Origin of the sequence: Salinibacterium amurskyense (genome assembly GCF_002797685.1) — a bacterium.
Lineage (GTDB): Bacteria > Actinomycetota > Actinomycetes > Actinomycetales > Microbacteriaceae > Rhodoglobus > Rhodoglobus amurskyensis.
Map to the genome: position 1 here is coordinate 1,549,147 of NZ_PGFH01000001.1, position 57,671 is coordinate 1,606,817.

56 protein-coding genes and 4 tRNA genes (2 of these 60 only partly in view) are annotated in these 57,671 nt (G+C 60.8%); 53 read left to right on the forward strand and 7 right to left on the reverse strand.

The annotated features are described in order from the left end of the window. Positions 1-233: the final stretch of an alpha/beta hydrolase family protein gene (locus CLV85_RS07355; RefSeq protein ID WP_100388893.1), read on the forward strand. The gene continues 964 nt to the left of window position 1, outside the view; the window shows 233 of its 1,197 coding nt (coding positions 965-1,197); its start codon lies off the left edge, out of view; it ends in the stop codon at positions 231-233. Positions 234-323: 90 nt separating this feature from the next. Here the strand turns inward: CLV85_RS07355 and CLV85_RS07360 are convergent, their stop codons facing one another. Next, on the reverse strand, positions 324-761 hold the full coding sequence (locus CLV85_RS07360) for a SufE family protein (protein ID WP_100388894.1): 438 nt from the start codon (positions 759-761) through the stop codon (positions 324-326). Between the two features lie 9 nt (positions 762-770). Next, positions 771-1,670, reverse strand: coding sequence for a sulfurtransferase (locus tag CLV85_RS07365; protein ID WP_100388895.1), 900 nt, complete (start codon positions 1,668-1,670; stop codon positions 771-773). A 138-nt stretch (positions 1,671-1,808) separates the two neighbouring features. Here CLV85_RS07365 and zapE point away from each other — a divergent pair, with 138 nt between their 5' ends. Beyond that, entirely contained in the window at positions 1,809-2,819 is a 1,011-nt protein-coding gene (gene zapE, locus CLV85_RS07370; protein ID WP_100388896.1) for a cell division protein ZapE, read from the forward strand. A 409-nt stretch (positions 2,820-3,228) separates the two neighbouring features. Then, entirely contained in the window at positions 3,229-3,987 is a 759-nt protein-coding gene (locus tag CLV85_RS07375; RefSeq protein ID WP_240033564.1) for an ammonium transporter family protein, read from the forward strand. Here CLV85_RS07375 and CLV85_RS07380 read toward each other — a convergent pair. Both CLV85_RS07380 and CLV85_RS07385 read right to left on the reverse strand, forming a co-directional pair. Further along, a complete protein-coding gene (locus CLV85_RS07380; RefSeq protein WP_100388898.1) occupies positions 3,883-4,740 on the reverse strand; it encodes an EI24 domain-containing protein in 858 nt (285 codons plus the stop codon). The two genes, CLV85_RS07375 and CLV85_RS07380, sit on opposite strands and share 105 nt — an antisense overlap. 80 nt (positions 4,741-4,820) lie before the next feature. After that, positions 4,821-4,893, reverse strand: a tRNA-Val gene (locus tag CLV85_RS07385). A 115-nt stretch (positions 4,894-5,008) separates the two neighbouring features. On the opposite strand from CLV85_RS07385, the gene CLV85_RS07390 reads away from it, so the two are divergent. From CLV85_RS07390 to CLV85_RS07475, 18 genes are all read left to right on the forward strand, one after another. Beyond that, positions 5,009-5,080, forward strand: a tRNA-Gly gene (locus CLV85_RS07390). 40 nt (positions 5,081-5,120) lie between these two features. Then, positions 5,121-5,191 (forward strand) — tRNA-Cys (locus tag CLV85_RS07395). Positions 5,192-5,257: 66 nt separating this feature from the next. Continuing rightward, positions 5,258-5,329 (forward strand) — tRNA-Val (locus CLV85_RS07400). Positions 5,330-5,456: 127 nt separating this feature from the next. After that, a complete protein-coding gene (locus CLV85_RS07405) occupies positions 5,457-7,316 on the forward strand; it encodes a glycosyltransferase (RefSeq protein ID WP_229820238.1) in 1,860 nt (619 codons plus the stop codon). After that, positions 7,309-8,463 carry a hypothetical protein gene (locus tag CLV85_RS07410; protein WP_147433358.1) on the forward strand — a complete coding sequence of 385 codons (1,155 nt, stop codon included), beginning with the start codon at positions 7,309-7,311 and terminating at the stop codon, positions 8,461-8,463. Before CLV85_RS07405 ends, CLV85_RS07410 begins: the two co-directional genes overlap by 8 nt. A 96-nt stretch (positions 8,464-8,559) precedes the next feature. Beyond that, positions 8,560-10,473 carry a threonine--tRNA ligase gene (thrS, locus tag CLV85_RS07415; protein WP_229820478.1) on the forward strand — a complete coding sequence of 638 codons (1,914 nt, stop codon included), beginning with the start codon at positions 8,560-8,562 and terminating at the stop codon, positions 10,471-10,473. A 3-nt stretch (positions 10,474-10,476) separates the two neighbouring features. Beyond that, entirely contained in the window at positions 10,477-11,040 is a 564-nt protein-coding gene (locus tag CLV85_RS07420) for an HIT family protein (RefSeq protein ID WP_100388901.1), read from the forward strand. Between the two features lie 50 nt (positions 11,041-11,090). Continuing rightward, a complete protein-coding gene (pdxS, locus tag CLV85_RS07425) occupies positions 11,091-11,993 on the forward strand; it encodes a pyridoxal 5'-phosphate synthase lyase subunit PdxS (RefSeq protein WP_100388902.1) in 903 nt (300 codons plus the stop codon). Next, positions 11,983-12,594, forward strand: coding sequence for a pyridoxal 5'-phosphate synthase glutaminase subunit PdxT (gene pdxT / locus CLV85_RS07430; RefSeq protein ID WP_100388903.1), 612 nt, complete (start codon positions 11,983-11,985; stop codon positions 12,592-12,594). The genes pdxS and pdxT overlap by 11 nt, the downstream gene beginning before the upstream one ends. Before the next feature lie 18 nt (positions 12,595-12,612). Beyond that, entirely contained in the window at positions 12,613-13,227 is a 615-nt protein-coding gene (locus tag CLV85_RS07435) for a hypothetical protein (protein ID WP_100388904.1), read from the forward strand. A 51-nt stretch (positions 13,228-13,278) separates the two neighbouring features. Continuing rightward, positions 13,279-14,037, forward strand: a complete 759-nt coding sequence (locus tag CLV85_RS07440) for a YebC/PmpR family DNA-binding transcriptional regulator (RefSeq protein ID WP_100388905.1) — start codon at positions 13,279-13,281, stop codon at positions 14,035-14,037. Between the two features lie 9 nt (positions 14,038-14,046). Then, complete coding sequence (ruvC, locus tag CLV85_RS07445; protein ID WP_189621881.1) at positions 14,047-14,676, forward strand: crossover junction endodeoxyribonuclease RuvC; 630 nt, start codon at positions 14,047-14,049, stop codon at positions 14,674-14,676. Then, positions 14,673-15,290 carry a Holliday junction branch migration protein RuvA gene (ruvA, locus tag CLV85_RS07450; RefSeq protein WP_100388907.1) on the forward strand — a complete coding sequence of 206 codons (618 nt, stop codon included), beginning with the start codon at positions 14,673-14,675 and terminating at the stop codon, positions 15,288-15,290. Before ruvC ends, ruvA begins: the two co-directional genes overlap by 4 nt. Then, positions 15,290-16,324, forward strand: a complete 1,035-nt coding sequence (ruvB, locus tag CLV85_RS07455) for a Holliday junction branch migration DNA helicase RuvB (RefSeq protein WP_100388908.1) — start codon at positions 15,290-15,292, stop codon at positions 16,322-16,324. The genes ruvA and ruvB overlap by 1 nt, the downstream gene beginning before the upstream one ends. A 65-nt stretch (positions 16,325-16,389) precedes the next feature. After that, positions 16,390-16,809, forward strand: coding sequence for a preprotein translocase subunit YajC (locus CLV85_RS07460; protein WP_100388909.1), 420 nt, complete (start codon positions 16,390-16,392; stop codon positions 16,807-16,809). Positions 16,810-16,917: 108 nt separating this feature from the next. Continuing rightward, positions 16,918-18,654, forward strand: coding sequence for a protein translocase subunit SecD (gene secD, locus CLV85_RS07465; RefSeq protein WP_100388910.1), 1,737 nt, complete (start codon positions 16,918-16,920; stop codon positions 18,652-18,654). Then, positions 18,654-19,670, forward strand: coding sequence for a protein translocase subunit SecF (gene secF, locus CLV85_RS07470; protein ID WP_100388911.1), 1,017 nt, complete (start codon positions 18,654-18,656; stop codon positions 19,668-19,670). The genes secD and secF overlap by 1 nt, the downstream gene beginning before the upstream one ends. Before the next feature lie 112 nt (positions 19,671-19,782). Further along, positions 19,783-22,029, forward strand: coding sequence for a RelA/SpoT family protein (locus CLV85_RS07475; protein ID WP_100388912.1), 2,247 nt, complete (start codon positions 19,783-19,785; stop codon positions 22,027-22,029). A gap of 7 nt (positions 22,030-22,036) precedes the next feature. Here the strand turns inward: CLV85_RS07475 and CLV85_RS07480 are convergent, their stop codons facing one another. The 3 genes from CLV85_RS07480 to CLV85_RS07490 form a co-directional block, all read right to left on the reverse strand. Then, positions 22,037-22,600: a hypothetical protein gene (locus CLV85_RS07480; RefSeq protein WP_100388913.1), complete on the reverse strand. Its 564-nt coding sequence runs from the start codon at positions 22,598-22,600 to the stop codon at positions 22,037-22,039. An 82-nt stretch (positions 22,601-22,682) separates the two neighbouring features. After that, complete coding sequence (locus CLV85_RS07485) at positions 22,683-23,912, reverse strand: DUF349 domain-containing protein (RefSeq protein ID WP_100388914.1); 1,230 nt, start codon at positions 23,910-23,912, stop codon at positions 22,683-22,685. A gap of 83 nt (positions 23,913-23,995) precedes the next feature. Beyond that, positions 23,996-24,790, reverse strand: a complete 795-nt coding sequence (locus CLV85_RS07490) for a peptidylprolyl isomerase (RefSeq protein ID WP_100388915.1) — start codon at positions 24,788-24,790, stop codon at positions 23,996-23,998. A gap of 152 nt (positions 24,791-24,942) precedes the next feature. On the opposite strand from CLV85_RS07490, the gene CLV85_RS07495 reads away from it, so the two are divergent. The 32 genes from CLV85_RS07495 to rpe all read left to right on the forward strand — a co-directional run. Continuing rightward, positions 24,943-26,274 (forward strand): replication-associated recombination protein A, encoded by a 1,332-nt coding sequence (locus CLV85_RS07495; protein WP_100389301.1) that lies wholly within the window; start codon positions 24,943-24,945, stop codon positions 26,272-26,274. Between the two features lie 253 nt (positions 26,275-26,527). Then, positions 26,528-27,157 (forward strand): 30S ribosomal protein S4, encoded by a 630-nt coding sequence (rpsD, locus tag CLV85_RS07500; RefSeq protein ID WP_010202678.1) that lies wholly within the window; start codon positions 26,528-26,530, stop codon positions 27,155-27,157. Between the two features lie 117 nt (positions 27,158-27,274). Beyond that, positions 27,275-27,637 carry a DUF948 domain-containing protein gene (locus tag CLV85_RS07505; RefSeq protein ID WP_100388916.1) on the forward strand — a complete coding sequence of 121 codons (363 nt, stop codon included), beginning with the start codon at positions 27,275-27,277 and terminating at the stop codon, positions 27,635-27,637. A 57-nt stretch (positions 27,638-27,694) separates the two neighbouring features. Then, complete coding sequence (locus tag CLV85_RS07510; RefSeq protein WP_100388917.1) at positions 27,695-27,919, forward strand: hypothetical protein; 225 nt, start codon at positions 27,695-27,697, stop codon at positions 27,917-27,919. Positions 27,920-27,969: 50 nt separating this feature from the next. Continuing rightward, a complete protein-coding gene (alaS, locus tag CLV85_RS07515) occupies positions 27,970-30,624 on the forward strand; it encodes an alanine--tRNA ligase (RefSeq protein WP_100388918.1) in 2,655 nt (884 codons plus the stop codon). A gap of 3 nt (positions 30,625-30,627) precedes the next feature. Further along, on the forward strand, positions 30,628-31,089 hold the full coding sequence (gene ruvX, locus CLV85_RS07520) for a Holliday junction resolvase RuvX (protein WP_100388919.1): 462 nt from the start codon (positions 30,628-30,630) through the stop codon (positions 31,087-31,089). Positions 31,090-31,092: 3 nt separating this feature from the next. After that, positions 31,093-32,589 carry an endolytic transglycosylase MltG gene (gene mltG, locus CLV85_RS07525; protein WP_100388920.1) on the forward strand — a complete coding sequence of 499 codons (1,497 nt, stop codon included), beginning with the start codon at positions 31,093-31,095 and terminating at the stop codon, positions 32,587-32,589. Further along, positions 32,583-33,467, forward strand: a complete 885-nt coding sequence (locus CLV85_RS07530) for a shikimate dehydrogenase (protein WP_100388921.1) — start codon at positions 32,583-32,585, stop codon at positions 33,465-33,467. The genes mltG and CLV85_RS07530 overlap by 7 nt, the downstream gene beginning before the upstream one ends. Positions 33,468-33,510: 43 nt before the next feature. Then, the gene (gene aroC / locus CLV85_RS07535; protein WP_100388922.1) at positions 33,511-34,716 is read left to right on the forward strand and encodes a chorismate synthase; all 1,206 of its coding nucleotides are present in this window, start codon (positions 33,511-33,513) and stop codon (positions 34,714-34,716) included. Continuing rightward, the gene (locus CLV85_RS07540; RefSeq protein ID WP_100388923.1) at positions 34,706-35,215 is read left to right on the forward strand and encodes a shikimate kinase; all 510 of its coding nucleotides are present in this window, start codon (positions 34,706-34,708) and stop codon (positions 35,213-35,215) included. Before aroC ends, CLV85_RS07540 begins: the two co-directional genes overlap by 11 nt. Then, a complete protein-coding gene (aroB, locus tag CLV85_RS07545; RefSeq protein ID WP_100388924.1) occupies positions 35,212-36,288 on the forward strand; it encodes a 3-dehydroquinate synthase in 1,077 nt (358 codons plus the stop codon). Before CLV85_RS07540 ends, aroB begins: the two co-directional genes overlap by 4 nt. Before the next feature lie 26 nt (positions 36,289-36,314). Then, positions 36,315-36,770: a type II 3-dehydroquinate dehydratase gene (locus CLV85_RS07550; RefSeq protein WP_100388925.1), complete on the forward strand. Its 456-nt coding sequence runs from the start codon at positions 36,315-36,317 to the stop codon at positions 36,768-36,770. Between the two features lie 71 nt (positions 36,771-36,841). Next, the gene (efp, locus tag CLV85_RS07555; protein WP_100388926.1) at positions 36,842-37,405 is read left to right on the forward strand and encodes an elongation factor P; all 564 of its coding nucleotides are present in this window, start codon (positions 36,842-36,844) and stop codon (positions 37,403-37,405) included. After that, positions 37,406-37,819: a transcription antitermination factor NusB gene (gene nusB / locus CLV85_RS07560; protein WP_100388927.1), complete on the forward strand. Its 414-nt coding sequence runs from the start codon at positions 37,406-37,408 to the stop codon at positions 37,817-37,819. Between the two features lie 91 nt (positions 37,820-37,910). Further along, entirely contained in the window at positions 37,911-38,732 is an 822-nt protein-coding gene (locus tag CLV85_RS07565) for an ABC transporter ATP-binding protein (protein WP_100388928.1), read from the forward strand. A gap of 48 nt (positions 38,733-38,780) precedes the next feature. Further along, positions 38,781-39,821 (forward strand): aliphatic sulfonate ABC transporter substrate-binding protein, encoded by a 1,041-nt coding sequence (locus CLV85_RS07570; RefSeq protein WP_100388929.1) that lies wholly within the window; start codon positions 38,781-38,783, stop codon positions 39,819-39,821. Beyond that, complete coding sequence (locus tag CLV85_RS07575) at positions 39,784-40,659, forward strand: ABC transporter permease (protein WP_100388930.1); 876 nt, start codon at positions 39,784-39,786, stop codon at positions 40,657-40,659. The genes CLV85_RS07570 and CLV85_RS07575 overlap by 38 nt, the downstream gene beginning before the upstream one ends. A gap of 100 nt (positions 40,660-40,759) precedes the next feature. Further along, positions 40,760-41,287: a bifunctional pyr operon transcriptional regulator/uracil phosphoribosyltransferase PyrR gene (gene pyrR / locus CLV85_RS07580; protein WP_100388931.1), complete on the forward strand. Its 528-nt coding sequence runs from the start codon at positions 40,760-40,762 to the stop codon at positions 41,285-41,287. After that, complete coding sequence (locus CLV85_RS07585; protein ID WP_100388932.1) at positions 41,284-42,231, forward strand: aspartate carbamoyltransferase catalytic subunit; 948 nt, start codon at positions 41,284-41,286, stop codon at positions 42,229-42,231. The genes pyrR and CLV85_RS07585 overlap by 4 nt, the downstream gene beginning before the upstream one ends. 58 nt (positions 42,232-42,289) lie before the next feature. Continuing rightward, complete coding sequence (locus CLV85_RS07590) at positions 42,290-43,615, forward strand: dihydroorotase (protein WP_100388933.1); 1,326 nt, start codon at positions 42,290-42,292, stop codon at positions 43,613-43,615. Continuing rightward, a complete protein-coding gene (locus CLV85_RS07595; protein ID WP_100388934.1) occupies positions 43,608-44,102 on the forward strand; it encodes a PH-like domain-containing protein in 495 nt (164 codons plus the stop codon). The genes CLV85_RS07590 and CLV85_RS07595 overlap by 8 nt, the downstream gene beginning before the upstream one ends. Next, complete coding sequence (carA, locus tag CLV85_RS07600) at positions 44,099-45,238, forward strand: glutamine-hydrolyzing carbamoyl-phosphate synthase small subunit (RefSeq protein ID WP_100388935.1); 1,140 nt, start codon at positions 44,099-44,101, stop codon at positions 45,236-45,238. The genes CLV85_RS07595 and carA overlap by 4 nt, the downstream gene beginning before the upstream one ends. After that, positions 45,238-48,552, forward strand: coding sequence for a carbamoyl-phosphate synthase large subunit (carB, locus tag CLV85_RS07605; protein ID WP_100388936.1), 3,315 nt, complete (start codon positions 45,238-45,240; stop codon positions 48,550-48,552). Before carA ends, carB begins: the two co-directional genes overlap by 1 nt. Further along, positions 48,545-49,387 (forward strand): orotidine-5'-phosphate decarboxylase, encoded by an 843-nt coding sequence (gene pyrF, locus CLV85_RS07610; RefSeq protein WP_100388937.1) that lies wholly within the window; start codon positions 48,545-48,547, stop codon positions 49,385-49,387. The genes carB and pyrF overlap by 8 nt, the downstream gene beginning before the upstream one ends. Further along, positions 49,387-50,316, forward strand: a complete 930-nt coding sequence (gmk, locus tag CLV85_RS07615) for a guanylate kinase (RefSeq protein WP_100388938.1) — start codon at positions 49,387-49,389, stop codon at positions 50,314-50,316. Before pyrF ends, gmk begins: the two co-directional genes overlap by 1 nt. Continuing rightward, the gene (gene rpoZ / locus CLV85_RS07620) at positions 50,309-50,569 is read left to right on the forward strand and encodes a DNA-directed RNA polymerase subunit omega (protein ID WP_100388939.1); all 261 of its coding nucleotides are present in this window, start codon (positions 50,309-50,311) and stop codon (positions 50,567-50,569) included. The genes gmk and rpoZ overlap by 8 nt, the downstream gene beginning before the upstream one ends. Before the next feature lie 11 nt (positions 50,570-50,580). Beyond that, on the forward strand, positions 50,581-51,813 hold the full coding sequence (gene coaBC, locus CLV85_RS07625; protein WP_100388940.1) for a bifunctional phosphopantothenoylcysteine decarboxylase/phosphopantothenate--cysteine ligase CoaBC: 1,233 nt from the start codon (positions 50,581-50,583) through the stop codon (positions 51,811-51,813). Further along, complete coding sequence (gene metK / locus CLV85_RS07630; RefSeq protein WP_100388941.1) at positions 51,810-53,006, forward strand: methionine adenosyltransferase; 1,197 nt, start codon at positions 51,810-51,812, stop codon at positions 53,004-53,006. The genes coaBC and metK overlap by 4 nt, the downstream gene beginning before the upstream one ends. Before the next feature lie 2 nt (positions 53,007-53,008). Then, positions 53,009-54,985 (forward strand): primosomal protein N' family DNA-binding protein, encoded by a 1,977-nt coding sequence (locus CLV85_RS07635; protein ID WP_100388942.1) that lies wholly within the window; start codon positions 53,009-53,011, stop codon positions 54,983-54,985. A gap of 54 nt (positions 54,986-55,039) precedes the next feature. Next, positions 55,040-55,960 carry a methionyl-tRNA formyltransferase gene (gene fmt, locus CLV85_RS07640; RefSeq protein ID WP_100389302.1) on the forward strand — a complete coding sequence of 307 codons (921 nt, stop codon included), beginning with the start codon at positions 55,040-55,042 and terminating at the stop codon, positions 55,958-55,960. After that, positions 55,957-57,321 (forward strand): RsmB/NOP family class I SAM-dependent RNA methyltransferase, encoded by a 1,365-nt coding sequence (locus CLV85_RS07645; RefSeq protein ID WP_100388943.1) that lies wholly within the window; start codon positions 55,957-55,959, stop codon positions 57,319-57,321. The genes fmt and CLV85_RS07645 overlap by 4 nt, the downstream gene beginning before the upstream one ends. A gap of 13 nt (positions 57,322-57,334) precedes the next feature. Further along, positions 57,335-57,671, forward strand: partial view of a ribulose-phosphate 3-epimerase gene (gene rpe / locus CLV85_RS07650; protein ID WP_100388944.1) — the 5' portion only. It continues 332 nt past the right edge of the window; only the first 337 of its 669 coding nucleotides appear in the window; it begins with the start codon at positions 57,335-57,337; its stop codon lies off the right edge, out of view.

Genomic DNA, 57,671 nt, shown 5'->3' on the forward strand with positions numbered 1-57,671 from the left:
GTGCGGATGAGCTTGATCGCCCCATCTTGTTGATGCACAGCGAAGACGACGGCTATGTGCCCGTAGAGCCGTCTCGCGCGCTGGCGGAAGCTCGACCCGACATCGTCACCTACGAAGAGTTCGACACGGCAGGCCACACTCGCCTGTGGAACTACGACAGCGATCGGTGGCTGACCGCGATTCGAGTCTGGCTAGCGGCGCAGCTCGGTGCGGATGCGGCATCCGTTGACTAGCTGCGGCGTCGGCCGGGTCGACCCGACGGTCGCGGCGCCTCGATTTTGGGGCCTCGATTTTGGCGCGCACAGGCGCCTACGCGGCTGCTCTTAGACCGCGGTCTTTAGCCGGATCTGTCGCTTGGCGCGCGCTAGCATGCCGGTCATGCCGCGCAGCCTGAGAGGGCTGACAGCTTGAGAGAGACCGAGGGTCTGCGGAAAGTCATCCGACAACTCGAGCACTTCGGCACTGCTGAGGCCGGAGAGGCCCTGCACCAAGATGGACGCGAAACCTCGCGTCGTGGGAGCCTCAGCTGGCGCAGTAGCAAACATGTGAACGATGTCGTTCTCTACTTCAATGAAGATGAAAACGGGGGACTGGCACTCTTCCACCCGTTCGAAGAGGTCGGGATGGTCGGCGTAGCGCGCCGGCAGCTCCGGAAGTTCATTGGCGAACTCCAGCAGAAGCTGCAGCCGATCCCTCAGCTCGAAGCCAAGAAAGTCGTCTCGAATTTCGGCTAACTGGCTGGGGATCTGCTGCTCACTCACTGCATCAGTCTAACGGGAAGGAACGTCACCCGGCTCAGTGCCGAGAGCGATCGGAACCCGTACAAGGGAACCCCACTCGGTCCACGATCCGTCGTAGTTGCGCACGTTCGGGAAGCCCATGAGGTAGTTGAGAACGAACCAGGTGTGACTCGAGCGCTCACCGATGCGGCAGTAGGCGACGATGTCGTCGCCATCCTTCAAGCCCGCACCCTCGCGGTAGATGGTGTTCAGCTCGCTGAGCGGGCGGAACGTGCCGTCTTCAGCGACAGCCTTCGACCACGGCACGCTCTGTGCGCTCGGGATGTGGCCGGCGCGAAGTGCGCCTTCTTCGGGGTACCCGGGAACCGTTGTGCGCGCACCGCTGTACTCTTCGGGCGAACGGACGTCGATCAGTGGGTTACCGAGGTGGGCGAGCACGTCATCGCGGAACGCGCGAATCACCGAGTCGGAGCGTTCGACGATGGGGTACTCAGTCGGGGTCGGGGTGGGAACTTCGAGGGTGTACTCGCGGCCGTCGGCCTCCCACTTTGCGCGGCCACCATCCATGAGGCGGACGTCTTCGTGACCGAAGAGCGTGAAAACCCACAGGGCGTAGGCAGCCCACCAGTTGGTCTTGTCACCGTAAATCACGACGGTGCTGTCGCGCGATATGCCGCTGCGCGACATGAGCTCAGCGAAGCCTTCGCCATCGATATAGTCGCGTGTGACCGGGTCGTTAAGGTCTGTGTGCCAGTCGATCTTGACGGCGCCGCGGATGTGACCCGTTTCGTACAGAAGTACGTCTTCATCGGATTCGACGACAACGAGTCCGGGTTCGCCAAGGTGTTCTTCAACCCACTGAGCAGACACCAAGCGTTCAGGGTGAGAGAACTCAGCAAATTGGGGGGCTGGGTCGCGTTCGATAGTCATAACTACCTCCGATTGTGGGTGGAAAAACTGGCGCGGGCTTCAAACTAAGCTTGATGGGTCCCTTGCCCAAGAAATTACGCATTCGCCGCTGATTACACCGCGTTGCCGTAACACTGCGAAAAATAACCGAGGCTGAGAATGAGCGCTACTGCGCCTACGACTCCTGAGCGTCTAGTCGATCGTATCCCGTCGTTGACCGGAGCGCAGATGCTCGCCGAACTTGTGCCGCCGCGCCAGTTCACCGGCGCGACTTTAGATTCATATCGTCCCGATCGTGACTACCCCTCGCAAGGCGCAGCAGTCGCAGCCATGCGGCATTTCGTCGCCGGCGCCAAGTCGGGAGGGTTGTTCTCTCGCAAGAAAACTCCTGCAGTAAAACCTGGGGTTTATCTCGACGGCGGATTCGGCGTGGGCAAGACTCACTTGCTCGCGGCGCTGTGGCATCAGATGGCCGGACGAAAGTACTTCGGAACGTTTATTGAGTACACGGCGCTCGTGGGCGCAGTGGGGTACGCGCCTGCTGTGCAACTACTCAAGGGCGCTTCGTTGGTGTGCATCGATGAATTCGAACTCGACGATCCCGGCGATACCCGGTTGATTTCTCGCTTGCTGTCTGAGCTGGTCGCTTCGGGCACCAAAATTGCTGCGACATCCAATACTCCACCTAACGCCCTCGGGGAAGGGCGCTTTGCGGCTCAAGACTTCTTGCGCGAAATCGACTCGCTATCGGCGAAGTTCGAGACCATCCGTATCGACGGGCTCGACTACCGTCGCCGTGACACGGGAGCCCACGCCGTTGCGGTTGCGGATGCAGCGGCGGCTATTGCGACAGCGACCGGTGTGACAACCCTCGATTCCTTCGACGAGCTGCTCAAGCATCTCGCAGGAGTTCACCCCTCGCGGTATGTGAAGTTGATCGAGGGGATTGACGCGGTCGGGCTTACCGGTGTGCACGAGTTTGCTAACCAAACCGACGCGTTGCGGTTCGTAGCCTTTGTTGACCGGCTTTATGACGCACAAGTCGCCATCTATGCCGATGGCACTGCGCTGGATGCGGTGTTCCCAGACGACATGCTTGCTGGCGGTTACAGCAAGAAGTACCTTCGCGCGGTGTCACGGCTAATCGCTCTCACATCCAACACAGCTTGATCTCATTGTTGAGAACCACTCGAACAATTACAGGTTAAGTGTTGTGCGGTGACCCAATGGGCACGAAACTGGTGCGGGGAGGGCAACAGTGACGGCAGATTTTGCGGCGGCGAGCCTAGGGGTGGTCGCGTTGTTCCTGCTGTTGGCGGCACTTATCGTTCTGTACGCGAGCACCTTGCCTGCCGCGACGTGGACCGCACTAACAATCACCTCGCTAGCTTGCGCCGCTCCGGGCGCCGTTGCGTGGTTGGTCATTGTTCCAGCATTGTCCGTCGACTTACGCACGGTGATGATGCCTTCGCTAGCCGCCTTAGGCGCCGTCTGCTGTTTCCTCGTCACGCTGGTGTCGCGAAGTTCTGGCGCGCCGCTGTGGCGGAGCGTTGCCTATAGCTGTGTGTGGGGCATCGCTGTGTATGTCCCGATCGCAGTGCGTACGTTCGAGCCGTTCGGGGCGACGACACCGCTGGGCCTGAGTCCGATCGATCACGGTGGTGCTTTGGTCATGAGCGTCGCTGTCGGCGCCAGCATGCTCGCAGTGCTCGTCGTGGAGCGGCGTTCTCTCATCCGTGGCGCCCGTAAGTCCGTTCCCGTTCCAGCTGGCATCGCCGCGCTCGTTCTCGCCGTGCTGGCCTGGCTGGCATGGCTTGTGGGTGCCGAGTTCGCCTTCGACGACGTAGTGGGCCTCATCCTGGCGAATGGGGCCGTAAGCGCGAGCTTTGGCGCGTTGGGGTGGTGCATCGTGCAGCTGATCAACCACGGCACGATCAGACTGAAATCCCTGGCCGGTGGTCTCATAAGCGGCCTCATTGCGGTCTCTGCCGGCGCACCGTTGTTCACTCCTGTTTCCGCGGCCGTCGCTGGCTTTATTGCGGGCGCCGTTGCGTGTGCATTTACTGTGCGCAAAGGGTCGCCTTTGGGGAACCAACTTCGGTTTCTGGTCAACACCCATCTCATCGGTGGGAGCATCGGCGTCGTATCGCTTGGTGTATTGGCTACAGGTTCGGGGTTCCTGTTCACCGGTCAAACTTTCATCTTTGAACAGCAGCTTCAGAGCGTGCTCGCCTCAGCGGCCTTCGCGTTTGTTGTCTCGTCGCTCGTGTGGTGGCTCTTGGGCCGTGTCGGGCGTCGCAGCGAGGTCGTTGAGCCGCGCATCCTCGCCAAGAACTGAACGCGTCAGCAGTGTTGCGCCGGCAACCGCGGCGGGCATAGCGAGCACGGCCCCGAAGGGAATCAAGAAGACCACGTAGGTCGCTGCCCCTAGCCCCAGGGCTCGCGCGCGTGACGCTCGCAGCGTGCGCCGCCGAGCCGTGAGGTGGAATCCACGGGACTCGAAGGGGATGTTGCTGAGTTCGACGACCAGCAACCATCCCCCCAGGAGCGCGCCAGCGGTGGCTGCGATGACTCCGCCTGCAATGGGGATGAATCCCAATGCGAACACGAGGACAGCGAGTCCCACGGTGGGGATCAACACCCGTAGTCCTTCCCCGATTCCACGACGGAGGTCGCGCCAGAAGCCTTGAGGCTGTTGTTCCGGGGGAGCACCGTGTGTGGCGTCCACGTGGGTGGCGATCAATCGGTAAAACGAGTCGCCCACCATCAACGTGACCGTGGTGTACGTGTTCAGGATGACGAGGATGCTCGCCACGATGAGAGCCAGCCCCGCCGCGAAGTGAGTGGCAGCCTGGGCGACTTCACCCCATTCGCGGGCGAAAGGAGTGATTGATACGGCGATGACCTCAATGTTCACGATCAGGGCAACGAGCACGGCTATCGCGGCGATGCCCACGATGGCGGCAGGGATCATTCCCAGCAACATCAGCCGAGGGGCGGTGATCCAAATTTGAAATCCGCGAAAAAGAAATCCGACGCCCGAAAAAAATTCTCGTAACACAGATGCGCGACGTGGAGAGAGAGCTGACATTCCTCAAGGCTACCGGGCGGACCACAGGGCAGAGCCTCGAAAATCCGGGGATTTCAGCCGTAAATGAAGAGAAAGAACGGTGGGCGATACCGGACTCGAACCGATGACCTCTTCCGTGTGAAGGAAGCGCGCTACCAACTGCGCCAATCGCCCGCAGTGCAATCTTTGCATATCTCGACGACACGCTCGCGGCCGAATTGGAACTTCGCGCACTCTTCGTATACAGTCATCTAGCACGCGAAAACGGGTAACCGAATAGCTTGCAAATGCGGATGTGGCGCAGTGGTAGCGCATAACCTTGCCAAGGTTAGGGTCGCGAGTTCGAATCTCGTCATCCGCTCGAATGAGAAGTGTCAGCCTCGCCGGCACTTCTCATGTGCGGTGGAGTGGCCGAGAGGCGAGGCAGCGGCCTGCAAAGCCGTATACGCGGGTTCAAATCCCGTCTCCACCTCGTAATGAGTGTTCAGCCGGTTCGCCGGTTGGTGTTTATAACTAGGTTTTTCTAACTAAATAGCATGAGCGATTGGCGCAGCGGTAGCGCGCTTCCCTGACACGGAAGAGGTCGCTGGTTCGATCCCAGTATCGCTCACAGATGAAGCCCCGGTTCGCCGGGGCTTCTGCTTTTTAACCGCGCGAAGGCTATTCCCCGCGGGAACGACGGATCACTCTCCAGCGTGGCTCTCCTCTGAACGCCGCACATGCGTAAATATGGGCGCATGGGGAAAACTCGCACGCCGTCGAAACAAAGCGAAGCCTTCGTAAGGCTTCTGCCCGACGAGCGGCTGGCAACGCCCGCGCAAATCGCTGAGGCGCGCGATGTGAAGGCGCGCTCCGGCGTTCACATCGATCAGACTTTGGCGAGTCGCGGTTATCTCAACGACGCTGCGCTGGTCGATGTGATTTCACGCGTGTGGAGAATCGAGCGCGCCCAGATGGCTGAGATTGACGGGGAGTTCGCGCGGCAGCGCAGCGGGCAGCTGTACATCGCCGAAAACTGGATGCCCCTGCGTGAACTCGCCGACGGACGTGCCCTCGTTGCGACAGCTCGTGTTCCCGACGATGAGCGAAGCGAGCATATTGCCACGACCCTCGGCCGAGACGTGGTGTTCGTAGCGGCAACATCCGCTCAGATCTGGCACGCGATCCTGGATGTTTTCGGCCCGGCGATCGCCGATCAAGCGGCGAATGAACTGTGGAACAGAAATCCGGTGCTCTCAGCCCGAACCGTGGCCTCCCGCGGACAAAAGGTTGGGCTCGTCATCCTCCTGATCGTGTTCGTAATTGCGCTCGGGCTGTGGCCAGCCGCCACCGTCATCGCGCTGATCGCCATCACTAGTCTCGTCTTTCTCGCAGGCACTGCCTTCAAGTTTTTCATCTCACTGCGTGGCGCTCGCTTCGACCTCGTCGAACGAGTCTCAGATAGTGAAGTCGACGCACTCGATGACGACGAACTGCCGCGGTACACCGTACTTGTGCCGGTCTTCAAAGAGGCAAATATTGTCGCGCAGCTCGTGAAGAACCTGGGCGATATCGATTGGCCTGCGAACCGGCTCGAAGTTTTTGTACTCATTGAGGAATCCGACGACGAAACGAGAGCAGCCTTCGAGGCGAGCTCTCCTCCCGACCATTTTCAGATAATCACGATTCCGGCTGGGCATCCGCAGACGAAACCACGCGCCTGCAATGTGGGGCTCTTCTTCGCCACGGGGGACTACCTCGTCATTTTCGATGCCGAAGATACGCCTGAACCTGATCAGCTCAAGAAGGCGTACATCTCGTTCCAGCGCGGTGGCGAGAAGACCGTTTGTGTCCAGGCCGCGTTGAACTACTTCAACGCCAGCGAGAACGTGCTCACTCGGATGTTTTCCCTCGAGTACGGCTACTGGTTCGACTACATGCTCTCCGGTTTGGACTCGCTGGACCTACCCATCCCGCTCGGCGGCACATCGAATCATTTCCGCACAGAAGCTCTCAAGAGCTTGGGAGGTTGGGACCCGTACAACGTGACGGAGGATGCCGATCTGGGAATCCGTGCCAGTGCGCTGGGGTACCGCGTGGGAGTCGTCAATTCGGCAACCATGGAGGAAGCGAACAAGTCGATCCCCAACTTCATCCGGCAACGCAGCCGCTGGATCAAGGGGTACATGCAGACAACGTTGGTGCATGCGAGGCGCCCGCGCGCCCTAATGCGTCAGATCGGATTCTGGCGCTTTTGCAGTTTTGTTCTCTTGATTGCAGGCACCCCGGCAACGTTCTTGGGTGTGCTGCCTTTCTACATTCTTACGATGCTGTCGTTGGCGTTGCCCACTGATTTCGTCGCTCAGTTCTTCCCGGTGTGGTTGCTCTGGGTCTGCTTCCTCAACTTCATTATTGGAAGTTCAGTCATGGTCTATTTGTCGATGATGGGGCCGTACAAGCGGGGAACTTTCGCGCTGGTGCCGTGGGCGCTGTTGAACCCGCTGTACTGGATTCTGCATTCAATAGCGTCTTACAAGGCGCTGTGGCAGCTCATCACGAAGCCGCATTACTGGGAGAAGACGGAGCATGGCCTGACGAGCCAGTCCAACCATGAGTGAGTCGTCGACCAATACCCGGGCGCTTCGAATCGCGACCCGACCGCCGCGCACGCGCCTCGATGCGTGGCCGCGCCGTACGCCTAGACGGTGGATGCTCCGCGGCGTGTTCGCGCTGCCTTACGTGATCTTCGCACTCGTCGTTTTCATTCTGGGGGCGACTGATTCTCCGAATGCCACTCTGGTGGACCGGGCTACACAGATTGACTGGGACCGAGCGGATGCTCAGTGGCTGGGCGATATCTTCCCGCCCATCAGCACTCTGCTTGCCGGTTTCGTTCCCGGTGGCGCGCTCACGCTTTCGATCATTGGTGCGCTCAGCGCGGGAATCTTCCTGCAAAAGCTCATCGAGATTATGGTCCAGCGACGCTTCGCGCGCTCAACAATCGTGATCTTGATGATGGCACTTGCCCTCAACCCGCTCTTCTTCTACAACGCGACACAAAACTATGCGGCATTCTTGGGTCTCTTGCTCTTCGGCTTGGGGCTCTCGCATATCGTGCGTTTCATCACGTGGGGAAACACCGAGTCTGGCTTTCGCACGGGGATCTATTTCATGGTCGCGGTTCTCACCGACATCACTGCCCTCGTCTACGTCACGGCAGCGGCCCTTTCCGCTCCGTTCCTGCGGCATCGTCGCGCTGGAGTTGTGGGCGCGCGCCGGGCGAATGCGCTCGTCATTCTTTACCCGGCTGCATCCGCACTGCTGTCGCTCGCTGCGCTCAATGCACTCTTCTTGGGGCGCCCCTTCGCTGGCGCCACGCAAACAGCGTTCACGGGCTTCGGCGATCGACTCATCGTCGTAGCGGAGTTCTTCTCTACAGTCGAGGGCATGATCGTGATCGCGCCGCTCGTGAGCGCGTGGATGGTCGCCCTGATCGTGCGTCGGCCGGGCGCGATCATCATCTCGACGCTCGTGTTTGCTGCCTTCATCGTCGGCTTCGCGCTCGGATTGCTTCCCAGCGGCTCGACAGGGAACATTTTCATGGCGATGACCCTTCTGGCGATCGCGCTCATCCCGACGGCACGCACGGACAGGGGAACACTAATGATCGCCTTTGTCGGAATCTTCCAGTTGGCAGTCGGTTGGGCGACCGCGCTCACCAGTACGGCTTTCGCTCAGTGGCTCAGTCAAATCTTTGGCGGCTAGCGGCAACGGGTGACACGGGTTCGCTCTGAACGCCGCTAAAGTTGTTGTGTGAGTAACACTGGATTTGAGCTATTTACCGACCGCAACGTCGTCGCCATGCGCGTCAACGGTGAGTTGAAAGATCTCGCCGCGACAGTAACTGACACGGATGAGGTCGAGGCTGTCACTATCGACTCGCCCGATGGGCTCAACATCCTTCGTCACTCGGCCGCCCACGTCGCGGCTCAGGCTATCCAGACGATCAACCCGCAGGCCAAGCTCGGTATTGGCCCGCCCGTTACCGATGGTTTCTACTACGACTTCGACGTCGAGGAGCCGTTCACGCCGGAGAACCTCAAGGCCATCACCAAGGCGATGGACCGCATCATCCGTCAGGGCCAGCGCTTCCAGCGTCGAGTCGTGACTGAGGCTGAGGCTCGTGCCGAGCTCGCTGACGAGCCCTACAAGCTTGAACTGATCGGTCTCAAGGGCTCTGTCGATGACAGCGAAGTGGATGGCGATAACGAGTCCGTCGAGGTCGGTGGCGCCGAATTGACGATCTACGACAACGTTGACGGCAAGACCGGTGAGGTCTACTGGAAAGACCTGTGCCGTGGCCCGCACCTTCCCAATACCCGCATGATCGGCAACGGGTGGTCGCTCACGCGCACTGCTGCCGCCTACTGGCGCGGCTCTGAGAAGAACAAGCAGCTTCAGCGCGTGTACGGAACGGCATGGCCGACCAAGGACGAGTTGCGTGCCTACCAGGCGCGTCAAGAAGAGGCACTCAAGCGCGATCACCGCAAGCTGGGCGCCGAACTTGATCTGTTCTCGTTCCCCGACGAAATCGGTTCTGGCCTCGCGGTCTTCCACCCCAAGGGCGGCATCATCCGTCACGAGATGGAGGATTACTCTCGCAAGCGCCACGCGCAAGAGGGCTACTCCTTCGTCAACACCCCTCACATCACCAAGGAGGCGCTGTTCGAGACATCGGGCCACTTGGGCTGGTACAAGGACGGCATGTTCCCGCCGATGCACCTCGACGAGGCTCGCAACGACGAGGGCGAGATCACGCGCCAGGGTGCTGACTACTACCTCAAGCCCATGAACTGCCCGATGCACATCCTGATTTACCGGTCGAGTGGTCGTTCGTACCGTGATCTGCCGATGCGTTTGTTCGAATTTGGCACCGTTTACCGCAACGAGAAGTCGGGCGTTATTCACGGCCTCACGCGCGTTCGTGGTTTGACCATGGACGACGCGCACATCTTCACCACGAAGGAGGGAATGAAGCAGGAGCTCACCAACACGCTCAACTTCGTTCTCTCGCTGCTGCGCGACTACGGCTTGACAGACTTCTACCTTGAGCTTTCTACCAAAGATCCCGAGAAGTATGTCGGCGATGATGACATCTGGGATGAAGCAACGCGAACCCTCGCTGAGGTCGCTGAAGAGTCAGGCCTTGAGCTCGTACCTGACCCGGGTGGGGCTGCGTTCTACGGCCCCAAGATTTCAGTGCAAGCGCGCGATGCCATCGGCCGCACGTGGCAAATGTCGACCGTTCAGCTCGACTTCAACCTGCCTGAGCGATTCGATCTGGAGTACACAGCGGCAGATGGTTCGCGCCAGCGCCCCGTAATGATCCACCGTGCGCTCTTCGGATCGATCGAACGCTTCTTTGGCGTTCTCACCGAGCACTACGCCGGCGCTTTCCCCGTCTGGCTGTCGCCTGTTCAGGTCGTCGGTATCCCGGTTGCTGAAGCGTACGAAGAGTACTTGGGTGGCGTGATCGACCAGCTCAAGGCCCTCGGTGTTCGCGCTGAGATGGATGCCTCGAGCGAGCGTATGCAGAAGAAGATTCGTACGCACACCAAGTCGAAAATCCCGTTCCAGCTCATTGCCGGAGAACAGGATCAGGCTGCGGGTTCAGTCAGCTTCCGTTTCCGTGATGGAACCCAAGAGAATGGCATCCCAATTGCGGATGCTGTTGCACGCATTACTGACGCGATCGCGACGCGAGCGCAGGTTTAGTTCGTGCACGACTACGACGGTTCTGAGTTGCCCGCGGGGGAGTCGAGTTCTGACTTCGCCGCGGTGCCCGACGCTTTTCAGCGTTTGTGGACACCGCATCGCATCGCCTACATCACGGATCAGACGCAACCGGATAAAGACGACTGTCCGTTCTGCGTGGCGCCAACGTTCGATGATGAGAAGGCGCTCATCGTTGCGCGGGGAACGCACGCCTACGTGCTGCTGAACCTGTTTCCCTATAACAGCGGTCACCTTCTGGTGTGCCCGTACCGTCATGTGCCGCTCTACGACGAGGCGACTGACGAGGAGACCGCTGAGATCGCGTCTCTCACCCAGACCGCCATGCGAGTGCTACGCGAGACCTCCAAGGCTCACGGCTTCAACATCGGGATGAACCAGGGCGCGTTGGCTGGGGCAGGCATCGCTAACCACTTGCACCAACATGTTGTTCCGCGGTGGGCTACAGACTCCAATTTCTTCCCGATCGTGGCTGGCACCAAGGCGATTCCGCGACTGCTCGGTGAGGTTCGGGACGAACTCGCGAAAGCGTGGCCGACGAACCACTGAGTTCAAATTGGCTGCATTCTTTTGGTGGCTCCGGTCTTAGCGTTGAAGCTATGAGCGAGAACACTTCATCCAACGAATCGGGTACGAGCCGCGTTAAGCGCGGACTGGCAGAAATGCTCAAGGGCGGCGTCATCATGGATGTCGTCAACGCTGAGCAAGCAAAGATCGCGGAGGATGCCGGCGCCGTTGCCGTTATGGCTCTCGAGCGCGTTCCTGCCGACATCCGTTCGCAGGGTGGTGTTGCTCGCATGAGTGATCCCGACCTCATTGATGGAATCATCGACGCTGTCTCGATCCCTGTCATGGCGAAGGCTCGTATCGGGCACTTCGTTGAAGCCCAGGTTCTTCAGGCCCTCAAGGTCGACTACATCGACGAGTCCGAAGTCTTGAGCCCTGCTGACTACGTGAACCACATCGACAAGTGGAACTTCGACGTTCCTTTCGTCTGTGGTGCAACCAACCTGGGCGAGGCGCTTCGTCGCATCACCGAGGGTGCTGCGATGATTCGCTCGAAGGGTGAAGCAGGTACCGGCGACGTTTCTGAGGCAACCAAGCACATCCGTACTATCAAGGGCCAGATCAACGAGCTCCGCTCGAAGTCGGTTGACGAACTGTACGTCGCTGCGAAGGAACTGCAGGCACCGTACGAACTCGTTCGCGAAGTAGCGCAGAGCGGCAAGCTTCCCGTCGTTCTCTTCACCGCTGGTGGAGTAGCGACTCCGGCTGATGCCGCGTTGATGATGCAGCTCGGCGCCGATGGTGTCTTCGTCGGTTCGGGAATCTTCAAGTCGGGCAACCCGGCGCAACGCGCCGCAGCGATTGTGAAGGCAACAACTTTCTTCGATGACCCCAACGTCATCGCTGAGACCTCGCGTGGTCTAGGCGAGGCCATGGTGGGCATCAACGTTTCTGACCTTGCTGCACCGCACCGCCTCTCCGAGCGTGGCTGGTAACCCTTCCGTCGATCAGCTTCCCATTGGGGTTCTCGCTCTTCAGGGTGATTTTCGTGAGCACCTGCACGTGCTCCAGCAACTCGGAGAAACCGCTGTAGCGGTCAAATCTCCCGAGCAGCTGGAGCACATTGCTGCTCTCATTATTCCTGGCGGCGAGTCGAGTGTGATCGACAAACTTTCGCGGCTCTATGGTCTTTTCGAGCCGATTCGCGCAGCTATCCACGCGGGGCTTCCCGTCTACGGAACCTGTGCCGGGCTCATCATGCTGGCGGATACAGTTGAAGATTCGATCGAAGGTCAGCAGTCGTTCGGCGGCCTCGATGTGGTTGTTCGCCGCAATGCATTCGGTTCTCAGACTGACTCATTCGAAACCGATCTGAGCATCCCGGAACTGGGGGAGAACCCCGTGCACGCCGTCTTCATCCGCGCTCCCGTGGTCGAAAGTGTCGGCGCTCGGGCTCGAGCTCTCGCAACGCTGGATGACGGCCGCATTGTCGCGGTGGAACAGGGCAACCTGCTCGGCACGTCCTTCCATCCCGAAATTACGGGTGATACACGATTCCACGAGTACTTCGTGCGTCGAGTCCGCGCCACGCAGTAGTTCCTGCATCATGGGGGAATGCAACTGTATGCCGACCAGCCCGCGCGTCGAACGCGTCAAATCATCGCTGACTTGATTTCCCTCGGGTTCATCGCGGTGTGGATTGCTCTCGGTGTCTGGGTCTATCAGCTCATTGCTGCCTTTCAGGAACTTGGCGTTCAGATGCAGGAGGCGGGGGCCGGATTCGAATCAACGATGGTCGAACTGGGCGACACGCTTGGCTCGGTGCCACTTATTGGATCGGGCATCCGGGCACCGTTCGATGGTGCGAGCGAAGCCGGTGCAGCGCTGGAATCGGCGGGGCAGAGTCAACAAGCCTCGGTCGAAGCTGCTGCCACGGTGGTGGGGCTGTTCATCGGGATTGTGCCGGTGATCCTCATTCTTCTTGTCTGGCTGCTGCCGCGCATCCGATTCGCTATACGGGCCGGCGAAGCAAAGCGGCTATTGGCAACGCCGGGTGGGGCCGATCTGTTGGCACTCCGAGCGCTCGCGACGCTCAATATGACGGAACTAGCGCGGGTCTCGGAGGCCCCGGCCGCAGAATGGCGAGCGGGAAACAGCGCGACTGTGGCGCGACTAGCCCAATTGCAATTGGCTGAGTTGGGGCTCCGCAGTTCGCTTGAAGAACGCTAGGGCGGGGATTCGCGCAGTCGAGCGAGGTTCATACGCGTTAGAATGTCCCTTATGTCAGGGCATTCTAAGTGGGCAACTACCAAGCACAAGAAGGCGATTACAGACTCTCGCCGCGCGAAGGCTTTCGCGAAACTAATCAAGAATATTGAGGTCGCCGCCAAAATTGGAGGCGCTGACCTTTCGGGAAACCCGACTCTTGTCGACGCCATTCAGAAGGCGAAGAAGACGTCGGTACCCAACGACAACATCGATCGCGCGGTCAAGCGCGGCTCAGGCCAGCTCGGCGACGCCGTTGAGTACCTCAACATCATGTACGAAGGCTATGGCCCAAACGGCGTAGCGCTCATGGTCGAATGTCTGACCGATAACAAGAACCGAGCTGCAGCAGACGTTCGCACGATCATGAGCCGCAACGGTGGCTCGCTCGCAGATCCCGGCAGCGTGGCCTATAACTTCGAACGCAAGGGCGTTATCTCGATTACGAAGACCGAGGGTGTCTCAGAAGACGACATCCTCATGGCTGTGCTCGACGCTGGCGCCGAAGAGGTCAAGAATCACGGCGAAGGCTTTGAAGTCATCACCGATACCGCTCACTTGGTTGAATCGCGCAACGCTTTGCAGGCCGCCGGGATCGACTACGACTCCTCTGAAGCAGAGTTTGTTCCGAACCTCAAAGTTGAGGTCGACGCCGATACTGCGCGCAAAGTTTTCAAGTTGATTGATGCGCTCGAAGAGTCTGACGACGTTCAGAACATCTACTCGAACTTTGACATCAGCCCCGAGGTGCAAGCCGAACTCGACGAGGACTAGCCGATGACCCTGCGGGTGATCGGGATTGATCCTGGTCTCACGCGCTGTGGTGTCGGAGTGGTAGACGTCGCTCCGAATCGGCGGGCAACGCTCGTTTACGTAGGAGTCGTTCGTACGCCGCCAAAGATGGCGCTCGAAGAACGACTGCGGGTGATCGGCGAAGGCATCGACGCGGTGATTGGCGAGTACGAGCCCACGCAGCTCTCTCTTGAACGAGTCTTTGCTCAGAACAATCTCAGCACCGTGATGGGCACTGCTCAAGCGAGCGGCGTCGCAATGTATGTCGCCGCGCGCCGGGGGCTTTCCGTCTCGCTACACACTCCGACCGAAGTCAAGCTTGCGATTACTGGCTTCGGCGGAGCTGACAAGAAGCAAGTGGGCACCATGGTTGCCCGGGTTCTCGGTCTCGCCGAGGCGCCCACACCAGCGGATGCCGCAGATGCGTGTGCTTTAGCGATCTGCGGTGCGTGGAAGAGTGGGCCGGGATTCTCGGCGGCGCCCCGCTCAGCCGCCGCTGATGCACGGGCTGGCGGGTCTCTTTCATCCCCAGCATCGTCGAGCGGCTCCGGTCTTACCCCCGCGCAGGAGGCGTGGCGGTCGGCAGAGAAGTCGGCGGGTGCTCGTAGGCTGAACTTATGATTTCTTCCCTTCGTGGCACCGTTCTCGCCGCGGTCGGAACCTCACTCGTTATCGAAGTTGGGGGAGTCGGGCTCAGTGTGAGCGTCACCCCCGAACATGCTCTGTCGGTGCGAGTAGGTTCTGAAACCCAAGTCAATACCGCGCTTATCGTGCGCGAAGACGACCTTGCCCTGTACGGCTTCCGGTCATCCGAAGAGCTTGAGGTCTTCAACCTCTTGCGGGGTGTCACCGGCGTCGGACCCAAGAGCGCGATGGGGGTTCTTGCTGCGCTTTCACCCGATGACGTTGCTCGCGCTGTCACGGAAGAGAACGACTCTGCTTTTCGCAAGGTCTCGGGTATCGGTCCCAAAACGGCCAAGCTGATCGTGCTGAACCTGGCCGGCAAACTTGTCGTGTCGACGCGCCAGCCTGGAGCCGCCTCAGTTCGCGCTAACTCGGTTTCTGAACAAGTGTCGATGGCTCTGCAAGGTTTAGGATGGCCCGAAAAGCTCGCTCAACCGGCTGCCGAGAGTGCACTACGCGACGCGAGCGAAGCAGAGTTTAACGACGTTCAAGCGATTCTTCGCCGCGCGATCTTGCTTGTCGGCTCGCGCAGTGGCAAGGCGGGTTCCTAATGTTTGACAACGGCGACGAAGTGGTGGCAAACCCGACAGTCGAGTCGGATGCCGAACTCGCGTTCGAGGGAGCATTACGGCCGGCCTCTCTCGCCGAGTTCGTTGGGCAAACGAAGGTTCGCGGCCAACTGCAGCTTCTGCTGCGCGCTGCGGCGATGCAGAACCGCACCGCCGACCATATTCTTCTCGCCGGGCCTCCCGGCCTAGGCAAGACGACGCTCGCGATGATTGTGGCCCATGAGAGCGAGCGGCCTTTGCGACTCTCGAGCGGCCCCGCCATCCAACACGCTGGGGATCTTGCGGCAGTGCTGTCTTCTCTGCTGCCCGGCGAAGTGCTCTTCATCGACGAAATCCACCGCATGGCGCGCTCTGCCGAAGAGATGCTCTACCTCGCGATGGAAGACTTCAGAATCGACATTATGGTGGGCAAGGGGGCCGGGGCGACATCGATCCCTCTGGATATCGCTCCCTTTACTCTGGTCGGTGCGACCACCCGCTCGGGGCTGCTTCCTAATCCGCTTCGCGATCGCTTTGGTTTTACCGCACACCTCGAGTTCTACGATGAGGCCGAGTTGGAGCGCGTCATCGCGCGCACGGCAGGGATGCTCGATCTTGACATCGACAAAGAGGCCGTCGCCGAGATCGCCGGGCGCTGCCGGGGCACTCCGCGTATCGCGAACCGGCTACTTCGACGCGTCCGGGACTATGCGCTCGTCAACGACACGGCCGCGAGCAAGGATGCCGTGCGTGCGGCGCTCGAACTGTACGACGTTGACGAACGGGGACTCGACCGCCTCGACCGGGCGGTCATGATGACTGTCCTCGAACGCTTCGACGGCGGACCAGTAGGCCTCAGCACTTTGGCGGTATCGGTCGGTGAAGAGGCTGAGACCGTAGAGTCGGTCGTTGAACCGTTCCTCGTGCGCGTTGGTTTGCTCACGCGAACGCCCCGTGGGCGAGTAGCGACACGGGCGGCGTGGGATCACTTCGGGATCACCGACAGGAATTCGAGCCCGGCTAGCGATGAACTATAGTTTTACTGGCTTAACACGCGCCTCAGCTTGAGCGCCAGGCCCACAGACCAACCGAAAGGTACCTCATGGATCCGCTTTCTATTGCGATGCTCGCCATTCTCGGCGTGCTCATCTTCTTCATGTTCCGCAACAGCCGCAAGCGCAAGGCTCAGATGGAAGAGCTGCGCGACCAGATGGTTCCCGGTGTAGAAGTTATGACCAACTTCGGTCTCTTCGGAACGCTCATCACGATGGACACCGTTAAGAACGAAGCTGAGATCGAGATCAGCAAGGGTGTCGTCGTCAAGGTTCACAGCCAGACTCTCGCGAAGGTCGTCACCGAAGACGCCGTCGAAGATGGCGCTCCGCGCTCCGTCGAGGAAGCAATGGAGATTGCTAACCGTGAAGCTGCAGAGCGCGAAGCTGCATCGAATGACTCGACTGATTCTTCAACCCCTGAGTTCGGCGAGCTCTCCGACTCGAAGGACGACAAGTCCTCAAAGTAGAGGAACGTCGCCTGTAACCCACTAGTGTTGAGAGTCGTCCTACCCGAGGGTGGCTGTCCAACGGCGTGCGATTCTGCACTGCTCTGTCAAGAAAGCTGAGTCAAATAGGTGGCAAGAACAACCCCTGTGAAGAACGCCTGGCGGGCCATAGTCTGGCTCACAGCAATCACGGTGGGATTCACCGTCTTAGTTGGCGCTGGCTCCATCTTCGGTACGGCATCCTGGGCTCCCAAGCTCGCCCTTGACCTTCAGGGCGGAACGCAAATCGTTCTCGCCCCGCAGCTCGAAAGCGGACAAACCGTCTCGGGCGAGCAACTCGCTCAAGCCGTGTCGATTATTCGTGACCGTGTTGACGCCAGTGGAGTCTCCGAAGCCGAGATCACCACGCAGGGTGCGAGCAACGTCGTGGTATCCATTCCCGGAACCCCGGATGACGAGACCCTGAAGCGCATTCAGGCGTCCGCCAAGCTCGAGTTCCGCCCAGTTCTCTATACAGAGGTAGCGGGCACTGCTGTCGCCGAAGAGACACCGGACCCGGCGACGACGGATGCTCCGGAGGGCGAGACCGCCACTCCTGAGCCCACACTCGCGACGACTCCTACTGCAACGCCGACTGACGCCAGCGACTTGAACTGGATCACCGAAGCTCTGTTCGATGAGTACAGCAACTTCGATTGCTCGTCGCTCGACAACTTCAGCGTTGCGCCGGCGGACGAAGCGCTTATCACATGTGAAGCAGATGGTTCGTTCAAATACATCCTCGGCCCGGTTGAGGTTGAAGGAAGCACGATCACGGATGCTTCGTCCGGTCTTGTCTCCAGCTCACAGGGCATCAGCACTGGCCAGTGGGGCGTCTTCCCCACGTTCAACGCCGAGGGAACCACCGCTGTTGCGGACATGACGACCCGTCTTTTCGGCTTCGACCAAACTGATCCTCGCAATCGCTTCGCAATCGTTCTCGACGGCCAAGTAATTTCGGCACCGACCACTCAGGGCATCATCACCGGTGGTAACCCGCAGATTTCGGGGAGCTTCACGCAGGAGTCAGCGGAGATTCTGGCTGACCAGCTGAAGTTCGGTGCGCTTCCAATCGGCTTTGAGGTTCAGAGCAGTGAGAACATCTCTGCCACGCTCGGTACCGCGCAGCTGAACTCGGGTCTTATTGCGGGTCTTATTGGTTTGCTGCTCGTGGTCATCTACTCGCTCTTCCAGTACCGCCTCCTTGGTCTGGTCACCGTGGCATCGCTCATTGTGGCCGGTGTCCTCACCTACCTCGTGATTGCGTATCTCTCCTGGCGTCATGGATACCGTCTGTCTCTGGCCGGTGTCGCTGGTTTGATCGTCGCTATCGGTTTCACTGCCGATTCGTTCATCGTGTACTTCGAACGAATTCGCGATGAGCTCCGTGACGGACGCTCGTTGACCGGTGCCGTCGAAGCAGGATGGAAGCGTGCGCTTCGCACGATTTTCGCCGCAAAGGCCGTGAACCTGCTCTCCGCAGTTGTTCTCTTCGTCCTCGCGGTCGGAAACGTTCGCGGATTCGCGCTAACCCTCGGTTTGACCACGGTTATTGACGTGTTGGTCGTGGTGTTGTTCACCCATCCGATGCTCCAGTTGCTCTCCACAACACGATTCTTCTCAAGTGGACACCCATTGAGCGGGCTCGACCCCAATGCGCTGGGCGCGGTATACCGCGGTCGTGCGCAGTTCCGCACTCCAGTGGCTGCGAAGAACAAGACGGGCGCGAGTCGCGAAGCTGCTCGCCGCCAAACAATTGCTGAACGAAAAGCTGCTGAACTTGCGGGCACTGCCCAGGATTCCAGCTCAGATGGAAAGGACTCCTGATGGCTAGCTTCTCTAAGTTTGGCAACGACCTCTACACCGGCGATGTCTCGATCAACTTCATCGGACGCCGCAAGGTTTGGTACGCCCTCGCGGCCGTGCTCCTTGCCGTCTCGATCATCGTTCCGGCGCTTCGTGGCGGTTACGTTTTCGGTATTGAGTTCACCGGTGGTTCGCAGTTCCAGATCGATTCCGTCGAAGCACTCACCGACCCGGAGACGAGTGTTGAAGCTCAGAACCTCGCCACCGATACGGTCATCAGCGTCGTAAGCGATGCGGAGCCTAAGGTCACGGTCATCGGTACAAGTTCGTTGCGCGTTCAGACCGAGCAACTCGAGACAGATGAGTCCAACCAGGTTCGTGATGCGCTTGCCGGAGCATTCAACGTTGACATTGACCTCGTCGCTGCATCGTTCGTTGGTCCGTCGTGGGGTGCTGACATCACTGGATCTGCCCTTCGCGCGCTCGTAGTGTTCATTGCTCTTGCCGCGATCATGATGGCGATCTACTTCCGTACGTGGAAGATGTCGATCGCGGCGATGATCGCGCTACTGCACGACATCGTGATCACGGCGGGTGTTTATGGAATCTTTGGGTTCGAGATCACGCCGTCCGCGGTAATCGGATTCCTCACTATTCTCGGGTTCTCGCTGTACGACACGGTCGTTGTGTTTGACAAGATTCGGGAAAATACGTCGGAAGACGGCTCTGAATCCCGTCGTACCTTCGCCGAGTCCGTGAACCTTGCTGTCAACCAGACGCTCGTGCGTTCGATCAACACCGGAGTTGTCGCAGCTCTGCCCGTTGCCGCCATCCTCTTCATTGGCGCGTACGTTCTGGGTGCAGGAACGCTGCGCGACATCGCATTGGCGCTGTTCATCGGTATCGTCGTCGGCACTTACTCGACCATCTTCATCGCCGCTCCGCTGTACGCGCAGTTCCGTCAGAACGAGCCGGACATCCTCAGCCGCACGAAGCGACTGACGGCTGCTCGCGCCGCTGACAAGGGCAACAAGTAACCACGATGGGCGAACGGCAGTGTGTGCGTTCGCAGGCGGTTGAGTCCGCCCTGAGCTACTGTGTCTTCGCTCGTGCCCAACACGACCTAGAATCAAACTAGGGGGTAGAGGGATGAGCGAAGCGCAACAGTCATCAGCTTCTTTTCGTGCGCTACTTCCGCGCCTGTTCTCTCGAGCTCAGCCGGCAGGTTCTGTTGAAAAGCTCCTACGAACGGTAAAGACGAGCCATCCGAAGGCGAATCTTGCGCTTATCGAGCGTGCCTACGCGGCTGCTTTTCGGGCCCACGATGGCCAGAAGCGTAAGAGCGGCGAGCCGTACATCACTCATCCGATCGCTGTTGCGCAGATTCTTGCGGAGCTGGGAATCGGTGAGAAAACTATCGCGGCAGCGCTTCTGCACGACACCGTAGAAGACACGGCCTACTCGCTCGACGAGCTCCGCCTCGAGTTCGGCGATGAGATCGCGATGCTCGTGGATGGCGTGACGAAACTCGACAAGGTCAAGTACGGCGACAGCGCCCAAGCTGAAACTGTACGAAAGATGATCGTCGCGATGTCGAAGGACATCCGCGTGCTGGTGATCAAGCTTGCCGACCGCCTCCACAATGCGCGCACGTGGGGCTTCGTTCCTCGTGAGTCCGCATCGCGCAAGGCGCAAGAGACTCTAGAGATTTACGCGCCGCTCGCGCACCGTCTCGGTATTCAAGCGATCAAGCTTGAACTCGAAGATCTTTCTTTCGCAGTGCTGCACCCAAAAATCTACGTCGAGATTGAGAGTCTCGTCACCAAACGGACTCCACAGCGCGACGAGTTCGTCAAGCAAGTGATTGCCTCTGTGAAGGACGACCTCCGCACCTCTCGCATTAAGGGTGCGGTCGCGGGGCGTCCGAAGCAGTACTACTCGATCTACCAAAAGATGATCGTGCGCGGTCGTGAGTTCGATGAGATCTATGACCTCGTAGGCATCCGGGTTCTGGTCAATTCTGTGCGCGATTGCTATGCCGTGCTCGGCTCCATTCACGCCCGTTGGAACCCGATTCCTGGTCGTTTCAAGGATTACATCGCGACTCCGAAGTTCAATCTCTATCAATCGCTTCACACCACCGTTATTGGTCCGCAGGGCCGTGCTGTAGAAATCCAGATTCGTACGAATGAAATGCACCACCGCGCTGAGTTCGGTGTGGCGGCGCACTGGAAGTACAAGGACCGCGCGGCGGGCAAAGCAGTCGAGTCCGGCCCCGCTGACAACGACATGGCGTGGCTCGCGCACATCACCGACTGGCAAGCGGAGACCTCTGACCCGAGCGAGTTCCTCGAATCTCTGCGGTTCGAAATCGGCGCAAAAGAGGTGTACGTTTTCACGCCACAGGGCAAGGTTATTGGTCTGCCGGCGGGCGCAACTCCCGTTGACTTCGCGTATGCCGTGCACACCGAAATCGGTCACCGCACCATGGGCGCTAAAGTCAACGGTCGGCTCGTGCCGTTGGAGACTGCCCTGACGAGTGGCGATTCCGTGGAAGTGTTCACTTCGAAGAGTCCGGATGCTGCGCCTAGCCAAGACTGGCTAGGTTTCGTCAAAAGCACCCGAGCTCGCAACAAGATTCGAGCGTGGTTCACCAAGGAACGCCGCGACGAAGCTATTGAGCAGGGTAAAGACGCGATTGCTCGTGCCATGCGCAAGCAAAACATGCCGCTTCAAAAGCTCATGAGCCAGGAGTCGTTCGCTGAGCTCGCTGCGACGATGCGGTACGAAGACGTCTCGGCGCTGTACGCCGCAGTCGGCGAAGGCCACATCTCGACGCAGTCAGTCATCGAGAAGCTAGTGGGATCGCTCAGCAGCGGCACTGAGGAAGACGAGGGGGAGCTGTCCTTCCCCGCGGCGGGCAAGCTGCGCCCTTACAAGCACTCCGACTCTGGAATCCTTGTTCGTGGTGCGCCCGACATTCTGGTCAAGCTCGCGCGTTGCTGCACTCCGGTTCCCGGTGACGGCGTTGTCGGCTTCATCACTCGCGGTGCGGGTGTCTCGGTGCACCGTGACGACTGTAAGAACGTGCAGTCGCTCCTAGACGAACCCGAGCGCATGATCGACGTCGAATGGGCACCGACATCCAAAAGTCTCTTCTTGGTTCAGATTCAGGTTGAAGCGCTCGACCGCGCTGGCTTGCTATCTGACATCACCAAGGTGCTCAGCGAAACGCACGTCAATATCCTGTCAGCGACAGTGAACACCTCGACGGCTCGGCTTGCGATCAGCAAGTTCGTGTTCGAGATGGGGGATACGACGCACCTCGACCGTGTGCTCAACGCGGTACGTCGCGTGGATGCTGTCTACGACGTTTACCGCGTCAACAGCGGCTAAGAGGCTGTCACGCCGCGGTCGCGGGTTTGCCCAACGCGGTTAGTCGCTCGAGTGCAACGCGCTTTTGGGGCAAGTTTCGGCGTGCGTTCAGAACGGTAGCGCATTCCTCGTATCCGAAGCCGCCGTCCGCCATCAGGGTGCTGACCGCGGCTCTCTCACGAGGACCAAAGGGTTCGCTGAAGCGCGCAATATCGAGCACCGTTCGTAATCGTGACGTCACGCTGACGCCAGAGACCGTATCGATATCATCCGCGCCGATAACCACTTCTCGTACTACGGCGTTGAGGGTGCCGTGCGGCCGCGTACGAGCACCGATAGCGACGCACAACTCGTAGCGCACCGGGGGATTGAGCGTGGCCGCCCATACCCATGCTGCGGTCATCCGCTCTGCGATGATTCGGGGATCGAGAACCACAGCCAGAGCACGCGCACGCAAGTGAATGGTGTCGAACTCGTCTATTGGGCAGAAGCAGCTGTCTAGCGGGTACAGCTCGCCATCGAGAGCTGCACACTGCAGCTCTGCCAGAGGTAAGTCGTGCGCGCTGAGTACGGGAGGCAGTCGAGGTGTCATACCTCAATGGTGCGTCCCACAACGACTGCTCAGGCACCCAGAGTCTGGTTCAGTGGAGAACCAGAACCCTGTGGACAGATGGTTACTTGAGGGCGCCCAGCCATGCCTTGCGGGCATCGAGAGCATCCTGCGCGGCCGCGATCTTTTTCGCATCCTTCGTGGCCTGAGCTTCTGCCAGTTCAGCTTCAAGCTTCTGAATCGCTTCGTTGAGCTGGCCCAGGAAACCCTCGGAGCGCTCTTGGCGCTCGGGGTTGTTCTTGTTCCAGTGATCTTCATCGAGCTTACGAACGGCCGCCTCGACCTTGCGCAGCCGATCCTCAGCTACCTTGATCTTGTCGCGAGGAACCTTGCCAATTTCGTCCCAGCGCTTCTGGATGGAGAACAGCGCCTTCTTGGCCTGTGCCCGGTCCGTAGCGGTGAGCAGCGGTTCGGCTTCCTCAAGAAGCGCCTTCTTCAGTTCCCAGTTAGCGGTGAACTCGACGTTGTCTTGTGCATCAATCTCAGACTTAGCCGAGTAGAGAACGTCTCCGGCCTGCTTGAACTTGGCCCACAAGGCGTCGTCGAACTTCTTGCCTGCGCGGCCTGCGGCCTTCCACTGGTCGAGCAAGCGGCGATAAGTCGGGATGCCGTCGGCGCCCTGAGCGACGAGTGCCTCGGCCTGATCAACAAGCGCTTGCTTGTCGGCACGGGCCTTTTTGTGTGCAGAGTCAAGCTCGGCAAAGAATGCGCGACGGTGTGTGTCAATAGTGCTGCGAGCAGCACGGAATCGCTTCCACAGCTCGTTGGCCTCGTTCTTGGGCAGGCGCGGGCCATCTGTCTGATGTGCCTTCCAGCGCGCAAAGATGTCATCCATCTGAGCAGTAACTTGCTTCCACTGAGCCTTGGCGGGATCGGCGGCCGCAAGCGTTTCGGCTTCGACTACGAGAGCGGTGCGTACGGTGATCGCTTCAGCAAGCGCGGCCTTCGCTTCTTCGCTCTGCTTCTCCGTCAGCTTCGAGACGGAACCACCGAGGGCTTCGACGCGAGTGTGAAGAGCAGCCAGGTCGCCGACGGCGTTGGCTGTGCTGATGGACTCCTTGAGAGCCTTGATGGCCTTAGCGACGTCAGACGCCGGAGCGCCGTTCTTGACCCGCTGCTCGAGCAGGGTCACCTGACCGGCCAGCTCGTGGTACTTGCGGGTGAAGTAGGCCAGGGCCTCTTCGGGAGTTCCGTCGGGGTATTGACCGACGGCACGTTCGCCAGTGGCCTCTCGGACGAAAACGGTACCCGTCTCGTCGACGTGTCCCCACTCGTTCTGCTCTTGTGTAGCCAATTACTTCACCTTGCTGCTTGTGCCGGAAGTCGCTGCCGGGTTACCCAAGCTTAGGACAACCACGCTATCGGTCGCTGACGCTGTTACTGGATCGTGAAGCCCGTGATGCTTGTGGCAATCATCGGTGCTCCGTCTTGGGCATCATCCACAATGCCGCCAGCGACGATCTCTGATTGGAGAGCGTCGAGCCCTGAGGTGACCTGGCCGACGATGCTGTAACCGCCGGCGGTGTCATCAGGAATGATCGCATCGTTGTAGACGATGAAGAACTGGCGCCCGTTGGAGAACGCGTCGTCTCCGGTGCGAGCGATGGCGATGGTGCCGGCAGGATAGAACCCGCCGACTCCCGCGTTTTCGATGGGGCCGTATGCGTAGTTCGGGTCGCTAGCGCCAGTGCCATCGAGAGAACCGCACTGGATGAGGCCGGCAGTTTCGGTGTCGACCATGCGGTGGCAGGTGGTGCCTTCGTAGTAGCCAGAGGCGGCGGAATCGATGATGGACGATACGGCCTGGGGTGCGGCGGCTCCATCGAGTTCGACACCGAGAACGACATCGTTCAACGTCAGTTCGCCGGTCCACGTACGCGCTTCGGCGAGGGCGAGATCGGGAACGTCGCCAACATTGCCGGGTTCGGTCGCCTCGGCTTCAGGGGTGAACGACGGGGCGGGCTCTGGCATACCGGGGCCCGAAGAGAAGTAGAAGACCTGAGCAGTTGCGACGAGAGCGATGATGACGAGACCCACGCCGACAGCGAGCACGTTGTCGCGCTTGCGTCGTGCGATGGTGGCTTCGTGAACCGAAGCACGAGCCGTGTACTGGCGCAGTCGTTCCCGAGCTTCTCGTTGCTCGCGTGAATGCTTCTTGCTGGATGCCACCATTACTCCTTGAAGAATCGCGGATTTCGCCGCTGTCGTAGGAACGCCACAATGAACCTTACGGTCTGGTGGGAACCACGACCAAACGCCACGACGAGCGGGCGTAATGAGGGCGTGCTGTGCGGATGGTCGGTGCAGCCGATTACGATTGCCTTATGGACGGTTCCGCAACTCTGCACAGCGGAGCAACACCTCTCGCAGTGCGCATGCGGCCGCTCACTATTGACGAGATAGTCGGTCAAAAGCATTTGCTGCAGCGCGGATCACCGCTCATGCGCTTGGCTTCGGATGCCGAGGGCAGCCATGGTTCGGCATCCATTATTCTCTGGGGCCCGCCTGGCACGGGCAAGACCACCATCGCAAAGGCCATCGCTCGCGGATCGCAGCGCAAGTTCGTCGAGCTCTCTGCTGTAACCGCTGGCGTCAAGGATGTTCGCCAGACCATGGAGGAGGCGTTGACCGCTCGCGACCTTTATGGCGTTTCGACGGTGTTATTCCTTGACGAGATTCACCGTTTCACCAAGGCGCAACAGGATGCGTTGCTTCCCGGGGTCGAAAATGGCTGGGTCATTCTTATTGCAGCCACTACCGAGAACCCGTCGTTCTCCGTGATTTCTCCTTTGCTGTCGCGCTCGTTGCTCCTGACGCTCAACCAGCTCGACGACACCGATCTCGGAGAACTCGTCGACCGCGCCGTCAGCGACCCCCGCGGGCTCAAAGACGCTGTTGTGCTCGACCCCGAGGCTCGCGCACTGCTTATCCGGCTGTCGTCGGGCGACGCGCGCCGAGTCTTGACTGCGCTTGAAGCATCCGCAGTCTCGGCCGCTAACGACGATGACGCGGCCTCACCCGCCGTGGTGACGGCTGAACATGTCGCCAACGCGGTCGATAGAGCTTTGTTGCGCTACGACAGGCAAGGCGACGAGCACTACGACGTGATTAGCGCCTTCATCAAGTCCGTCCGAGGTTCGGACGTTGACGCGGCGCTGCACTATTTGGCTCGCATGATTGAAGCGGGGGAGGATCCTCGCTTTATCGCGCGCCGCGTGATCATTAGCGCTGCTGAAGACGTGGGCGTTGCTGACCCGCAGGCGCTCGTCATCGCGGTCGCTGCCGCCGACGCCGTGCAGCTCATCGGCATGCCCGAGGGCCGCATTCCGCTAGCCGAGGCTGTGGTCTATCTAGCGACAGCGCCGAAGTCCAACGCTGCTTACTCCGCTCTGGATGCCGCGATCGCCGATGTGCGCGCCGGCAAGATCGGTCGAGTTCCGAAGCCTCTTCGTGACGCGCACTATCCCGGGGCGAAGCGTCTCGGGCATGGAAAGGGCTATCGCTATTCCCACGATTCCGAGTTCGGAGTGGTGAAGCAGCAGTATCTCCCCGACGTGCTGAAAGGTACGGAGTATTACACGCCGACGAACAACGGCAACGAGCGTGAAGTGTCGGCGCGCTTGGCCAAACTGCGCGAGATTATTCGCGGCGAGTGATCTAGCGAGACGCCGTGCGGTTGAGGCGTGGCGATTCGTCGCTTGGCAGAGCTCGGCGTGGTAGAGTTATGCGTCCCAACGATACGGTTTCGGCGCGCGGCTGCAATGAAATCGAATATCGCGGAACACAGGTCTGTAGCCGACCAGGTTCCCTAGGGTCATCCCTCTTCTTTCGTCTGGTGTGTTGTGCACGCGCGTTCGCGTGCGAGTGATCACCAGATTGTTCTTACTTGAATCAATCGAAAAGGATCCTGTGTCTACTAAGTCACGTACCCGTAGCAAGACTCGCCTTTCGCGCGCACTGGGCATCGCCCTCACGCCGAAGGCAGCTAAGTACCTCGAAAAGCGCCCCTACGCTCCCGGTGAGCACGGCCGCACCAAGCGCAAGCAGGACAGCGACTACGCTGTTCGTCTTCGCGAGAAGCAGCGCCTACGTGCCCAGTACGGCATCCGCGAAGCTCAGCTGAAGATTCAGTTCGAGGAAGCTCGCAAGACTGCTGGCCTCACCGGTGAGAACTTGGTTGAGCAGCTTGAAATGCGTCTCGACGCACTGCTCGTTCGTTCGGCGATCGCTCGTACGACCGCTCAGGCTCGCCAGATGATCGTTCACCGCCACATCTTGGTTGACGGCCAGCTCGTTGACCGTCCGTCGTTCCGCGTCAAGCCCGGGCAGCTCATGCACGTCAAGGCTCGCAGCGAAGGCATGGAAATTTTCCAGGTCGCCGCAGCAGGCGGACACGTTGATGTTCTTCCCAAGACCCCCGGCTACCTCGAGGTAGAAATCGACAAGCTGCAGGCACGTCTCGTACGTCGCCCGAAGCGCGCCGAGGTTCCTGTGACCTGTGAAGTTCAGCTCGTTGTTGAGTACTACGCAGCACGCTAACTAGCGAAAGAAAGGGCCGGAGCATTTGCTCCGGCCCTTTCTCGTTTTCCGGCGCCGTTCGATGCCAATGTCGAATAGCGTGTACATGTACATTTCTTCAGAGTGATCGGAGTAGTCATGACTGGCGGAGATATCGCAGGGCTCATCGCGGCCGGAGTGTTCGCAATATTGGTCGGGTTGCTGGCCGTGCCACTGCTGAAGTTGGGCAAAGTGTTCGATGAGACGAGCACAGCCATTCGCGGCGTGAGCGACAACCTTGACCCAATGCTGACCGAAGCGACAACGACGATCTCAGAAACCAATCGACAGATCGCTCGGGTCGACGCGATCACGCGCAACGTGGAAGAAACGACGGGCAACATCTCAGCCCTGGTGGCTCTCGGCGCGGCCACGGTTGGTGGCCCTCTGATCAAGATCGCGGGCTTTAGCGCCGGCGTTCGTGCTGCTGTTCTGGGTCTTCGCCCTAAGAGCCGCCGCTGAGCCCGCTCGACCACCTAAACTAATACGGTTCGTGTATCCCCAATCTGAAGGAGAAATATGAAAGGCGCAGTCCTTTTCGTCGCAGGAATTGCCGTCGGGTTCGTGGCAGCACATCAAGTAGCCAAGACTCCAGAGGGAAAGCAGTTCTTCTCAGATGTTGACTCCAAGGCTCGCGAGTTCACCAGTGCCGTCGTTGATGGCTACCGTGAGCGCGAAGCAGAGCTTCGTGATGCCGTAGCGGATGTCGAAGAAGCGGTTTCCGAATTCACGAAGCGTTCTTAGCACCACCATCAGGGCCCTTGGGCCGCAGTATTTAGTTCCCCGGGGATCCCATGCAAACCGCAGAAATTCAGAAACGTTGGCTGACCTATTTTGGTGAGCGCGGCCACACCATCGTGCCGTCGGCTTCGCTCGTCAGCGACGACCCGACGTTGCTCTTCACCGTGGCCGGCATGGTCCCGTTCGTCCCGTACCTGACGGGGCTAGTTCCCGCGCCGTACGATCGCGCAACAAGCGTTCAGAAGTGCATTCGCACCTTGGACATCGAAGAGGTCGGCAAAACGCCACGACACGGCACGTTCTTCCAAATGAACGGCAACTTCTCCTTCGGCGACTACTTCAAGAAGGAAGCTATTCAGTTCGCGTGGGAGTTCCTCACCAGCGCGGAAGACGAGGGCGGGCTCGCGTTCCGTCCCGAAGACCTCTGGGTCACCGTGTACGAAGACGACGACGATGCTGTGGCGTACTGGAAAGAGACCGCAGGGTTGCCCGACGAGCGCATCCAACGTCTGGGAATGGACACCAACTACTGGTCAACGGGGCAGCCAGGCCCCGCCGGTCCTTCCTCTGAGATCTTCTTCGACCGCGGGCCCGCCTATGGCGCAGACGGTGGCCCCGCCACCGACGACGACCGTTACGTCGAAATCTGGAACCTCGTGTTCATGCAGTACTTGCGTGGCGAAGGCAAGGGCAAACAGTTCCCCATTCTTGGCGAGCTGCCCAAGCAAAACATCGACACCGGCATGGGTCTTGAGCGCGTTGCGTTCTTGAAGCAGGGCGTCGAGAACATGTACGAGATTGACCAGGTTCGCCCGGTCCTCGATAAGGCTGCGGAACTCTCCGGCCGCACCTACGGTGCCGATCACGAGGCTGACGTTCGCTTGCGTGTTGTCGCTGATCACGTGCGTTCGAGCCTCATGCTCATTTCGGATGGCGTAACCCCCAGCAACGAGGGCCGCGGCTATGTGCTGCGTCGCCTGCTCCGCCGCACCGTGCGCGCAATGCGCCTGCTCGGTGTTGAAGGCGCGACGTTCGCCGAACTCTTCCCCGAATCGCGCGACGCCATGAAGGCGGCATACCCCGAGGTCGAGAAAGACTACGACCGCATTTCGCGCATTGTGCTCGCCGAAGAAGATATCTTCTTGCGCACCCTCGCCAGCGGAACCACCATTCTCGACACTGCTGTAGAACACACCAAGCAGTCGGGGCTCGGTGAACTTCCCAGCGATACCGCTTTCCTCTTGCACGACACCTTCGGCTTCCCGATCGACCTCACTCTCGAGATGGCGGCAGAGGCTGGCCTCAGCGTTGACCGCGAGGCGTTCGACACGCTCATGAAGCAGCAGCGCGACCGCGCGAAGGCCGATGCGAGTTCGAAAAAGCAGCACCTCGCCGACCTTTCCGTGTACAGCGCATTCCGTGCGCTCGGCGAGACAACGTTCACCGGTTACGAGAATCTTGAGACCGAGTCCAGCGTCATCGGCATCATCGTTGATGGTGTGTCGGTAAACCGCGCGACCACCGGTCAAACAGCAGAAGTGATCTTGGCTGAGACCTCGCTCTACGCTGAGTCCGGCGGTCAGGAAGCCGACGCGGGCGCGATCGTCGGCGCTAGCTTCCACCTAGAGGTCCTTGATGTTCAGCGTCCCGTGAAGGGACTCATCAGCCACAAAGTCACCGTTACTGCCGGCGAGGTCGGAGTCGGAGATCCAGCGAGTGCGCTCGTGGATGCTGACTGGCGTCGCGGCGCGACTCAAGCGCATTCGGCGACCCACGTCATCCATGCAGCGCTGCGTCAGATTTTGGGTAAGGACGCTCACCAGTCTGGTTCGTACAACAAGGCTGGCTACATGCGTCTCGACTTCTCGTGGTCGCAGGCGTTGTCGGCTGAGACCAAAACCGAGATCGAAGAAGTCGCGAACACTGCAGTGCGTGACAACCTCGAGGTATCGACGCGCATCATGGCTTTGGACGATGCCAAGGACCTCGGCGCTATGGCGCTGTTCGGTGAGAAGTACGGCGACACGGTGCGCGTTGTAGAAATCGGTGGCCCCTGGTCGCTCGAGCTCTGCGCGGGTACCCACGTTGCGCGCTCGTCGGAGATCGGCCTCATCTCGCTCGTCGGAGAGTCATCGGTCGGCTCCGCCAACCGTCGTATCGAATCGCTCGTGGGCATGAATGCGTTCCGCAACTTTGCAACCGAGCGCGCCATCGTGAACGAGCTCACCACCAACTTGAAGACGCCGCGCGAACAACTGCCCGACCGCATTTCGGAGCTTCTGGCCAACCTCAAGGCTGCCGAACGAAAGATCGCTCAGCTCGAAGCTGGTCAGCTTTCGCAGCGCGTTCCCGCTCTCGTCGAAGCGGCTCAGGTAGCAGGGCATGTGAAGGCTGTCGTCGAGAACGTGGGCGAACTGCCCTCTACCGACGACCTGCGCGGTCTTGTTCAGTCTGTTCGCGAACGACTTGGCTCCGAAGCGGCGGTGGTGGCGCTAGCGGCAACCGTCGGCGAAAAGCCTGCCGTGATCGTGGCTACGAACGATGCATCGCGCGCTCACGGCTTCGCTGCCGGTGCTTTGGCTAAGGCAGCGGCTGGCGTGCTTGGAGGTGGCGGTGGCGGCAAGCCCGACATCGCGCAGGGCGGTGGCGCTAACCCCGCCGCTATCCCGGATGCTCTCGCCCTTATTTTGTCGACACTTTCGGCATAGTTGATGCGTTCCGGTACCCGGATCGGCGTTGACGTCGGCAAGGTGCGAGTGGGAGTTGCTCGAAGCGACCCTCATGGGATGCTGGCGACCCCGGTAGAAACAGTGCAGCGTGCCAAGGCGAGCGTGAAGCGTGTGCTCAAGTCAGCCGTGGAGTACGACGCTGTGGAGATCGTAGTGGGCCTTCCCATCGCGCTCTCGGGGCGCGACACCGCATCCACGGGGGATGCGCGGGCGTTTGCGCAGCAGTTGGCAGACCGCTCTGAATTGCCCGTGCGCTTGGTAGACGAGCGGATGACCACGATGTCGGCACAGACGGCACTGCGCGCATCCGGTCGCACGACAAAGAACTCACGGTCGGTCGTCGATCAGGTTGCCGCCGTTATAATTTTGCAACATGCCCTCGACTTCGAGCGTTCGGCGGATCGACCGCCGGGAGAGCTCGTAGAACCGACGCAAGGATCATAAATCATGGCCGATGAACCGAGCTGGGACGACATCTTCAGCGATCAACCCGGTGCGGGTGCGCCGAAATCGGCTCGCGAAGCTGCCGCCCATGGCACTGAGCGTTCACCTGAAGAATCCGCAGCCGCTGCGAGTTCAGAGTCGGCGACTCCGGACTCTGCGACGAATGCGGGCGCGACCCCTGCAACTTCCAGCAACGGCCAGCCGATGACGCGGCGCGAAGCCCGCGCTGCTCAAGAAGCTCGCGAGGCTCAGCAGAGCCAGACGTCACAGTTGCCGGCGGTAACGCAAGCCGCACGGGAAGCTGAAGCGCTCGTCACTTTTGAAGAGCTGACGGCGGGCACGGCGCCTGCAGGCGGCGGCGATCACACGGCTGCGCCGCCGGCGTCCGTTGGCGATGGCGGTCGTCAGGATCCTCCGCGAAAAAAGCGTCGACTCGGCCTGATCATCGGCTTGCCCCTGCTCATCATTGCGCTACTCGGCGCTGGTGTTGCGGCGTACGGCTGGGTCAACTACGAAGACAAGATCCGCGAAATCATGGGCTGGGAACTCGCCAACGACTTCGAGGGTTCGGGCAATGGAGAAGAAGTCATCGTTACGGTGAACTCCGGCGACATTGGCTCTGACATAGCACGCAGCCTTAACGTCGCGGGCGTCACCATGACGTTCGACGCCTTCTACGACCTCCTGCTTGAGCAGGAGAGTGATCCCGCGTTCTTCCCTGGCAACTACGCGTTGCAGAAGGAGATGAGCGCACAATCAGCACTCGACGCGTTGCTTGATCCAGAGAACAAGGTGACAGACCGGCTGCTGATTACCGAGGGCACCACGCTGCCGAACGCGCTTGAGATCATCTCTGAGACGACGGGGATTCCGTTGGCTGAGGTGCAAGCAGCTGCCGAAGATCTCGAGCACTTCGGCCTGCCCGCCGAAGCGATCAGCCTCGAAGGTTACCTCTTCCCGGCAACCTACGAACTTGACGGCGGTCAAGACCCGTATGCCGTGCTCGATCTGATGGTCAACACGATGTACGAGAAGTTGGATGCCGCCGGGGTGGCGGTTGAGGATCGCTACCGCATCCTTACGATGGCGGCGCTCGTGCAACGTGAGGCAGGCCCGAACACCGACGACTTCTACAAGATTTCGCGGGTGTTCTATAACCGTCTCGATCAGGACATGCTCCTACAGTCGGATGCGACCGTCGCCTACGGAACAGGCAATCTGCACACGGTATGGACGACCGATGCCGAACGCGCCGACGCCAGCAACCCCTACAACACGTACGCAAACCCCGGACTCCCCGTCGGACCGATTGGCCTCCCGGGCGAACTTGCGATCGATGCCGCTATCAACCCCGCCGCGGGCGATTGGCTGTTCTTCGTGCCGATCAACCTCGCCACGGGCGAAACCGTGTTTACAACGAATGTTGACGACCACGAGGCTGCAGCTCAACGTCTGCGCGACTGGTGTGCCGAGAGCGACGAAAATGGAAGCTATTGCTAGACAGTTCTGAACAGGCCGAGACCTCATCCGCGCGTTCGCGGCTCGCTGTGTTGGGATCGCCCATCACTCATTCGCTGAGCCCCGTCATCCACCGTGCCGCGTATGCCACGCTCGGTTTTGACTGGGAATACGATGCCGTTGAGCTGTCGGGGGAGTCGTTGCCCGCTTTCATGGCCGCGCTCGACGGCCGCTGGCGTGGTCTTTCTCTCACGATGCCTCTCAAAAGGGATGTCGTGCCCTTGCTCGATTGGGCAGATCCGCTGGTCGAGCTCGTAGGCGGCGCCAATACCGTCGTCATAACCGATGAAGGCCTTCGCGGCTACAACACGGATGTTGAAGGCGCGATGCGCAGCTTTCTCGACGCCGGCCTCTCCGCCCTCGACAGCGTCTGGATTCTCGGCGCAGGCGCTACCGCTGCCTCACTTCTCGTCGCCGCGACTCGGATGGGTGCGACAACGGTAACGATCTTTGCGCGCACGCCTCAGAAGGCCGCCCCGCTGCAGCAGCTGGGTGAATCCCTCGGGGCGACAGTGGTGCTGCGGCAGTGGGCGGAAGCGGCGAAAGAAGCCGAAGCTCCTACGATCATCATCACGACGGTTCCCGGCGGTGCGATGGATCTGAGTTTTTCAGAGAGCATCCGCACAACCGCGGCGCTGTTTGACGTGGCCTACGACCCGTGGCCGAGCGCGGTTGCACAAAGCTGGTTCGATGTTGACGGTACCGTGATCTCTGGCCACGATTTGCTGATCAACCAGGCGATCGCCCAGGTGCGTATCTTTGCGGCGGGCACAGCCGATGTTCCGCTGGATCGAGAAGCGGATGCTATCGATGCCATGCGCGCCGCAATCGAAGCACCTCACGGCCACGATCACTCGTAGTCACGCGCACAAGCCGCCTCCGCTGATGTGGGAGGATTGAAGAATGCTTCGATGGTTAACGGCCGGGGAATCGCACGGCCCCGAATTGGTTGCAATTCTTGAGGGGATGCCTGCGGGCGTTCCCATCTCTCCTGAACAAATTCAGGCGGATTTGGTGCGTCGCACGCTCGGCTACGGCCGCGGTGCCCGCATGAAGTTCGAGCAGGACGAGCTCACTCTCAGCGGCGGTATTCGCTTCGGACTCACGATGGGCAGCCCCGTCGCTCTGCGCATCGGCAATACCGAATGGCCGCGCTGGGTCGACGTCATGAGCCCTGTCCCGGTTGATCCGGAGACGCTGCCGAAGGGACGTGGCGCCGCGTTGACGCGCCCCCGTCCCGGTCATGCGGATCTCGTCGGCATGCAGAAATATGACTTTGCCGAGTCTCGTAATGTTCTCGAACGCGCTAGTGCGCGCGAGACCGCTGCGCGAGTCGCACTTGGTGCTGTCGCCCGCGCGTTCCTCGAAGGGCTTGGTATCCGTCTGGTGAGCCACACGCTCTCCATCGGCACCGTGCGTTCGCCCGAGAGTAGTGCCCTGCCAGCGCCCGACGACGTGGCTACGCTGGATGCTGATCCGCTGCGGTGTTTCGACCCTGAAACTTCCAAGCGCATGGTCGCAGAAGTCGATCTTGCTCACGAAGATGGCGACACTCTCGGCGGCGTCGTTGAGGTGCTTGCCTACGGTCTTCCTCCCGGGTTGGGCTCGTACACCCACTGGGATCGTCGTCTCGATGCTCAGCTTTCGGCGGCCCTCATGGGCATTCAAGCGATCAAGGGTGTCGAGGTCGGTGACGGCTTTGAGACCGCCGCACGCCGCGGTTCCGTGGCGCACGACGAACTCGTTCGCGACGATGACGGCATCTCTCGACTGAGCGACCGTGCTGGCGGTATCGAAGGTGGCATGACCACCGGTACCGTTCTGCGGGTTCGTGCGGCGATGAAGCCAATCTCTACGGTTCCGCGCGCTCTTCGCACCGTCGACGTTGCGACTGGAGAAGCAGCGGTTGCTCACCACCAGCGCTCCGACGTGTGTGCGGTTCCCGCCTCCGGTGTTGTGGCTGAAGCCATGGTCGCGCTGACGCTCGCCAACTCAGTTCTTGAGAAGTTCGGTGGCGACTCTCTCGGCGAGACCAAACGTAATCTTGACGCGTACGTCGCGGCCATCCCGGACTCGCTCAGCACCACTCAGGCGTCCCGTGCTGAATGACGGTGGCGCCCTCGTGGTGATCATTGGCGCACCAGGATCAGGTAAAACCAAGGCCGGCAAAAAGCTTGCCAAGATCTTGGATGCTCCGCTCATCGACACCGACAAGGTTGTAGTGGCCTCGCACGGCCCGATCCCGGAACTTTTCGCTGAGTTTGGGGAAGAGTATTTCCGTGAACGGGAACGCGAAGCGGTTGCGAATGCTTTGCTTGAACCCGCTGTTGTGACGCTGGGCGGGGGAGCGGTGCTCAATCTTGAGACCCGCGCCGACCTTGCATCGCATCGCGTAGTTCAACTAACGATGTCCAAGGCAGCCGCTCGACTGCGCATCGCCGGCACGAAGCGTCCCCTCGCGAAGAACGCGGACGAATGGGAAAAGCTTGTCGAAGCGCGACGCCCGATTTACGACGAACTTTCGTCGCTCACGATCGACACCTCACTGAAGCCAATGGAGAAAGTCGCGCGCGAAATCGCCGACTGGTTGGGAACCCAACAGCAATGACTGAAACCACGATCATCCCGGTCGCCGGCGTGAATCCCTACGACGTTCTCATCGGTCGTGGCCTGTTGCCGCAGCTTTCGGAACAGCTCGGTCCGCGAGTAGCGAAGGTGCTCATCATTCACCCGCCGACGCTCGGTGCGCGCGCGAATGCACTGCGCGAGTCGCTCTCGGAGAAATACGAAGTTCTTCTGGCCGAGATTCCGGACGCCGAAGACGCCAAGCGCGTCGAAGTGGCCGCGTTTTGCTGGCAGATCATGGGCCAAACCGACTTCACTCGCACGGATGCCGTCATCGGTTTCGGAGGCGGAGCAGCGACCGATCTGGCCGGTTTCGTAGCCGCGACCTGGCTGCGAGGCGTGAAGCTCATTCAGTGCCCGACGAGCGTCGCAGGCATGGTTGACGCCGCCGTCGGTGGCAAGACAGGAATCAACACCGCTGAGGGCAAGAACCTCGTGGGTGCGTTCTATGCGCCAAGCGCAGTCGTCGCCGATCTCGATGTGCTCGAAGATCTCCCGCGCAACGAGATCTTGGCGGGGTTCGCCGAGATCGTTAAGTGCGGTTTCATCGGTGAGCCCGAGATTCTCGATCTGATCGAGGCTGATGTGGATGCTGTCACCGATCCTCACTCGGATTCCTTCCGTCGCGTCGTAGAGCTCTCGATCGGCCTCAAGGCTCGCGTCGTTGGAGAAGACTTCACAGAGACCGGTCTGCGCGAGACGCTCAACTACGGCCACACGCTGGGCCACGCCATCGAACATGCCGAGCGTTACCGCTGGCGCCACGGCGCTGCGGTTTCGGTGGGAATGGTCTTTGCCGCAGAACTCGCGCACCTCGCTGGCTCGCTGAGCTCGGAGGTCGTTGACCGCCATCGCAGCATCCTGCAATCTCTGAGTCTTCCCATCGACTACCCGCTCGGCCGATGGAACACGCTTCTCGCCACCATGCAGCGGGACAAGAAGGCCCGTGCTGGAATGATCCGCTTCGTGGTCCTCGACGCTGTGGGTCGCACCTCGATGCTCAATGGTCCTGACGAAGCAATGTTGTACTCTGCGTACCAAGAAGTCGGGGTCTAGCGGGCCTGCCTCGCTAGAGTGGAGCGGTGACTACAGTATTCGTGCTTAACGGGCCCAACCTCGGTCGGCTCGGCAGCAGAGAACCCGATGTGTACGGCGGGGGAACGCTCGTCGATCTTCAGGCTCAGCTTGAATCCCACGCCCAGACACTGCCCAACGCGGCATCCATCACTCTCGATTTTCGCCAGACGGACAGCGAAACCGAACTGATTTCGTGGCTGCACGAAGCGGTGGATGCTGGCGCGCCGGTCATCATGAACCCGGCTGCTTTCACGCACTATTCCTACGCGCTCCGGGATGCCGCAGCTCAGGTCTCCAGCGCCGGATTGCCCCTGATCGAAGTTCACATCACGAACCCGCACACGAGAGAAGAGTTCCGCCACACGAGCGTGATCTCGGGTGTGGCGACTGGCGTTATCGCGGGCTTCGGCTTTGAGTCCTATATTCTGGGCCTCGACGCGGTTGCACGACGACTCAGTTAGACTCGAACGTTGGTTTTTTCACTTCGGTGTCTCAATCGCGCTTTTGCTCGTTAACAGAAACGGATTTACGAATGGCCTCTACCGCTGACATCAAGAACGGCGTCGTTCTCAACATGGACGGTGGACTGTGGTCCGTTATCGAGTTCCAGCACGTCAAGCCGGGTAAGGGCGGAGCTTTCGTCCGGACCAAGGTGAAGAACGTGCGTACGGGCAAGATCGTAGACCGCACCTTCAACGCTGGCGCGAAGATTGAGACTGAGACCGTCGACCGGTCCGACTTTCAGTACCTCTACAAGGACGGCGAAAACTTCGTGTTCATGAACACGAGTGACTACGACCAAATCACGTTGAGCGAAGCCGCCGTGGGCGATGCCGCGAACTTCATGCTGGAGAACCAGAACGTCACGATCGCCCTGCACAACATGGAGCCGCTCTACGTAGAGCTTCCGGCATCCGTTGTTCTGGAGATCACCTACACCGAGCCTGGCCTGCAAGGCGACCGTTCGACCGGTGGCAGCAAGCCGGCAACCGTGGAGACTGGCTACCAGATTCAGGTACCGCTGTTCGTTGAACAGGGCACCAAGGTCAAGGTCGACACCCGCGATGGCGGCTACCTCGGTCGCGTGAACGACTAAATGGGAGCTCGCACCAAGGCGCGTAAGCGCGCGCTTGACGTTATGTACGGCGCAGACGTTCGCGGCGAGAGCATCAATGCTGCTCTTGCTGCCGAATCGACGCGTGCAATGGGTGAACCCGCTCGGGCCACCGCCTGGGCTTACGCGCAGGACATTGTCGTGGGCATCACCGAGCACGGCGAAGAAATCGATGAACTCATCGAAACGTATTCGCAGGGCTGGCCGTTGAACCGTATGCCGGCAGTCGACCGTGCGCTGCTGCGCATCGGCCTCTGGGAGATCATGTTCAACGATGAGGTTCCTGCGGGAGTCGCCATTTCCGAAGCTGTCGAATCGGCCAAGGTTCATTCGACAGAAGATTCAGCTGGCTTTATCAATGGATTGCTTGGTCGCATCGCGGCCAGCTTCGAATAGCCATTCTTATGTGACGTAGCGTTACGCGATTGCGTGACGCTACGTTACGGCCTCGGTAGCCATCGTGTGACCCGGGTCTTAGCGTTCAGGGATGAGTTCTTCTTCCCTCCGCGACAGCATCGCTTCTGATGCCCTCTCGGTCAGCATCCGCGGGCTCGCTCGTAGTTTCGGCGAGCGCCGGGTGCTCAACGATGTCTCGCTTGAGATTGCGCAAGGCGAGATCGTCGCGCTCATTGGTCCCTCTGGCTGCGGCAAGTCGACCCTATTGCGGCACATCGGGGGCTTGGATACCCCAACCGCGGGTTCCATCACCATCGGCGACGCTCCTGTTACGGGGCTCGATGCGCGGTCAGCGATCGCGTTTCAGGAGCCTCGGTTGCTTCCATGGCGTTCGCTCACTCGCAATGTTGAGGTCGGGTTGCCGCGTACTCGTCGTGCAGCGAGTGACCGCGAGCGCGTGTCGCATCTTCTCGAATTGGTCAAGCTCTCGGAGTCGGCGCACTTGCGGCCTCGAGAGATCTCGGGCGGCATGGCTCAGCGTGTCTCCCTCGCGCGCGCTCTGGCGCGCCAGCCAGGGGTGCTTCTGCTTGATGAGCCCTTCGGGGCCTTGGATGCGCTGACCCGGCTTGCGATGCAGGATCTGCTTCTGGAACTCCACGCCGCAGAGCCCGCGACCATTGTGATCGTCACGCACGATGTCGATGAGGCGCTCTACCTCGCCGACCGCGTCGTTCTCTTGGGTTCGAGCCCCGCCGATTCCGCGGATGCAGTCTCTAGCGTGCGCGCGACCGTGACGGTCCCGGGGCATCGCCCCCGTGACCGGGGCAGCGCAGACCTTGCTGTATTGCGAGCCGAGCTGCTTGAGGGTCTCGGCGTCGCCACCCACCACCTCCCGGTGACGAGTAGCAGTTAGCTCCGTCGCCCGTTTTCACTGTTCTCCCCACACCCCCTAAAGGAAATTATGTCTCGCCGTTCTCTCTCATCACTTCTCACCGCGGGCGCTGTAGCGCTCACCCTCGGACTCTCCGGTTGCGTAGCGGGCGAAGGCTCAGGCCTCGCTCCCGAAGCCACGGATAACGAGGGTGGCTGGAGCAGCGATACCCTTGCGGTCGACTTTGCGACCTACAACCCGCTCAGCTTGATCATTAAGGAAGAAGGGTGGCTGGAATCGACGCTCGGCGATGACGTTGAAGTGACATGGCTTCAGTCATCCGGTTCTGCCGCAGCAAACGACGCCTTGCGGGCGGGTGCTCTGGATGTCGGGTCTACCGCCGGTTCTGCCGCGTTGCTCGCGAGGGCCAACGGTTCGCCCATCAAAACCGTAGATGTGTACTCGCAGCCCAATTGGTCTGCCATCGTTGTCGCCGCAGACTCACCCATCCAGTCTGCCGAAGATCTCCGCGGCAAAAATATCGGTGCGAATGCGGGTACTGACCCTTACTTCTTCCTGCTTCAGACGCTTGCCGAGTTCGACATCGGGCTTGATGAAGTCACGATCACTCAGTTGCAGCACGCGGACGGTAAGACGGCATTGGAGTCGGGCGCCGTGGATGCGTGGGCTGGCCTTGATCCGCTCATGAGCGCATCCGTCGTGAATGCGGGTTCGCGCATCGTGTACGACAACCCCGACTTCAATAGCTATGGCTTCCTCAACGCCACGGAGAGCTTCCTGGAGAAGTCTCCCGATCTGGCCCAGGTAGTCGTCGACGCGTATGAGAAGGCGCGTCAGTGGGCTGCGGAGAACCCGGATGACGCTGCGGCGATCTTTGCGGATGTCGCCGGTATCGATCTCCCCATTGCGAACTCGGTTCTGCTGGAGCGCACGAACCTCGCTATCGACCCCGCCCCGGGGCAGAAGCAGCTTGACGTCCTCGGCGTGATTGGTCCGATCTTCGTTGACTCGGGAGCGGTTGCCGAGCAATCGCAGATCGACGATGCTCTCGCGACGCTGTTCGAAACGACGTATGTCGACAGTGCGGACCCGAGCCGTGTCGCTGAGTAGCCCGTTGAGCGTGTTGGAGCGGCCCGTCGTCACTGACGTCGCGGCCTCTCCGGCACCCGTGGAAACCAGTACACCGCGTCGTCGACGCTGGGTTCGCCCGGTTCTCCTGGGCGCGGTGCTTCCGCTGGCGCTGATCGCTCTCTGGCAACTCATCGCCACCTCGGGCCTTGTCGCCAGCTACCGTCTCCCGACACCGCTCGGTGTGTGGGCAGCCGGTGTGGACCTTTACGAGCGTGGTGTGCTCTACCAACACGTCGCGATTTCCACCCAGCGGGTGCTCCTCGGATTCGTGATCGGTTCAGTCGTCGGTCTCGCCTTGGCATCCGTTGTGGGGCTTTCGGCTCGAGTCTCAGAGTTCTTTGCTCCCACGTTGGGTGCTCTGCGTGCGGTGCCCTCTCTGGCTTGGGTGCCCCTTCTCGGGCTCTACCTCGGCTACAACGAGGATTCCAAGGTTGCGCTGATCGCCATCGGCGCCTTCTTCCCGGTGTACACGACAGTGGCGTCAGCACTTCGCCATGTGGATGCCCATCTGGTCGAACTGGGTCGAAGCTACGGTTACTCAGGCCCCGCGCTGCTCGGACTGGTTCAGCTGCCGGCCGTTGTGCCAGCGGTGATCTCGTCGCTGCGGTTAGCACTGGCACAGGCGTGGCTGTTTCTCGTGGCGGGGGAGCTGTTGGGCGCTTCGCTCGGCCTCGGCTTCCTACTTGTCGATTCGCAGCAAAACGGACGCATTGACCGACTGTTCCTCACGATCATCCTGTTGGGTGTTCTCGGAAAACTAACCGATACTGCGGTTGGCGTGCTCGAACGTTTTCTGCTCAAGCGCTGGGGCTCATAACTCTCCGTGCTGAAGTGTGAACTGTGCGGCGAGGTGCGCTAGAGTCGTCGAAACAGATTTCCTTTAAATTCCGTCCAGAGAGGCGGGGAAGGAGGTCAGAATGCCTGTACGCACAGTGCTACAGCATGCTGATATCACCCGAGCGTTGACTCGTATTTCTCACGAGATTCTTGAGTCCAATCGCGGTTCAGACGATCTCGTTATTCTCGGTATTCCCACGCGCGGCGTTACGCTGGCCTCCCGCATCTCGGCGATCATCCACTCAGTTGATTCTGCTGTGATCCCGGCAGGGGCTCTCGACGTCACGATGTACCGCGACGATCTCGCTCAGAACCCCACCCGCGCTACCGGCCCCACTGACATCCCCAGCGGGGGCATTGACGGCAAGACCGTCGTTCTCGTCGATGACGTGTTGTATTCGGGCCGCACGATTCGCGCTGCGCTGGATGCGCTCGGCGATCTCGGGCGCCCCCGTGCCGTGCGCCTCGCCGTGCTTGTTGACCGCGGGCACCGGGAGTTTCCGATTCGCGCCGACTTCGTGGGTAAGAATCTTCCGAGTTCGGCTGACGAACGTATCAACGTACGCCTCGAGGAAATCGATGGCCTAGACGAGGTGACAATCGGATGAGAAATCTCCTCACCACTCAGGGACTGTCTCGCGAGGAAGCGATCGCGATTCTCGACGTTGCCGAAGACATGGCGAGCGTCTCGGAGCGCGAAGTCAAAAAGCTGCCCACCCTGCGCGGCAAAACGGTTATCAATCTTTTCTTCGAAGACTCCACGCGCACTCGCATTTCCTTCGAGGCTGCGGCCAAGCGCTTGAGCGCCGACGTCATCAACTTTGCCGCCAAAGGATCGAGCGTTTCGAAGGGCGAAAACCTCAAGGACACCGCGCAAACTTTGGCGGCGATGGGCGCAGACGCGGTAGTCGTACGCCACTGGGCATCCGGAGCACCGAAGACGCTGGCAGACAGCGGTTGGATTGACGCCGGAATCGTGAACGCCGGCGACGGCACGCACGAGCATCCGACCCAGGCTCTTCTGGACGCTTTCACCATTCGTCGCCGCCTGCACGGAACAGCGGCTCGAGGCAAAGGGCTAGACGGAGTGACCGTCACCATCGTCGGTGACATCGTTCACTCGCGAGTCGCGCGATCCAACGTCTGGCTGCTGACGACGCTCGGCGCTCACGTGACTCTCGTTGCCCCCGCCACCTTGCTCCCCGTGAACCTCAGCGGCTGGCCCGTGGAGGTCTCGTATGACCTTGACCACGCCATCGCGCAGGGGCCCGACGTCATCATGATGCTGCGCGTGCAGGCCGAGCGGATGGCCGCAGCATTCTTCCCCAATGCTCGCGAATATTCGCGACAGTGGGGACTCAACGACGAGCGAATGTGTGCCCTGCCAGCCAGTAGCATGGTTATGCACCCTGGGCCGATGAACCGCGGCCTCGAAATCTCGGCTGCCGCCGCAGATTCGCCACAATCAACAGTGCTTGAGCAAGTGGCGAATGGCGTCTCCGTGCGTATGTCGGTGCTGTATCACTTGCTGTCCGGAGCTGTGGAGCGGTGAGTGCGGGAATGCTGCCCGCCGCCCCTCAACGTGAACTAATCCAGAGAAGAGGACTCTCGTGAGTATCAGAATCGTCAACGCCACCCTGCCGAATGGCGAGCGCGGAGATTTCACGATCGATCGCGGCGTCTTCACGGATGCAACCTCTGCCGACCGCACGATCGACGCAGCCGGTCTGCAAGCGCTTCCGGGGCTTGTCGACCTTCACACTCACTTGCGCGAGCCCGGTTTCGAGCAGAGCGAAACGGTTCTCTCGGGAACGCGCGCTGCGGCAATGGGCGGCTTCACCGCTGTGTTCGCCATGGCCAACACGATGCCTGTTCAGGACACCGCTGGTGTTGTTGAACAAGTGCAGTCGCTTGGCATCGACCACGGGTACGCGACTGTGCGCCCGATCGGTGCGGTCACCGAGGGCCTCGAAGGTGTGAAGCTTTCTGAGATCGGCGCAATGGCTAACTCTCGCGCCAACGTGCGCGTCTTCTCAGATGACGGCAAGTGTGTCCACAACGCCTTGCTGATGCGTCGGGCGCTCGAGTACGTCAAGACCTTTGACGGCGTCGTTGCGCAGCACGCTCAAGAGCCCACGCTGACCGTCGATGCCCAGATGAACGAGGGTGCCGTCTCTAGTGAGCTGGGGCTCGCCGGCTGGCCCGCGGTCGCGGAAGAGTCGATTATCGCCCGCGACGTTTTGCTTGCCGAGCACGTGGGTGCCCGTCTTCACATCTGCCACCTTTCCACCGCCGGTTCGGTCGACGTGATTCGTTGGGCGAAGGCTCGTGGAATCGCCGTCACCGCAGAGGTCACGCCTCACCATTTGCTGCTCACCGAGGAACTCGTTCGCGGCTACGACGCCCGCTTCAAGGTGAACCCTCCGCTGCGTCGCGACGAAGACGTTCACGCTTTGCGTGCAGCCCTCGCCGACGGCACGATCGATATCGTCGCCACTGACCACGCACCGCATCCGCCCGAGGCTAAGGAATGCTCGTGGGCTGAGGCGGCATTCGGTATGGTCGGGCTTGAGTCTGCGCTCAACGTTGTCCAGCAGGCTGTCGTCGACACCGGCCAGCTTGACTGGGCGGATGTCGCACGCGTGCTCTCGCAGAAGCCCGCGGAGATCGGCCGCCTCGACGGTTACGCCACTCCGTTCGCGCTGGGAGCCCCAGCCAACATCGTGCTGGTCGATCCGAGCGCTCGTTCCACATTTTCCGCGGAATCCCTTCGCGGCAAGAGCACGAACTCGCCCTACCTCGGGCGCGAACTGCCTGGTCGAGTCATGACCACCATCCATAACGGCTACGAAACCGTGCGCAATGGCGACGTCGTTGACGCTGCCGAAGTCGCTCAGCAAGCGCGGGCCGCCGAGAGCGAGGCCGCTCGTGGCTAAAGAAATCTCGATCGTCATCGTGCTCGTCATCGTGGCTCTCGCTCTTACTGCGATGGTCGTCGGCTGGCGTGCGCGTAAGCGACGACAGTCCCACATCGCAGCGCCGCTCGCGCCGCCCGCTGATCTCGACGACACCGACCTCCGTTTCAGCGGCAAGTACGTTGCGACCACTGTGGCCGGAGATCAACTCAATCGCATCAACGTGCACGGCTTGGGTTTCCGGGCGAACTGCCTTCTCGAAGTGCACCCCGAAGGCATCGTGGTTTCGCGCGCTGGCTCACCCGATCTCTGGCTCTCTCGCTCTGATGTACGCGGCATTACCCGCGCAACCTGGACCATCGACCGTGTGGTCGAAAGCAACGGACTGCAGGTGATCGAGTGGAATCTCGATGACACTGCAGTTGATAGTTATTTCCGAATGGATGACCCCGAGACGTGTGAACGCGCTCTCGATAGTGTCGTCGGCAACGAAAGGCAGTCCCAGTGACCTTTGAACCCGCAGTGCTCGTCCTTGAAGATGGCTCGCGCTATCTCGGTCAGGCCTATGGTGCCCGCGGCCAGAAGATCGGCGAAGTTGTCTTTGCGACCGGCATGACCGGCTACCAAGAGACCATTACCGATCCCAGCTACGCTGGACAGATTGTCGTCATGACGGCACCCCACATCGGCAACACCGGTGTGAACTCCGAAGACCCCGAGTCCTCGCGAATTTGGGTGTCGGGCTTTGTCGTTCGCGATGCCAGCCGTGTCGTCTCCAACTTCCGTGCGGAAGAGTCGCTGGATGCCCAGCTCGCCGAGCAAGGAATCATCGGTATCAGCGGCGTAGACACCCGCGCGATCACCCGTCGTCTGCGCGATGCCGGTTCAATGCGTGGCGGAATCTTCTCCGGTGAGGCCGCGAGCCTCAGCACCGAAGAGCAGCTCGAATCCATCACCGCTGCGGCTGAGATGGCGGGCCAAAGCTTGTCTTCTGAAGTGTCAACGTCTGAGGCGTACGTCGTCGAGGCACAAGGCGAGAGCATTGGCCGTCTCGCCGTTCTCGACCTTGGTGTGAAGACATCGACTCTCAACTACCTCGCGGACCGGGGATTTGAGGTGCACGTTCTTCCTCAGACCGTCACCTTCGATGAAATGCTCGCGATCGAACCGGTCGCCGTGTTCTACTCGAACGGCCCGGGCGACCCCTCGGCATCCGATGGTCACGTTGCTCTGTTGACCGAGGTTCTCAAGAAGGGGCTCCCGTTCTTTGGAATCTGCTTCGGCAACCAGCTCTTGGGCCGCGCGCTCGGCTACGGCACCTACAAGCTGCCGTTTGGCCACCGCGGCATCAACCAGCCCGTTATCGATGTGCAGACCCTGCGCACCGAGATCACGGCGCACAACCACGGCTTCGCGGTTGACGCTCCGGTCGGCGAGATCAGCCAGTCACCGGCAGGATTCGGTCGCGTAGAAGTGAGCCACGTCAACCTCAACGACAACGTGGTCGAAGGCCTTCGTGCCCTCGACATCCCTGCGTTCTCCGTTCAATATCACCCCGAGGCGGCCTCAGGCCCCCATGATGCCAACTACCTCTTCGACAGGTTCCGCGACCTTGTTCTCGAGACCGCAAAGGACGCCAAGTAATGCCCAAGAGAGACGACATTTCATCGGTACTCGTTATCGGCTCCGGCCCGATCGTCATCGGTCAGGCAGCTGAATTCGACTACTCCGGCACCCAGGCGTGCCGCGTGCTGCGGGAGGAGGGCATCCGTGTCATCCTCGTGAACTCGAACCCGGCCACGATCATGACCGACCCCGATTTCGCCGATGCCACTTACATCGAGCCGATCACGTGGGAAGTTATCGAGTCGATCATTGCCAAGGAGCGTCCGGATGCACTGCTGCCGACTCTTGGCGGCCAGACCGCTCTCAACGCGGCTATCGAGCTTGACGCTCACGGCATCCTCGAGAAGTACAACGTCGAGCTGATCGGCGCCAACCTCGAAGCCATCAACAAGGGTGAAGACCGCCAGATATTCAAGCAGCTCGTTTTGGACTGTGGAGCGGATGTCGCCAAGTCGCACATCGCTCACACCGTTGCCGAAGCGGTCGAGTTTGCCGAAGATCTCGGGTATCCGCTCGTGATCCGCCCCTCGTTCACGATGGGTGGCCTCGGCTCCGGATTCGCGTACTCGCGCGAAGAGCTCGTGCGCATGGTTACCGATGGTCTGCACCAGAGCCCCACCACCGAGGTTCTGCTCGAAGAGAGCATCCTCGGCTGGAAAGAGTATGAACTCGAGCTCATGCGCGACACCTCGGACAACACCGTTGTCGTGTGTTCCATTGAGAACGTCGACCCGGTTGGGGTGCACACGGGAGACTCGATCACGGTCGCTCCGGCGCTCACGCTGACCGACCGTGAGTACCAGAACCTGCGCAATATTGGTATCGACATCATCCGCGCGGTGGGCGTCGACACCGGTGGCTGCAACATCCAGTTCGCGATCGATCCGGCCAATGGCCGCGTCATTGTCATTGAGATGAACCCGCGAGTGTCTCGTTCGAGTGCGTTGGCGTCCAAGGCAACGGGCTTCCCGATCGCGAAGATCGCGGCCAAGCTCGCGATCGGCTACCGCCTCGATGAGATCCCCAACGACATCACCAAGGTGACTCCGGCAAGTTTCGAGCCCACGCTCGACTATGTCGTCGTCAAGGTTCCTCGCTTCGCTTTCGAGAAGTTCCCCGCCGCCGACACGCGTCTTACGACGACGATGAAGTCGGTCGGTGAAGCTATGGCTATCGGCCGTAACTACTCGACCGCCCTGCAGAAGGCACTCCGTTCGCTGGAGAAGCGTGATTCGAGCTTCCACTGGAACGGCGAAGTCGGCAATAAGGACGAACTGCTCACGCTGTCGTCGGTCGCCACCGATGGTCGCATCATCACGGTGCAGCAGGCCATGCGTGCCGGTGCCACCTCAGAAGAAGTCTTCGACGCCACCAAGATCGACCCCTGGTTCATCGACCAGATTGCGCTCATCAATGAAGTTGCGGCTGATGTCGCGGCGGCTCCTGAGCTGACGGCGGCGCTGCTGACCCACGCGAAGAATCACGGCTTCAGCGACGTTCAGATCGCTGATCTGCGCGGGCTGACCGAGGCTGAGGTGCGCGATGTGCGCTGGAACCTTGATGTGCGTCCCGTCTTCAAGACGGTCGACACGTGCGCTGGCGAGTTCCCGGCTCTGACGCCGTACCACTACTCGAGCTATGACTCCGAAACTGAGGTCATTCCTAGCGACAAGAAGAAGGTCGTCATTCTCGGGTCGGGCCCGAACCGTATCGGTCAGGGCATCGAGTTCGACTACTCGTGTGTCCATGCTTCGTTCGCGCTGTCGGATGCCGGCTACGAGACGATCATGATCAACTGCAACCCGGAGACGGTTTCTACCGACTACGACACGAGCGACCGTCTCTACTTCGAACCGCTCACGCTCGAAGACGTGCTGGAGATTATTCACGCCGAGAGCGGCAGTGGTGAACTCATGGGTGTCATTGTGCAGCTCGGTGGCCAGACGGCGCTCGGGCTTGCTCAGGGATTGAAGGATGCCGGCGTCCCCATTCTCGGCACGAGTCCCGAAGCTATCGATCTTGCCGAGGAACGCGGGCTCTTCTCCGCCATTCTCGACAACGCGGGGCTGCTCGCTCCGAAGAACGGCACGGCAACCAACCAGTCCGAAGCAATCGCGATTGCGGAGAACATCGGCTACCCGGTGCTCGTGCGCCCTTCGCACGTTCTCGGAGGTCGCGGTATGGAAATCGTGTACGACTCCGAAGCACTGGCTGACTATTTCGAGCGCGTTCGCGACCTCGTCATTATCTCGGAGACGTCGCCGCTCTTGGTCGACCGTTTCTTGGATGACGCCATCGAAATCGACATCGACGCCATCTACGACGGCAACGAACTCTACGTTGGCGGAATCATGGAGCACATCGAGGAAGCCGGTATTCACTCCGGCGACTCGGCGTGCACCCTGCCCTCCGTCACTCTCGGTCGCGACGTTCTCAACCGGGTTCGCGAAGCGACGCTTGCTATTGCTGAAGGCATCGGCGTTCGAGGTCTCATCAATGTTCAGTTCGCCATCGGTCAGGGCATCCTCTACGTGCTCGAAGCTAACCCTCGCGCGAGCCGCACCGTTCCGTTCGTGTCGAAGGCTCTGGGTATTCCGCTCGCCAAGGCTGCCGCACTCGTGATGGCTGGCTCAAGCATCCGTTCTCTCGTCGAGAGCGGTCTGCTGCCGGTGCTCGATGGTTCGCAGGTGCCGTCGACTTCGCCGGTGTCGGTCAAGGAAGCGGTGTTGCCGTTCAAGCGGTTCCGTACCGTTGAGGGCAACGTCGTCGACTCGGTTCTCGGCCCGGAGATGCGCTCTACCGGTGAAGTCATGGGTATCGACTCCAACTTCCCGAAGGCGTTCGCTAAGAGCCAGGAGGCTGCGTACGGCGGTCTTCCCGATGGGGGTTCGGTCTTCGTTTCTGTCGCCGACCGCGACAAGCGCGCTGTCATCCTGCCAGTGTTGCGACTGAGCCAGCTCGGCTTCACGATTCTGGCTACCGAAGGCACCGCAGAGATCCTCGCCCGCAATGGCATCGAGGCTCAAGTCGTGCGCAAGTACTTCATGGGTCAAGAGTTGGATGCGGCCGAGCCGTCGATCGTGGAACTCATCAACGACGGCAAGGTGGACGTTGTCATCAACACGCCGAGCGGTCGCAGTGCTCGGGCCGACGGCTACGAGATTCGCACCGCAACGGTTGCGGCGGACAAGCCGATCTTCACGACGATCGCGCAACTCGCCGCAGCAGTCGCGTCGTTCGAGGCGATCCGTGACGGCTTCGACGTCCGCTCGCTGCAGGACTATGCACTCGATCGCGCCGCTGAGCTCGAGAAGGTAGCCAACAATGCCTAGTTTCGCTTCGCGGCTGGCACAGACCTTCGACGAGTTCGGGGGAGTGTGCATGGGAATTGACCCCCATCCGTTCCTCCTCGAAACCTGGGGTCTGTCCAACGACGCTCACGGCGTTCGCGAGTTTGCGCTGCGCGCTGTGGATGCCGCAGCCGGCAACGTAGGAATGATCAAACCCCAGGTGGCATTTTTCGAGCGCTTCGGCTCCGCGGGCTACGCGATTCTCGAGGAGTCTTTCGCTCTGGCACGCTCCGCCGGGCTGCTTGTAATAGCCGATGTGAAGCGCGGCGATTTGTCGTCGTCGGTCGATGCTTACGGCCAAGCGTGGCTCACTCCCGGCTCGCCGTTGGAAGCTGATGCGATGACCGCTGTGGCGTATCAGGGCGTTTCCGAGCTATCGGGGCCTTTCGAATTGGCGCGGTCGGCGGGCAAGGGCATCTTTGTGCTTGCGGCGACGTCCAATGCATCGGCTCGCAGCATTCAAACGGCTCGAATCGCTGAGGGTGAACACGAGGGTGCGACCGTCGCGGCGAGTGTCGTTCGTGATGTGACCGCGCTGAATACCGAGAGCGGTTTGGGATCATTCGGCGTCGTGATCGGCGCGACCGTGGAGGTCGCTGATTATGGCATCAAGAGCGGTGAGCTCGTTGATTTGCCCATTCTGGCTCCCGGTTTCGGGGCTCAGGGTGCACAGGTTGAACAGGCTCGCGAACTGTACGGCGATGCTGTGTCGAACACGATCGTGACGGTATCTCGCAGCGTTCTTCAAGAGGGCGCGAGTCAGATTCCGGCTGAACTTCGTTCGTTGCGTTCTCAACTCCGTGAGCAGGTGCGCTAATGGCGCCCCGTCCCGCACCTCCGGCGGTTGATCGTGCGGCTGCCTCGCGCGCGGCGATCGCGGCGCGACGCGCCCGGGCTGCAGTGAAGCGCGAAGTCGCCGAACGCGCACGTACCGCTCTCAGCGTTGCGCGCACCGCTTGGGCTCAGCCCGATAGCGCTGAAGCCCGGCTTCTCGTTCGTGAACTACTCATGAGCGTCCCTTCGCTTGGCCCTACTCGCGTGGAGTCGATCATGGCCGACCTGGCTATTGCCGAACGCAAGCGCGTTGGCGGACTTGGTCCGAAACAACGTCAGCGATTGACTGACTACCTATCGAGCCGTCAAGGCCCCGAGCCGACGCGCCTCGTCGTGCTGGCGGGGCCTACCGCCGTGGGCAAGGGAACTGTTTCGAGCTTCATTCGGGAGAATCATCCGGATGTTCTGCTCAGCGTTTCCGCGACCACGCGCAAGCCCCGCCCGGGTGAAGTCAACGGCGTTCACTACTACTTTGTGAGCGACGACGAGTTCGACTCGATGATCGAAAACAACGAGTTGCTGGAGTGGGCCGTCGTGCATAACTCGTACCGCTACGGTACGCCGCGACCGCCCATCGATGCTGCTTTGGCCGAGGGTAAGCGCGTGCTGCTTGAGATTGACTTGCAGGGCGCCCGCTCAGTGCGTACGGTCATGCCCGAGGCGCTGTTGGTCTTCTTGCTGCCACCCACGTGGGAAGAATTGGTGCGTCGCCTCATCGGCCGTGGCACCGAAGAAGCCGCCGAACAGTCTCGCCGTTTGGAGACCGCGAAGGTCGAATTGGCGGCTCAAGATGAGTTCGATGTGAAGGTAGTAAACACAGAAGTAAGCCAAGCGGCTCAAGAAGTCGTAGAATTGATGGATGCGCCCGCTGGCGCGACCACTTCCGACTCCAAGGAGCACCCTTATGGCTGACAAGAACTCGGGCATCATTGATCCCCCCATCGACGAACTTCTGTCGAAGGTTGACTCCAAGTACCAGCTCGTTATCTTCGCTTCGAAGCGCGCTCGTCAGATCAACGACTACTACGCAGACCTTCACGAAGGCAGCCTCTTCGACAACGTGGGGCCTCTCGTAGACTCCACGATCGACGACAAGCCTCTTTCTGTTGCTCTCCACGAGATCAACGAAAACAAGCTCGAACTCAAGCGACTCAGCGGCGAATAGAACGTTTCTCGGTGACCGCGCTCAACGTTGTCGTCGGAATTTCTGGCGGAATAGCTGCTTATAAAGCAGTCTCTGTTGTGCGCGAGCTTGTGCTTGCTGGCCACGACGTTCATGTCGTGGCCACAAGCAACGCCCTCAAATTTGTGGGACTACCCACTCTTGAGGCAATCAGCCGCAACCCGGTTCACACCGACCTCTACCAGGGGGTGGACGAGGTTCGGCACGTCTCCGTCGGCCAAGCCGCAGACGTAATCGTCGTCGCCCCGGCTACGGCCAATACGATCGCCAAGATCGCGACTGGCCAGGCCAATGATTTTCTTGGCAACACCATTCTTGCGAGCACAGCTCCCGTGCTTATCGCTCCGGCGATGCATACGGAGATGTGGCAAAACGCCGCGACGGTGGCCAATGTCGAAACGCTGCGTTCTCGCGGCATCCGCATTATTGGCCCCGAATCGGGCCAGCTGACTGGTTCTGATAGTGGACCGGGCCGGATGTCTGAACCCAGCGACATTGTTGCTGCGGTTCTCGATGCGGTGGCCGTCACTCGCGATCTCACTGGCCGCTCTGTGCTGGTCACGGCGGGCGGCACGCGTGAGCCTCTCGATCCAGTGCGCTTCATCGGCAATCGCTCGAGTGGCAAGCAGGGTGTCGCCTTGGCGATGGCTGCGGCGGCCCGCGGTGCCGCTGTCACTCTGATCGCGGCGAACCTTGAGGTTCCGTTACCGTCGGGCGTGCGCTGCGTGCAAGTGGGAACAACTCTCGAGTTGCAGACGGCGGTGACGGCTGAAGCGGCATCCGCCGACCTCGTGATCATGGCGGCGGCCGTCGCGGACTACCGCCCGGCCGAAACGGCGCAATCCAAGATCAAGAAGCGCAGCGATTCGAGCACGCTCGAGCTGCGATTAGAAGAGAACCCAGACATTCTGCGCGGACTCTCTCACGACCGTCCGCGTGAGCAAACGATCGTAGGCTTTGCGGCAGAGACCGAGCAAGACGACGCTGCGCTGTTCGAATTGGGCCGTGGCAAGATCTCCCGCAAGGGCTGCGACTACCTCGTGATCAACCGCGTCGGCTGGACCGAGGGATTCGCCACAGACAGTAATACTGTCATCGTCATCAACGGTGGCGGCGATAGAGTGGGCGAGGCAAGCGGAAGCAAGTTGTCGGTGGCTCACCGCATTCTGGATCTTGTGTTCGCAGCCCGCTGGCATCCATTCATCACTACCGGAGACGGCTTATGACTTCGCCCCTGCGCACCTTCACCTCGGAGTCCGTTACCGAGGGTCACCCCGACAAGATTTGTGATCAGATCAGCGACGGCATCTTGGATGCGCTGCTCGGCGAAGACCCGAACGCGCGCGTCGCCGTCGAGACTCTCGTGACAACCGGCCTCGTTCACGTTGCCGGCGAGGTCACCACGACCGGCTACGCCGACATCCCCGCCATCGTGCGCGACCGTATCTCTGAGATCGGCTACAACTCCTCAGACGTCGGTTTTGATGGTCGCTCCTGCGGAGTTTCGATCTCGATTGGCGCGCAGTCTCCCGACATCGCTCAGGGTGTCGACCGTGCCCTCGAAGCGCGTGAAGAGCACTCCAACGACGCTTTGGATGTGCTCGGCGCCGGAGACCAAGGTGTCATGTTCGGGTACGCCACGAATGAGACCCCGCAGCTCATGCCCGCTCCCATCTGGTTTGCGCACCGCATGGCCGAGCGCCTGGCCGAGGTCCGTAAAGAGGGCCTCGTCGATTACCTGCGCCCCGACGGCAAGACTCAAGTGACGGTTGGTTATGAGGGGTCCGTGCCCCGCAGCATCGAGACCGTTGTGCTTTCTACGCAGCATTCGCCTTCCGTCTCGACCGCTCAACTGCGTCAGGAAATCGAAGAGCTGGTTGTTCGCCCGATCGCTGAAAGTTCGGGCCTCGACCTCTCGAACCTGCAGGCGATCGTGAACCCCAGCGGCCGCTTCGAGATCGGTGGGCCTCAGGGCGATGCCGGCGTCACCGGCCGCAAGGTCATTGTCGACACCTACGGTGGCGCTTCCCGTCACGGTGGCGGAGCGTTCAGCGGAAAAGACCCCTCGAAAGTCGACCGCTCGGCAACGTACGCTATGCGCTGGGTCGCCAAGAATGCCGTTGCGGCTGGCCTTGCCGACCGCGTTGAGGTGCAGATTGCGTATGCGATCGGGCGGGCGGCTCCCGTGAGCCTCTATGTCGAGACCTTCGGCACCGGCCACGTCTCTGATGAGGCACTGTTGGGAGCGATCCACGAAGTGTTCGATCTGCGTCCCGGTGCGATCATCCGGGATCTCGATCTGTTGCGCCCCATCTACGCCAAGACTGCGACCTACGGTCACTTCGGCCGCGAACTTCCCGAATTCACCTGGGAGCGTCTCGACCGTGTGGAGGCACTTCGCCAGGCGGCCGGCCTGTAGCGATGACTGACGCATCCATCGCTCGGGTGCTCATTGATTCGCCTCTGCCGCAACTCGACAGGCTCTTTGACTACGCGATTCCCGAGAAGCTTCGTGCTGACGCGAAGGCGGGCGTGCGCGTTAAAGTGCCGCTCAGAACGCTCGGCAGACTCGTCGAAGGGTGGATCGTCGAGCTCACGGACACTGTCGATTACGCAGGCAAACTGAGCGAACTCGAGACGGTGATCTCGCCGTTCCCCGTGCTCTCACCAGAAGTGTGGAAACTCGCGCGCACCGCCGCCGACCGCGCCGCTGGCAATGCGGCCGACGTCTTACGACTGGGTATTCCGAAACGCCACGCGCGTGCCGAAAAGACACTTCCTGATGCCGCCGTGAACGCCTTCGAACCATCGGGGGAGCCGACGGCAGTTGCTTTCTTCGATGAGGGCGCGATCACGACTCTCGTGACGCAGCGCAAACGGGCTGCTCTTACCGCGCCGACGGGAGTGACCGAGGTTGCTCCGGGAGTGTGGGTCGGCCGCTGGGCCGTCACGATGGTCGAGCTGGCGGCCCAAGCTCTTGCGCGGGGTACCACCGCGATCCTCGCGACCCCAGACTTCCGCGACCAAGAGCAGCTTGAAGCGGCCGCGGCGGCTCTGCTGCCCGCTGACCGAGTGCTGCGGTTGGATGCCCGCCAGAGTGTTCAGAAGCGTTACGGAAACTTTCTCCGCACTCACGACGGCACGCCCTACGTCATCATCGGTAATCGATCAGCGGTCTACGCCCCGGCAGCCAATCTCCGGCTCATCGTGGTCTGGGACGACGGAGATTCTCTCTATAGCGAGAACCTCTCGCCCTATATCCATACGCGGGATGCCGCGCTGCTGCGTCAAGAGCAACAGCAGTGCGCGCTGGTCTTTCTCAGCCATTCGCGCAGCACCGAAGTGCAACGCCTCGTCGAGGTGGGCTGGTTGGTGGCGCTCAGCCCCGGCGGTCTTCGCACCCCCAAAGTAATTCCCTCGGCCAATCAGGTCAGTCAAGACCGGCTGGCCGCGATCGCTCGCATTCCGTCGGCGGCGTGGAAGGCCGCGCGAGCGGGGCTCGATGAGGGCCCGGTTCTCGTTCAAGTCGCTCGCCCTGGCTATGCGCCTCGGCTCGCCTGCGCCGACTGCGCGCACACGGCTCGCTGTACGACCTGTGCCGGACCGCTGGCGCAGCGTTCGGCATCCTCGACTCCCAGTTGTGTCTGGTGCGGGGCGCTTGCCGTCAAATGGCGCTGTCGTGAGTGTGACGGCACGAAACTGCGCATGGTCGGCTCGGGCAGTGCTCGAACCGCCGACGAGTTGGGCCGCGCGTTCCCCGGCTATCGCGTGATCGTTGCTGATGGTGACCATCAAGTGCTTACGGTCCCGAACAAGCCTTCGCTCGTCATTGCCACGCGCGGTGCTGAGCCGGTAGCCGAAGGCGGCTATCGAGCGGTGCTGCTCCTCGATGGTGCTGGGATGCTGGCGCGCGAGAGCCTGCGGGTGGCGGAAGACTGCCTGCGCTGGTGGTCGAACGCGATTGCCCTGGCCGCGGACGGTGCGCCGACGGTGATCGTGGGCGTCGGTGGCGCGCTAGCCACTTCGCTCGTGACGTGGCGCCAAGAGGATTTCGCCCAGACAGAGCTTGCGGACCGCCGAGAGCTCCGTTTTCCGCCAGCGGTCCGCGTCGCAACGCTCACCGGAAAGGTTGAGCTCATCGATGATGCGATTCGCCAGCTCCCCGTCGCGCCGCTCGATGTCCTCGGACCGGTGGACCTCCCCGACGGACTGGTGCGCACGATTGTACGTTTCGACTACAAAGACGGTGCTGCCGTCGCTGAACAACTCAAAGCGCTCGTAGTGACGGCCACGACAGTGGCGCGTCGTAGTCGCAAACCGGGCACACCGCGAGCCCAACAACCGCCGCCGGGACTGCGCGTTCACCTCGATGACCTCGAGCCCTTTGTCGATCTCTAACCCCTCAGTGCGCACCTTTGCGCGATTTCACGAGACAATTGGTGGATGACTTCCTTGCGACTCCTTTTTGCCGGTAGCCCCGAGGTAGCTGTTCCCAGTCTCGACGCGCTGCTGAACTCCGAGCACGAGGTAGCCGGAGTGCTCACGCGCACCGATTCGCCCCAGGGGCGACGCCGCGTGATGACCCCCACGCCGGTGGCGGCGCGCGCGCACGAGGCTGGGGTGAGCGTAATTCGCGCCAACCGGCTCGACGCGGCTGCGGCATCCGCCATTGACGATCTTCAGGTCGATCTCGGTGTGATCGTCGCTTACGGCGGGTTGGTACCCGCGAACGTTCTTACGATTCCTCGACTCGGCTGGATCAACCTGCATTTTTCACTGTTGCCGCAGTGGCGCGGTGCTGCCCCCGTGCAGCGCGCGATTATGGCGGGGGATACCGTGTCGGGCGCGACGGTGTTTCAACTCGTCGAGCAACTCGACGCGGGCGATGTCTTTGCCACGATGACCGAGCCGATCGGCGCGCAGCAAACGGCGGGCTCGCTGCTGCAGCAGTTGTCGCTGTCCGGTGCCGCGCTGCTTTCGGAGGTTGTTGACTCGCTTGCTGCCGGTACAGCTCATGCTGAACCGCAGGTTGGTGAGGTGACGTTGGCTCCGAAGCTCGCGCTCGACGACGGCCGCATCGACTGGACTGAGCCGGCGCAGTCAGTGCACAACCGCATTCGCGGCGTCACGCCCGAACCCGGTGCTTCTACGTCGATCGATGGCAGCCGTCTCAAGGTGCTCGAAGCGGCGATTGCGCGTGACACCCCGTCACTTTCTCCCGGCCACTTCGAATTTGCCGGTAAGAAAGTCTTGGTCGGCACGGCAACCGACCCTCTAGAACTTCTCCGGGTCCATCCCGAGGGACGTAAAGCAATGGATGCCGCAGCCTGGTGGCGCGGCCTGAATTCAGAATCAGAGGTGGTGGCTTCGTGAGCTACGCACAGTCAGCCCGTCGGGTCGCGCTCGACGTCATCATGGCGGTGCGCGAGTCGGATGCGTACGCCAACCTGCTCCTTCCCGTTCACCTCGAACGCGCCAAATTGTCGAGTGCCGATGCGGGGCTCGCGACCGAGCTCACGTACGGCACGCTGCGCATGCAGGGTTATTACGATGCAGTGATTGCACAAGCGGCCGGCCGCGCGGTGTCGAAGATCGATCCACCGGTGCTCGATGTTCTGCGTCTTGCGACCCATCAACTCCTGTCGATGCGGGTGCCGTCTCACGCGGCCGTCGATGAGTCGGTACGGCTGGCGAAAACCATCGGCTCTCGTTCGGCGGTCGGCTTTGTCAACGCGGTGTTGCGCGCGATCACGAAGCACGATGCCGAGACCTGGCGCGAGCGTGTGATTGGTGCTGCGGGCTCTGGCGAAGAAGCTCTCGCGCTGGCGTATTCGCATCCGCTGTGGGTCACACGGGCTTTCCGCCAGGTTCTCGTTGCCGAGGGGCGCGAAGCTGAATTGGAAGGCCTCTTGGCCGCTGACAACGTGCCCGCTCGGGTGTCGGTTGCGGCGTTGCCCGGTTTCTCGGATGCGGCCGACATCGACGTCACTCCGTCCGAGTACTCGCCGATCGGTGGCGCGCTCCGTGAAGGTGACCCGGCCAAGAACCCGGCGATCGCCTCCGGTCGCGCCCGCGTGCAAGACGAAGGCTCGCAGATCGCCGCGCTCGCTCTCAGCCGCGCGCGCCCCATCGAGGCGGGGGAGTCATGGCTCGACATGTGCGCTGGCCCCGGTGGCAAGGCCGCCTTGCTCGCTGCAGAAGCCCTGCAGGGTGGCGCGGCGCTTACCGCCAATGAACTTGTTCCGGCTCGAGCCAAGCTTGTCCGCAATGCTTTAGCCGTCTTCGACGCTCCGCCCGAGGTGTGGGAGAAGGATGGCGTAGACATTGGCGAAGAGTTCCCGAATCAGTTCGACCGCATCCTGCTCGACGCCCCCTGCACCGGTCTTGGTGCACTTCGCCGTCGCCCCGAGGCTCGCTGGCGCAAACAGCCCGGCGATGTTGCTCAGCTCGGCGCTATTCAGACGGCGCTGCTGAAGTCGGCGCTCAGTGCGTTGAAGCCGGGAGGCGTTTTGGCGTACGTCACGTGCTCGCCGCACGCCGCTGAGACTAAGGCGATCGTCGGGTCAGTGCTGCGTAAGGTCGAGGGAGTGACCAAAATGGACACCCCTGCGGTGGTGCAGAGCTTCTCCAAGGCAGAGCTTGACCTGCCCGAAGCAACCCACGTTCAGTTGTGGCCGCACCGTCACGGAACTGACGCCATGTTCATCCAACTGCTTGTCAAAGCTGACGCTTAGAGAGGTTTCGGTTATGTCTGTACGCATCAACCCCAGCATTTTGGCAGCGGATTTCGTCAATCTTGAACGCGATATCGCCAAGATTTCGAACGCTGACCTCGTCCATGTCGACATCATGGACAATCACTTTGTGCCGAACTTGACGTTCGGTCTTCAGATGACGGAGCGCATCCAGCAGGTCTCTACGATCCCGCTCGATGTGCACTTGATGATTACGGATCCTGACCGCTGGGCACCCGACTACGCCGACCTCGGCGCCTACGGCGTAACGTTCCATGCTGAGGCTGCAGCGGATGCCGTGGGCCTTGCCCGCACGCTGCGGGCGAAAGGCGCTCGTGCCGGCATCGCGG

What these genes read in the sequence shown, in the direction of transcription:
- CLV85_RS07365 (WP_100388895.1), bottom strand. Translation starts at nt 1,670, where the DNA reads ATGACTATCGAACGCGACCCAGCCCCCCAATTTGCTGAGTTCTCTCAC.
- zapE (WP_100388896.1), top strand. Translation starts at nt 1,809, where the DNA reads ATGAGCGCTACTGCGCCTACGACTCCTGAGCGTCTAGTCGATCGTATC.
- CLV85_RS07380 (WP_100388898.1), bottom strand. Translation starts at nt 4,740, where the DNA reads ATGTCAGCTCTCTCTCCACGTCGCGCATCTGTGTTACGAGAATTTTTT.
- CLV85_RS07405 (WP_229820238.1), top strand. Translation starts at nt 5,457, where the DNA reads ATGGGGAAAACTCGCACGCCGTCGAAACAAAGCGAAGCCTTCGTAAGG.
- CLV85_RS07410 (WP_147433358.1), top strand. Translation starts at nt 7,309, where the DNA reads ATGAGTGAGTCGTCGACCAATACCCGGGCGCTTCGAATCGCGACCCGA.
- thrS (WP_229820478.1), top strand. Translation starts at nt 8,560, where the DNA reads ATGCGCGTCAACGGTGAGTTGAAAGATCTCGCCGCGACAGTAACTGAC.
- pdxS (WP_100388902.1), top strand. Translation starts at nt 11,091, where the DNA reads ATGAGCGAGAACACTTCATCCAACGAATCGGGTACGAGCCGCGTTAAG.
- CLV85_RS07435 (WP_100388904.1), top strand. Translation starts at nt 12,613, where the DNA reads ATGCAACTGTATGCCGACCAGCCCGCGCGTCGAACGCGTCAAATCATC.
- CLV85_RS07440 (WP_100388905.1), top strand. Translation starts at nt 13,279, where the DNA reads ATGTCAGGGCATTCTAAGTGGGCAACTACCAAGCACAAGAAGGCGATT.
- ruvA (WP_100388907.1), top strand. Translation starts at nt 14,673, where the DNA reads ATGATTTCTTCCCTTCGTGGCACCGTTCTCGCCGCGGTCGGAACCTCA.
- ruvB (WP_100388908.1), top strand. Translation starts at nt 15,290, where the DNA reads ATGTTTGACAACGGCGACGAAGTGGTGGCAAACCCGACAGTCGAGTCG.
- CLV85_RS07460 (WP_100388909.1), top strand. Translation starts at nt 16,390, where the DNA reads ATGGATCCGCTTTCTATTGCGATGCTCGCCATTCTCGGCGTGCTCATC.
- secF (WP_100388911.1), top strand. Translation starts at nt 18,654, where the DNA reads ATGGCTAGCTTCTCTAAGTTTGGCAACGACCTCTACACCGGCGATGTC.
- CLV85_RS07475 (WP_100388912.1), top strand. Translation starts at nt 19,783, where the DNA reads ATGAGCGAAGCGCAACAGTCATCAGCTTCTTTTCGTGCGCTACTTCCG.
- CLV85_RS07480 (WP_100388913.1), bottom strand. Translation starts at nt 22,600, where the DNA reads ATGACACCTCGACTGCCTCCCGTACTCAGCGCGCACGACTTACCTCTG.
- CLV85_RS07490 (WP_100388915.1), bottom strand. Translation starts at nt 24,790, where the DNA reads ATGGTGGCATCCAGCAAGAAGCATTCACGCGAGCAACGAGAAGCTCGG.
- CLV85_RS07495 (WP_100389301.1), top strand. Translation starts at nt 24,943, where the DNA reads ATGGACGGTTCCGCAACTCTGCACAGCGGAGCAACACCTCTCGCAGTG.
- CLV85_RS07505 (WP_100388916.1), top strand. Translation starts at nt 27,275, where the DNA reads ATGACTGGCGGAGATATCGCAGGGCTCATCGCGGCCGGAGTGTTCGCA.
- CLV85_RS07510 (WP_100388917.1), top strand. Translation starts at nt 27,695, where the DNA reads ATGAAAGGCGCAGTCCTTTTCGTCGCAGGAATTGCCGTCGGGTTCGTG.
- alaS (WP_100388918.1), top strand. Translation starts at nt 27,970, where the DNA reads ATGCAAACCGCAGAAATTCAGAAACGTTGGCTGACCTATTTTGGTGAG.
- ruvX (WP_100388919.1), top strand. Translation starts at nt 30,628, where the DNA reads ATGCGTTCCGGTACCCGGATCGGCGTTGACGTCGGCAAGGTGCGAGTG.
- mltG (WP_100388920.1), top strand. Translation starts at nt 31,093, where the DNA reads ATGGCCGATGAACCGAGCTGGGACGACATCTTCAGCGATCAACCCGGT.
- aroC (WP_100388922.1), top strand. Translation starts at nt 33,511, where the DNA reads ATGCTTCGATGGTTAACGGCCGGGGAATCGCACGGCCCCGAATTGGTT.
- aroB (WP_100388924.1), top strand. Translation starts at nt 35,212, where the DNA reads ATGACTGAAACCACGATCATCCCGGTCGCCGGCGTGAATCCCTACGAC.
- efp (WP_100388926.1), top strand. Translation starts at nt 36,842, where the DNA reads ATGGCCTCTACCGCTGACATCAAGAACGGCGTCGTTCTCAACATGGAC.
- nusB (WP_100388927.1), top strand. Translation starts at nt 37,406, where the DNA reads ATGGGAGCTCGCACCAAGGCGCGTAAGCGCGCGCTTGACGTTATGTAC.
- CLV85_RS07565 (WP_100388928.1), top strand. Translation starts at nt 37,911, where the DNA reads ATGAGTTCTTCTTCCCTCCGCGACAGCATCGCTTCTGATGCCCTCTCG.
- CLV85_RS07570 (WP_100388929.1), top strand. Translation starts at nt 38,781, where the DNA reads ATGTCTCGCCGTTCTCTCTCATCACTTCTCACCGCGGGCGCTGTAGCG.
- CLV85_RS07575 (WP_100388930.1), top strand. Translation starts at nt 39,784, where the DNA reads ATGTCGACAGTGCGGACCCGAGCCGTGTCGCTGAGTAGCCCGTTGAGC.
- pyrR (WP_100388931.1), top strand. Translation starts at nt 40,760, where the DNA reads ATGCCTGTACGCACAGTGCTACAGCATGCTGATATCACCCGAGCGTTG.
- CLV85_RS07585 (WP_100388932.1), top strand. Translation starts at nt 41,284, where the DNA reads ATGAGAAATCTCCTCACCACTCAGGGACTGTCTCGCGAGGAAGCGATC.
- carB (WP_100388936.1), top strand. Translation starts at nt 45,238, where the DNA reads ATGCCCAAGAGAGACGACATTTCATCGGTACTCGTTATCGGCTCCGGC.
- pyrF (WP_100388937.1), top strand. Translation starts at nt 48,545, where the DNA reads ATGCCTAGTTTCGCTTCGCGGCTGGCACAGACCTTCGACGAGTTCGGG.
- gmk (WP_100388938.1), top strand. Translation starts at nt 49,387, where the DNA reads ATGGCGCCCCGTCCCGCACCTCCGGCGGTTGATCGTGCGGCTGCCTCG.
- rpoZ (WP_100388939.1), top strand. Translation starts at nt 50,309, where the DNA reads ATGGCTGACAAGAACTCGGGCATCATTGATCCCCCCATCGACGAACTT.
- metK (WP_100388941.1), top strand. Translation starts at nt 51,810, where the DNA reads ATGACTTCGCCCCTGCGCACCTTCACCTCGGAGTCCGTTACCGAGGGT.
- CLV85_RS07635 (WP_100388942.1), top strand. Translation starts at nt 53,009, where the DNA reads ATGACTGACGCATCCATCGCTCGGGTGCTCATTGATTCGCCTCTGCCG.